Genomic DNA, 49,344 nt, shown 5'->3' with positions numbered 1-49,344 from the left:
TGTACGTCCCCATTCGCGTTAATACTTATCGCTGTAATCAGATGCCCCGGAGGTGTAATTTCTGGATGCATTGTTTTTCCCGTAGGAATTTTTATTGTTGGATGCATTTTTTCCTGCTGTGCGCTTGCTGGTGCTGTTCTGCTCCGTGTTTGCATTCTGGTTACCGTTGGATGTCTGATTGTTTTTTGCCATATCAATTCCTCCTGATTTTTTTGGTTTCGACGTTAGTATTTCCTTTCCGGCGGATTCTATGTATCACATCCCATAAAAATGCTGTTTGTTTTATATTAAGATTTTTTTAATATTTTACTTGCTTTTTTTTATCTGCTATATTATACTTAGTTTTGTAGAAAGGATTCTTTCTACAACCCCTTATTAATTATTTATACTCCCCTCAAAAGACCGATGGCTCCCCCATCGGTCTTTTACTGTCTGTCTTTCTTATTTTTTCTTTATTTCTTCCGGCACCAGCCGGCCACGCCAAGGGCCGTGAACAGAACTGCTTCTGCCGCCGCGGCGGTCATCATTACACAGGGCAGCCACACCGCCTGATTTCCCACATATGCAAAATCTGTATTCAGAGCCGCATAGGTGAAGCTGTTCACCATCCCCACGCCTCCGGCCGGCAGAAGACACCGGATCCAGTTACCCAGATTATTGCCCAGCATCATATAGAAGATCACCGGCAGGACCAGAAATACAAATGCAGTAACACTGGCTGCGGCCACGCTTTTCATCCTTCCCGAGAGGAACAGGGTAAATCCGGCGACGGCCAGCAAAGACACCAGCCCGGCCCCGGCAATCAAAAGCTCCATCTGCCCGACCGTGACCGGCAGGAAGACTGCCACAGATACCAAAAGCTGCAGCGATGTATCCAGCCCCTTAAAGTCAAAGGATGCGTTCAAAAGCGCCAGGAATAAGGTCATGCACACTACATAAAGAACCGCTACGATCAAAAGCCCGGCCAGGATCCTGCTGACCGCAAGACAGGCCTTTCCCTCCCGGGTGCATTTCAGAATCTGATCCGCCTGGGTCTGACGGTCACTGGCAAACACCGGCACCAGAAGAAAGGTTCCGATCATCACCAGCAGAAACACATAGATTCCCACATACTCCAGTGCGTCCGCTGTCACTCCCGGTTCATAGGTAAACGGCATCTTCACCTGGTCATAGAGTGCTTCCGCCTGTCTTACGGCATTGACCGTACGCTCTCCTTCGCCGCCCTCCAGATATAAAAGTTCTCTTAAATGCTGCCTGCATTGTCCGTAAAATCCTTCTGTCTCTTCCTCCGTCAGGGCATCAAGTCCCGGGGCAATGCCGGTCCTGGGATCTGCATACGCCTCGTTCACCCGGTTCAGAAGTCCGTCCACATTGGACACTTTTTCATAGTAATCACTGGCCTCCACACGTTCATCATAAATGCCGTCCGGCAGTCCGCCCTCATACCCGTCTGCAAAATCCTGGTACCGCTTAAGCGCCGCCGTCAAAACTTTCCCCGTGATCTCGCCCTGAAATTCCCCCTGGTTTTCCCGCTCCAGTAAAAGTGCTTCCCGGCCTTCTGCCGTCACCTCCCGTCCGCTGTCATCCCGATAAGTATAAGAAGCAAAGGATGCAGGAAAATAAGCCAGAACCGGCGCCAATACAACAGCAGCCGCCATAAGGATCAGGACTGATCTCGTCTTCAAAAGTCTCTTAAGCTCGGCGCCAAACACCCGCCGCCACATATGATTTCTCCTCCTGACACTGTGCCTCATATCACTGCACCTCCTTTTCCTGCGGGAACAGCCACAGATACAGATCCTCAAGTCTTGGCTCCTTCGCCTCCGACTCCGGCAGTACCGGCCGTTCAGCCAGATAACGGACAGACACCACACCCGCATCTTCATTCCGGATACTTACGATCCGCACTCCCTGCTCATACTTATGAAGGTCGTATTCCGGCACAAAAGCAGACCAGACCTTTCCATTCATTTGCCGGAGAAGCTCCTCTGTCGTCCCTTCCGCTATGATCCTTCCCTCCTTCATGACCGCATTTTGGGAAGCGATATATTCCACATCAGATACAATGTGGGTAGAGATCAGCACAATCCGGTCCGCTGCAAACTCTGACAGCAGATTCCTGAACCGCACCCGCTCTCCCGGATCCAGGCCGCTGGTAGGCTCATCCAGGATCAGCACCTCCGGATCATTGAGAAGCGCCTGGGCAATACCGACTCTTCGCTTCATTCCGCCTGAAAGCTTCACCATCTTTTTCTTCCGCACATCTGCAAGCGAAAACACTTCCAGCAGATGGTCAATCTTTTCTTTTGCCTCCTTTCTGGAAAGCCCCTTCAGTGCGGCCACATAATCCAGATAATCATAGACTGTAAATTCCGGATAAAACCCAAACTCCTGCGGAAGATATCCGAAAACATCCCGGTACCGCCGCCCAAGCACCCCGATCGGGATTCCATCATATTCCACGCTTCCTTTTGTCGGCACAAGAAGTCCTGCCGCCATCCGCATCAGTGTGGTTTTCCCGGCGCCATTGGCTCCAAGAAGCCCCCACACGCCCGGGGTAAGCGTAAGGCTTACTTGATCCACCGCCCGTTTATCCCGAAATTCTTTCGTCAGATTTCTGATACATAACTCCATCCGGCCATCTCCTTTCTTCTAATCTGCTGTATCTGAAACACCCAGAAGCCCGCCGCGACCCCGCACAAAATCCATACATATGCTCCAGACACCTGATAATCCCGAAACTCTTCCGCTCCGCGGCTTAGTATCCTCCACACCAGCGCAAAGGCCGCAAACCCTGCCAGGAGAACCGCTGTACACCTGAACAAAAAGTTCCGTTCTTCCTCTCTTTGCACGAAAAACAAAATGCAGCTCCCCGCCAGAAGAAAAGGCAGGAAAAGATAGGCTGCCAAGGATTCAATCCCTATCGCCCAGAGCCGCCAGGCCGCAAAGGCTGAAAGCCCTCCTACCGTCAGCGCACTCCCGCCGCTGATCAAAAGCTGCGCCAGCCGAAGTCTTGCCGCAGAGCACCCTGCAAGCTCTATCTCCGCCATCTGCCACCTGCGGGCACGGGCCAAAAGCGGAACACAGCTCCAGGCTGAAGCCACTCCTGCACCGCAAAGAAGCAGCGGGATCCGGCGGTACAAGAACATCATAAGATCCAGATCCGCTCCACTCCAGTTCCTGCTAAATCCACAGAAAACCGTCAGGATCCCAAATAAAAGCAGGCACTGCCAGGCCCATACATATCTGCCCGCATAACGGATCTGCCGGACCGTAAATGAAAAGAATCCTATCGGCTTCCTTCGGGCCCCCGCCGTCCGATAAGCTTCCCTGACAAGCGATACCGTCTGCAAAAGATGCCCCTCCTCCGGCAGGACCATCTCTTTCTTCCGGCCTGCCAGGTCTTTCAGCTCTTTTTCCATCCGCCGAAGGCTCCTCTCATTTCCTTTGCCCATATCCGTCACTCCTTCCTTCCAATTCCTGTTTCAACAGCTTCAATGCTCTTCTCAGCCTGGACTGCACCGTCCGGGCCGGCAATCCCGTAATTCCCGCAATCTCCTTGAGCTTCAGCTCCTGAGAAAAACGAAGGACCACGATCTCCCTAAGCTCTTCCGGCAAAAGCGCAACCAGCCTTTTAAAATCTTCCCGGTCCTCCCTCTCCCGTATCCCTTTTTCTTCAACGGGTATCTGCTCCAGCACGGGCTCCCAGCGCCTTTTCCGCCACAGATCCCTGCATACATTTGCCGCCACCTTGTACAAAAAAGCCCGGAAATGCCCTCGGTGCCGGTAATCATCGAAATATCGGAACACTTTCAGGAAGGTCTCCTGCACCGCATCTTCCGCCATAGACCTGTCCGGCAGGCGGAACAGACAGTACCGCAAAATTTCGGCATAATAAAGCCTGACCAGTTCCTCTGCCCCATCTGGATCGCCTTTTTTCAGTTTTTCAAAAATCTCGTCTTCGCGCGTCAACTTACAGGTCCTCCTGTGATGTGCATATGGGCTGTTTCTTTGTTCTTCATTATTTATAACGTTACAAAGATTCAAAAGGATTACAAAAAATAAAAGAGACGCCAGTTTTCACTGACGTCTTCCAAAGAACCTTAAAATAATGACAATGAGGATAACCGGCACCAGAACCGGAGCCAGCAGCGAGAATATCCCTCCGATCACAGCGACCACCAAAACCAGTATCCCGATGATCCCCAGGAGCAGCAGGATCAGCTGCCACCACCCCTTAAATCCAAAGGTATGGATATGCCCGTTTCCCTGCCCCTTCAGATCCCGGTCCTGATACCGGGATCTCTGGCGGCTTTGTTCCGCCTCGTACTGATACCCCCCGCTCTCATTTTGGAACTCCATCCCACTGATGATATTCCGGGCAATAGCCCATGGGTCTCCAAGCTCACCCGTTACCTCTTCTTCGCTCCGCCCCTTTCTTACTTCCTCCCGGATGTAGCTGCTGTAAAAGGCTGTCTGCTCTCTTACCTGGGCTTCGCTCAGATCATTTTCCAAAGCTTTCTTAAGCTTCTCTATAAATTCACTTCCTGTCACAAAGACCTCCTTATACTTCAAAGATCAGATCACCGTAGGACGGCATCGGCCATGCCTCCTTATCCACGATCATCTCCAGCGCATCCACCGGCGCGCGGAGCGCTTCCATAGCAGGAACCACATCCGAATGATAGTATCTGGCCTGATCTCCGCCTTCCGGCATCGCAGCCGCCTGTTCGGTCACCTTCATCAAGGTTTCCAGCGCCCGCTTCGTCTCTGCCAGATATCCGGAGACTTCATTTAAAAGATCGGACTGCACCGATGCGTCCGCACCTGCATCCCGGACGGCGATCACTGTATCCGCAAGGGATTTTGTATATTTAATGAAAGCAGGGACAAACTGCTTGCTTGCCATGTCGATCATGGTACGCGCTTCTATATTGATAGCCTTGGCATAGTTTTCGTACTTAATCTCTTCCCTAGACTCAAGCTCTGCCCGTGTAAAGACTTTAAACTTCTCAAACATGGCAACCGATTTTTCCGTCGTCAGCGCCGGGATAGCCTCTACCATGGAGCTGATATTTGGAAGCCCCCGTCTCTCGGCCTCTTTTACCCATTCTTCCGAATAGCCGTTTCCGTTAAAAATGATTCTTTGATGATCGGTAGCATACTGCTTGATCAGATCATGCACCGCCATCTCGAAATCCTCTGCCTGCTCCAGCACATCGCAGGCTTCTGAAAATGCTTCCGCAATAATGGTATTCAGCACTACGTTAGGCCCGGCCACAGAGTCTCTGGAGCCCACCATACGGAATTCAAATTTATTTCCGGTAAATGCAAACGGTGAAGTACGGTTTCTGTCGGTCGCGTCTTTTGCCAGGTCCGGCAGGGTACGCACACCCGTCTTCAGCTTTCCGCCCTTTAAGCTGTGAGTCGCCTCTCCGGTACTTACCAGCTGCTCGATCACATCTTCCAGCTGATCTCCCAGGAAAATGGAAATGATGGCCGGCGGCGCTTCATTTGCTCCCAGACGATGATCATTTCCCGGGTCAGCCGCAGATTCTCTTAAGAGATCTGCATGCTCATCCACCGCTTTTAAAATACAGGTCAGTACCAGCAAAAACTGAATATTTTCATGCGGTGTTTTCCCCGGATCCAGAAGATTCTTTCCGTCGTCTGTGATCAGGGACCAGTTATCATGCTTGCCAGATCCATTGACTCCCGCAAAAGGCTTTTCGTGCAGAAGGCACTTCAGGCCATGCTGTCCCGCCACTCTCTTTAAGGTCTGCATAACCAGATGGTTGTGGTCTACCGCCACATTTGCCGGCGCATAGATCGGTGCCAGTTCGTGCTGTGCCGGCGCCACTTCATTATGCTGGGTCTTGGAGGTCACTCCCACCTTCCACAGTTCAATGTTCACATCCCGCATAAAGCCTGCGATACGCTGCCGGATCGTTCCGAAATAATGATCGTCCAGCTCCTGGCCTTTCGGCGGCATAGCGCCAAACAGAGTACGACCCGTATAGATCAGGTCCTTCCTCTGCTGGAATTTCTTTGCATCCACCAGAAAATACTCCTGCTCCGGTCCTACCGAAGGCGTTACCTTTTTTGATGTGGTATTTCCAAACAGACGGATCAGCCTAAGCGCCTGGATATTGATCGCCTCCATGGAACGAAGGAGCGGCGTCTTCTGATCCAGCGCTTCTCCGGTGTAAGAACAAAATGCTGTCGGAATACAAAGTGTCGCACCCGCTGCATCTTTACGCACGAAAGCCGGGGACGTGCAATCCCATGCCGTATAGCCTCTGGCCTCAAAGGTAGCGCGAAGTCCTCCGGAAGGGAAGGATGAGGCGTCTGGTTCTCCCTTGATCAGCTCTTTTCCGGAAAAGCTCATCAGCACCTTGCCGCTTGGCATAGGTGCGGAAATAAAAGAATCATGCTTCTCCGCCGTCACTCCTGTCAGCGGCTGGAACCAGTGCGTATAATGGGTGGCTCCCTTTTCGATCGCCCATTCCTTCATCTCGTGAGCGATCACGTCCGCTGTTGCCAGATCCAGCTCTTTTCCTTCTTCGATGGTTTTCTTCAGATCTCTGTATACCTTTTTGGGCAGGCGCTCCTGCATGACAGTGTCATTAAAAACATCCTCGCCAAAGATGTCCGCCACGTTAAATGCTTCACTCATATTCTCGCATTTCCTTTCTTCCTTCTCGTATCATCCTATATCAGAAAAAGGCACTCCAACTTCCGGTTGGAACGCCTTTATTCTCTTTATCTTTCCGCCTTTTACTTAGGCTTTTCCTACAGAACCAAACAGTTCCATTTTTTCTTTTACTTTGTCAATGATTGCCTCTGCGCCCGGTTTGAGAAGCTTACGCGGGTCATAGCCCTTGCCTTCCAGGTCTTTTCCTGCTTCGATATATTTACGTGTAGCTTCTGCAAATACTAACTGGCACTCGGTATTTACATTGATCTTTGCAACGCCAAGATCGATGGCTTTCTTGATCATGTCATCCGGAATGCCTGTACCGCCGTGAAGTACCAGCGGAAGCTTTCCGGTCAGCTTCTGGATCTCATCCAGAGTCTCAAAGCTAAGTCCTGCCCAGTTTGCCGGATATTTTCCATGAATGTTTCCGATACCTGCTGCCAGCATGTCTACACCCAGGTCAGCAATCATCTTACATTCTTCAGGATCTGCGCACTCGCCCTGACCAACAACACCATCTTCTTCGCCGCCGATTGCTCCGACCTCTGCTTCCAGGGACATTCCCTTCTCACGGCAGATTGCGATCAGCTCTTTTGTCTTTGCCACATTCTCCTCGATCGGATAGTGGGAACCGTCGAACATAATGGAAGAAAATCCTGCCTCGATACATTTCATGCATCCATCATAGGTACCGTGATCCAGATGAAGAGCTACCGGAACGGTAATTCCCATCTCTTCGATCATAGCGGACACCATAGCTGATACAGTCTTAAAACCTGTCATATACTTTCCTGCTCCCTCAGAAACACCTAAGATGACCGGGGACTTACACTCTTCTGCAGCCTGAAGGATACATTTTGTCCATTCCAGGTTGTTGATATTAAACTGTCCAACTGCGTAGTGGCCTGCAACTGCTTTTTCAAGCATGTCTTTTGCTGATACTAACATTTTTATTTCCTCCAATTCCTAAAAATTTGCTTTAATTATTATATCTCATAATAAGAAAAATGACAAGGAATTAAGAAATTTTCGCTTTTTTTAGATTTTGAACATACTTTGGTCACATTTCCACTTTATAATAAGCATCAGATAGTTGATATGTTTCGACTATCTCCCCCCTCATAAAGTTTGCATCTGGGGCCATTAGCCCCGGATGCCACACTTTACTCTCACATTTGATTTACAACAGCAGAAGCCATCCGTTTTTTTTACGGACGGCTTCTTTTCTTATCTCTTCTTAATCTATTTTACGTCTGTACATCCCAGGCACTTACATCCGCATTATCTGTGACATAATGCACACTCCGGCAGCCCCCTGTTCCAGAACTGTCCGGATCTGCTCCGCGTCCAGCCGGATGCCGCCGATCCCATATACCGGAAGCTCCGTCTGTTCACAGATCTCTTTCAGAAAGGAAAGCCCCCGGGGTGCAAGCCCTTTTTTGCAGTCGGTGGCAAAGATGTGTCCCGCTGTCAGATAGGCTGCACCCAGCTTCTCCGCCCTCCTTACATCCTCCGCGGAATGAACGGATACGCCCGTTTTCAGACCGCTGTTCTCTCCCGCCTCTGCGAATTTCCACAAAGGAAGATGTACACTGGGAAGCCCCAGCCGCTTTGCCGCCTCCGGATAAAAATGAAGGATCAGCGGCACCTGATTTCTGTCACAGATCTTCTGTACCTTCCCGGCCAGTTCAAGATAGGCCCCTTCCGGCAGATCCTTTTCCCGCAAAAGGAAAGCCCTCGGATGAAAGCTTACGATCCGTTCTACCTGAGCGAGATAGGGAAGACGGCTTACATGGCGGTTGGAAACAGCTATGATTTTCTTAAAATCTATCTCTTCATACATGGGCCGCTCCTCCGCTTTTATTTCTCACTTACTCCCTGAAGCGGTGAAGAAGCGCTGGCTCCCCGGTCAATAACCCGGCCCATGCCGGCCAGATATGCTCTTCTTCCCGCCTCAATGGCGCTCTTAAAGGCCGCCGCCATCGCCGGGATGTCTCCCGCCGTGGCAATCGCCGTATTCGCCATGACTGCCGCCGCTCCCATCTCCATAGCCTCGCAGGCCTGAGAAGGCTTTCCGATACCAGCATCCACAATGATAGGAAGATCGATCTCATCGATCAGGATCTGGATAAAATCTTTCGTGCAGATCCCTTTGTTGGATCCGATCGGCGCGCCAAGGGGCATGATGCAGGCAGCTCCCGCATCCCGAAGCGCCTTTGCCACATTCAGATCCGGATACATATAGGGCATAACGACAAACCCTTCCTTTGCCAGGATTTCCGTGGCCTTCACTGTGGCGTAATTGTCCGGCAGCAGATACTTCGCATCCGGTATCACTTCCACTTTTACAAAATCACTGCCGCAGAGCTCTCTGGAAAGTCTGGCCGTCCGCACCGCCTCCTCTGCTGTCTTGGACCCCGACGTATTCGGAAGAAGCGTGATCCCTTCCGGGATATAGTCCAGGATATTATCCCCGTACTGGCTCGCCCGGCGAAGAGCCATGGTAATGATCTGGGCTCCCGCATTTTCCACTGCAGCCTTTATCAGCTCATATGAATATTTCCCGGAACCCAGGATAAAACGGGAGTGAAATTCGTGTCCTCCCAAAACCAGTGTATCATTTGCAAAATCTGTCATATTTCATCTACTCCTTTTCTATGATCAGCTGCGTGATCAGGTTCGCCTCGTGTCCGGCACAGATCATCACCCGGGGCGCCATCAGCCCCAGGCCCGCCCTCGAATCACTGACCTCATCCCCGCAGAGATAAAAATGCTTTGTTATTTTCCTTGTCTGTATGGCATTGCTGTTCCCATAGCCCGCCATTCCAGAGGCGCTGACGATCGTTTTCCCGGGGCAGCGCTCCAGGATCCCGTTCACCAGCATAGCCTTACATTCCGGGACGTCAAAGGCCTCGCAGACGATTTCATCCTCCCTGAAAAGCTCTTCTAAATTATCCTCCGTCACGCGCACACAATCCGTCCGGATTTCCAGATAAGGATTGATTTCTAAAAGTTCTTCCTTTAACGCCTCTGTCTTATACATCCCGATATGGCGCATCAGGTACTGCTGCCGGTTCAGATTCGAGATATCCACCCGGTCAAAATCAATCAGATGAAGATGGCCGACTCCGATCCTGGCCAGAGAAAATGCCACGTTCGATCCCAGGCCCCCAAGTCCGGCCACCGCCACTTTTCCCTGCTCCAGCCGGTCCTGCATCTGATTGGTATGTCTTTCCCGAAGCGCCTCCTGTATCTCTTCTCTTGTCAGCCTCATCCCTTTAGCCTCCTCCAACAAAACTTACCACTTCCAGCACGTCCCCGTCCTTAAGGCGCATCTTCCCGTACTGACTTCCCGGAATGATCTCCCCGTTGAGCTCCACTGCAATACGCGCTCTTAAGTAGCCTTCCTGCTCCAGGAAATTCGATAGCAGAAGCTCTGCGTCAAGCGGCTTTTCCTGTCCATTGACTCTGATCATATATCCTCCTTTCCAGATAGAGTAAAAAAAGAGTTCACAAAGAAATACACCCGCGGTGGTGCACCCCTTCATGAACTCTCGTCCACTCTATGTTTCCAATATAAATTTGTGTAATCAACATTGATAATTATAACTACGATACTGCCGAATGTCAAGATGGGGCATTCCCTGCTTCCTCTTTCTGAATCTTTATCCGGATTTTAGCCAGAAAACCTCCATATCCGCTCTGGCCGACCTCAACCTCTCCTCCATGAGCATCTACAATCTGACGGACGATCAAAAGCCCCAGGCCATGGCGCTGACCTGTCACATTTTCATCGCAGAGCATATAATGAGGCGTCTCATTTAACCTCTTTAACTCCTCCCTGGAAATGCCGACTCCGTCATCTTCCACCCGAATCTGACAGACATCTTCCATATGTTCTACTGTTACATAGATCGTACAGCCCGAAGGATTGTGGTTGACACTATTTTGGATCAGATTCCCGACTGCCCGTTTCAAAAGTCCCGGATCCGCCTGGATCATACACACACCCACATCCTCCTCTGTCATCCAGCAGATGGGATAGGCGTCCTCCGGTTCGGTATTCATATAATCCACCACGATCTGGCGAATCAATGCGACGGCATTGACCCGCTCCATATGCAGCGGCTGCATGTCATATTCCAGCTTAGATGCCAGGTTCAGGTCATTGATCAGATTTTTGATCCGCTGTCCCTGACGGCAGATCACCTCTGCCTTCCGGTGCTCTTCTTCGCTTAGATTCTCGCTGCCTGTGAGCTGTCCGGCATACCCAAGCACCATGGAAAGGGGTGTGCGGATGTCATGGGACACTCCGGCGATCCAGTTGGCCCTTGCCGTCTCTTTCTTCTTCAGCCTGTACTCCTTTTCTCTTAAAATCTCTGACGTTCGGTTCACACTTCCGGCAATATCCGCCAGCAGGCCTTTTTTCTTCAGACAGACTTCTTTTCCCATAGACAGATTCTGGATCCCGTCCATAATAGGCCCTACTGACCTTAAGATCTTCATATCCGTGAGCACATAAATCAAAATGATCACGCCCACATTGATTAAGATTGCGATCCCTGCATAAGGGACCGCTTTCGAGATCAGCTGATAATCCCAGGCTGGATACAGGTGTTTCCAGTAGCTGTCCTTTGCACATCCCAGAACCAGCAGCCCATTCTCATCTTCTGCCGGGAACGTAGGATAATCCGCGATATATCCTCGGGTCAGCTGCGCTACAGCCGTAAGACTATAAGTCTTTGGAACTTCAGCCGGCAGGTTTTCTGTCTGCCATACCACTGTTCCGGATGGATCCAGCAGAACCGCCCAGTCTCCTTCCTCCTTTAGCCTCTCCTGTACATCTGTTCTCAGATGATATCCGCTTCCATCCTTTGTCAGTGCATCCGCAGTCTCCTGCGCCAATGAATATGGTCCTCCATTTCCATGCACATCCCACAGCGTAAACATCAGGATCAAGATATTCACGACCGGGAGAAGCACCATGACTCCCAAAAGCCCCAGCACCATCCTGCGAAGCAGCTTCAACGCATTTTTCATCTTTATCTTCCCTCCACCAGAAGCTTATATCCCAGTCCCTTCACAGTCAGAAGTGATTTGGGATGAGAAGGCTCTGCCTCGATCTTTTCCCGTATCCTCCGGATATGAGCCATCAGCGAATTTTCATAGCCAAAAGGATTGTCTCCCCATGCCGCTTCACACAATGCGTCAATGGTCACGATCCGTCCGGCATTCCGGTAAAGTGCCGACAGCAACGCAAACTCCTTGGCAGTCAGAGGAATGGTCTGGCTGCCGCGCCTTACCTCTGCCCTGGAAAAATCAACAATACTGTCTGCCAGCTTCACCTGCGGCTCTTCATTTTTATAGCTTCTCCTAAGAATCGCCCCGATCCTTAAAATCAGTTCCCGGGGCAGGAAGGGCTTGACCATGTAGTCATCCGCTCCCAGTCCCAGGCCCCGGAATTTATCTTCATCCTCTCCGCAGGCTGTCAAAAACAGCACCGGAAAATCCCCCATCTGCTTCAGTTTTTCAAATAATTCAAAGCCGCTTCCATCCGGCAGCATCACGTCCAGCACTGCCAGTTCCGGTGAAAAAACCGCTGCCTTTTCCATAGCTTCCTTCATACAAGAAGCCGTGCAGAGGTTCTGATATCCTTCTTCTTTTAAAATAGAGCATACCATATCCAAAAGCTCCTGCTCATCATCGACCAGAAGGATCCTCTTTTCCTTCAGATAATCTCTGTCCATTTCCATTCCTCCTCATTACGATTCCCCCGCAGGGCGGGCCGGCCCACCGGCCCGGATCGCACCCGTGCGATCATTATACCACGTGCGCAGGGAAGGAAGCGGTTGCGCAAGCAAACATTTGCTTCCCAAGCCGTGGATTGCCGATATAATCCCTGCAAAGCAGGGCGGGCCGGCCCGCCGGCCCGGATCGCACCCGTGCGATCATTATATCACGCGCGCAGGGAAGGAAACAGCCCGGCGCCGAAAATGTAAGGTAATTGTAAGGCAACGGAAATGCTGGCGTAAGGTAACCGCAGTATGATGAATCCATCAAAACAAAGGTGGTATCCATCATGTATATGATCGAGACAAAAAATCTTACAAAAATATATGGAAATTTTGCTGCTGTCCAGCGTTTGAATCTTCATGTACGAAAGGGCAGCATCTATGGATTCCTTGGCCCCAACGGAGCCGGGAAATCCACGACCATGAAAATGTTTCTGGGCCTTGCCCGGCCCACCGCAGGAGCCTTTACGATTGCCGGCATGGAATATCCAAAAGACCGGATGGAAATTCTTAGAAGGACCGGATCACTCATCGAGGAGCCAGCGTTCTACGGAAATCTGAGCGGAAGGGAAAACCTGGACATCATCCGCAAAATCCTGGATCTTCCAAAAGATTCTGTGGAGGATGCCCTTTCTCTTACCGGGCTTTCCCATGCGGCCGACCGCCCTGCCAGGAAATATTCTTTAGGCATGAAGCAGCGCCTGGGTCTTGCCGGCGCTCTGATCGGGAGACCAAAGCTTTTGATCCTGGATGAGCCTACCAACGGACTGGATCCAGCCGGGATACATGAAATCCGTACACTGATCCGCTCCCTTCCGGAAAAGTTTGGCTGTACGGTGCTGGTCTCCTCCCATCTTCTGCCAGAGATCGAACTCATGGCAGATGACATCGGTATCCTGAATCATGGACGGCTGCTGTTTGAAGGAAGTTTGGAAGAGCTTCGTCAGGATGCCGCCCTGAGAGGCTTTCCCACTGACAATCTGGAAGAAACATTCCTGGCGCTGATTGATGAAGACAATCTGAGACGAAGGGGGCTGGCATAATGCTTTCCATAGAATTTCGCAAACTGAAATCCACAGGTTTTCTGCCCTCCATAGTGATCGGAGGCATCCTGGCCGCACTGATTCCCATCCTCAATACTGCGGCCCGTCCGGACACCTTTACCAGCCAGACAGGTCCGGTACTCTCTATCCTCCTTACGGCCAATGCCCAGATGATCCTGCTGCTCCATCTGATTTTGGTGATATGCGGAGCCTGCACGATGTTTCACACCGAATATGCAGGCCGTGCCTTGAATCATATGCTGGCTCTGCCTCTGCGAGCCGAAGGACTGTATTTCAAAAAGGCAATTATCCTGATCCTTTGCTTTCTGTTGCTCCTTACATTAGAAGCTGCCGGACTGAGTTTTTGTGCCTCCCGCTGGTTTGGGCTTTCGGAAGACTTTTTCCCGGAGCTTATCAGGTACCTTGGAAGCATTGCACTTTTAAGCCTGCCCACGATCCTTTTCATGCTGCTGATCGCTTTGCTTAACGAAAACATGTGGGTATCCCTGGGAATCGGCATCACCTTTCTGTCTATGGCAACAGTCCTGACAGATGGCCCGTTTGCACTAAAGCTAGTGCCTTTCCTGACTCCCTTCGCCGGACTTGAAGAAACCTGCACAGTCCTTGCTGCAGGGGATACCTTCTCCGGCGATCTGAAGAACCTTCTTCTTTGCGCTGTGGCAGAGACTATCATTCTAATCATCGCAGCCATACCGGCTGCCAGAACACGGAGGTATACATTATGAGATATCTGACACTGACCCTTACAGAATTCCGGAAGCTCCGGCACTCCAGGATCTTACTTCTCCTGCTTCTGCCTCTTGTCATACTCTGGCTTCCCAATGTTGTCAACGCCGACATGAGCCTTACTCCTGTCATGGAGGGTATCACACCGGAGCATAACTTTCTGATCCAGTCTTTCATGGGCTTTGCCTGGTTTATCTATCCCGCCTGCATGATCGTCTGCACCGTTCTCCTGCAGCAACTGGAGCGCGGACACAAAGGCATCTTAAAAATGCTGGCACTGCCGCTTTCCCCTTCTGCTTTGGCCCTCTGCAAATGGATCGTACTCCTTGCACTGGCGTTTTTCCAGTGCGCACTGATGACCGGACTCTATTTTATCTGCGCCACGGTTGTTTCCCAGTCCTTAAATGTCTCTCTGATGGCAGATACATCCACCGTCCTTATGCTGGCCGGAGATATTTTTCTATCGTCCCTGCCTATGCTGGCTGTTTACTGGATGCTCAGCGTCTGCCTGCAGACTCCGGTATTTTCTATTGCCGCAGGGCTTGCCTCCATGGTACCGACTGTATTGATGATCAACGTAAAGATCTGGTACCTGTACCCGCCCTGCTATCCTTTTTATATCGTAACCCGGAAATACGGCGAATTTTGCAGCGGCTCCCCTGCGGAATGGGACCTTTTCCCCTGGATCCCCGCTGCTGTCATCATCACTGTCATCTGCCTCATTATATCCTGCCTTCGTTTCGGGCAGGCAGAAAGGAGATAATTTTATGAAAGAAAAACTATGTACTCTGATTGCCGCGGTCTTCGTATTTCTTCCCTGGACCATCTTTCCTCTGCGGACCTTTGACTGGGCCTTAGAACTGCCGGCTGCCAGGATCATCATTATCGCCTATGCTCTTTTTATGATTCTCTCCGGTGTGTGTTCTATCCTTGTCTACATCCGCTGGAAGGTCAAAAACCCGGTTATGACAATCTGCACAGCCATCAATGGCATTTATGCTGCCTTTGGGGCAGCGGCCCTCTATCTGACTGCTGTTTCCGTCTAAACATCTTACAGACCAGGAGCCGACTTGGACTTTTATGTGCGGCTCCTGTACTGAGACGGCGTGCACCGGTAAATCTCCCGAAAGGATTTTGCAAAATAACTCATCTCCCCAAATCCGCACTGGGCGGCGATATCCGAAACCTTTCTTGAGGTAGTCTCCAGAAGCTCGGCCGCTCTCTGAAGGCGGTAGGTCTTCAGGTATGCAATGGGAGATGTATCCAGGATCTTCCGAAAGCACCGCAGGCACTCACTCTCACTGATGGACGCGCTGTCCGCAATATCCCGCACCGACAGCTCCTCCCCGAAATGGCGTTTGATAAAGGTCAGCATCTGCTTTGTCCGTTCATTATATCTTCTGTATTTCTCCGCATTTTCCATCAGCATCTGCGGCCTTCCGTCCCCGATCAGTAGAAGGAGCCTGGTCAGATTTTCCCGCACCTGGCTTTCATATCCGTATTCTTCATTCCTGCAGCTTAGCCAGGACGCCTCGATCAGATCTCTCCTGGCACTCTGCAGGTCCTGATCAAGCCTCAGGGATTCTATCTCCGGATGCTCCAGCACCGGGCGCACATATTTTTCCCAGAAAATACTGTTTTCTTCCGTTCCGACAAGCCTGGGATGAAATGCCAGGATACGGACCTTGCACGGCCCTGCCTGGCAGCTTTTCATCTCATGCAGCATCCCGCTGTTGATAAAAAAACCGTCGCCCTTCTGTAATTTCCATTCCTGCTTTGGCGTATGGAGCATGACCATTCCTTCCATGACAATGCCGGTCTCCATCTCCTCGTGCCAGTGCCAGGGAATCGATTTTTTCTCCAGATCATCAAAATAGCATCCCACCAGAAATCCTGAAGAGAAATGCTGCAGATCTTCATGACCATGCTCATCAACGATGGTATCTCCCTCGATTATCATGTTTTTCTCCTTCCTGACGATATTGTCATATTATTTGGCTGAATTTTGCTATTTATCCACTTTGTTTGCTGATATAATCATACTAAACGCAGGAGACATTTACAAGACCTCTCCAAAAATCAACACTCTTGGAGGATCAAAAAATGAATAAGATCACAAAACGTCAGCTCATCATACTTACCCTGGGCGGATTTTTAAGCTATCTGCTTTTCGGCATCTATGACAGTATGCGCGGAGCCACACTTTCCTCGCTCCTTGGTGACCTTCAGCTCAATTATGCCTCCGGCGGGACCATCGTTATGGGACAGTATGCCGGATATTTCGCCGCCACCTTGCTGGTCGGCATCCTGGCAGACCGGATCGGCCCTAAATTTACATTGGTACTGGCCGCATTTAGTCTTGTGTTTGGAGTCGGCGGGTATTCCGCTTCTTCCGGACTGCTCCCTTTGATCGCATTTATCTTTTTTATCGGGATCGGCCTGGGATCTCTGGAGCTTGGAGGCTGCAATATCATCACCCCTCTCTACCAGGAGAAAAAGGGCCGTTACTTAAATATCCTTGCTGCAATCGCCGGATGCGGCGCATTTGTTACCCCTATGATCGCCGGGCTGTTTCTGGACCAGGGGATATCCTGGAGAGTGATCTACCGCATTTTTTTGTTCATTGCGGTTCCGGTCGCTATTTATTTCGTTCTTCTGAAAAATCCCCCGGATTCCAGAAACGCCGGCATCACCCCAGAGGAAGAAAAGACGGCGCCTGCCGTTTCCGGACGCTTCCGCCGCCTGGCGACATGGACGATGAATTTTTCGAACTTCGCTTATATGGCAGCCGAGATCGGAACTGCCAGCTGGCTGGTGGATTTCTACCAGAACGTGAAGCATTTCTCCGTAATAGAAAGCTCCACCAGCCTTTCCCTTTTTTACATCGGTATTACCCTGGGACGCCTTGGCGGCAGCCTTTTCGTAGACCGCCTTGGACATATGCGCAGTGTGCTTTTTGCATCTGTAGGTGCGGCCTTCTGCATCATCGCCGGCGTATTCGGGCCGGATGCCTTTGCCATCCTTGCATCTATCACGGGCTTTTGCTACTCTATCATCTTTCCGACTTCAACCGCTATCATTTCGGAAATCTCAGAGGGGCATCCCGGGCGGACTCTGGGCATCTTCCTGGCCTTCGGAGGGCTGGGCGGTATGTTCGGCCCCTGGATCGTCGGGATCGCAAGCGATCTTTTAGGCCTGGAACTTGGTATGGCGCTGAATTGCATTTTTTGTGCAGCGATTTTTATTTCCGTATTTATCGTAAAAACCAATACATCTTCGCAAAGGACGGAGGCCTTATAAAAGCCTCCGTCCTTCTCTCTTTTCAATCCTGCCCTGTTATGTGGAATAAATGCCGTCCACAGTAATCCTCCTGAAAAACCTTGTCATTCCAAGTTCCACCGTCTCTTCAAATTTCTGCGGAATCCGGGAAATGAACACCTCTCCGATCTCATTTGGAAAACTGTGAAAGTTTTCTTTTCTTAAACGGGCTGCTTCTTCCAAATCAACAAACCTTGCTGACACTTCAAAAACAGATCCGCCTCAGGTATGGCATATTCTTGGTATGATCAAAATATCCTTGCGGTGGTTTTCTTCCATATATTGCCTTAAACGGTCATTTAGTCTGAATTTCATATCTCATTTCTCCTTCCATGCTGCTTACTGTTTTTTCTGTATTATAAGCCGTATCGTCACAGGTTTCTGTGATAACATCACCAAAGATTTATTAGGATACATCACCAAAGATTGCGCTTGTTTTTGTCCATATATAGAGTTACAATATTTTTATGATACAAAAGAGGGGGATGGCTGATTCTGGTGCCCGGAATCGGTCGGGTAGATGAATATGTCTGAATTTGAAGAACACAGGAAAAAAGCCCTGGAACACCAGAACCGCCAGGGACATTCTAAAGTATCTATCAACAGTGATCAGAGCTTCTTCATATTGTTATTTGAACTTATTATCTTCGGCATCCTGCTTGCGGCTCTGACTTCACTTATTTTTCCATCCACAGATAAAAAGCAGACAAATGCGGCAGAAGCTGTAACATCGAAGGCGACTGACGTTACCTGGACTGCCGCCGGCGATGTTGTTTTCCACGGACCGATCATGAACTCAGAGGCTTATTATGATCCTCAGACGGACACTTACGACTATACGCCAATTTTTGATTACTGCAGCCCTCTGCTTAGTGACTCTGATGTCTCAACCGTCACGCTGGAGACATCTCTGGCTGGCGAGGAGGCAGGCTACAGCGGATATCCTATGTTCCGCGCGCCCGATGCACTGGCTGACTCTCTGGCAGGCTGCGGCATCGATATGGTCAACCTGGCCAGCAACCATCTCCTGGACGGCGGAGATGAAGGCCTTTTGCGTACCATGGATGTTCTGACCGAGAAAAAGCTCTCTTACCTTGGAACGCAGCCGGAAGAGTCTCAGAAAAACTATGATATCGTCGATGTCAACGGCATGAAAATCGGTGTGATCAGCTATGTCTACGAGACCACCGAAGACAATGAAGAAGCCTCCATTAACGCTCTTCCGGTATCAGACGAGATGGCACCTCTTATTAATTCTTTTGACTACAATGATCTGGACACCTTTTACGGAGAAATGGAGGACGCCTTAGCCGGCATGAAGGAAGATGGCGCACAATATACCATCGCCTATATGCATTGGGGCACAGAATATCAGACTCAGCAGTCCGAGGAGCAGGAGGAGATCGCCGGCGAGCTCTGCGACCTGGGTGTAGATGCCCTGATCGGAAGTCACCCGCATGTGATCCAGCCGGTCGATGTGCTGACTTCCTCTGACGGAGAACATCAGATGCTCTGCGCCTATGCCATTGGAAACTTCCTTTCCAATCAGCAGATCGAATACATGCAGGATGAGCTTCCCACAGGCGAAACGGAAGACAGCTATCTGTTATCACTTTCCCTTTCCAGCGATGATAAAGGAAAGGTCAGCCTCACCGATGTCACCTTCACACCGATGTGGACCCACCGCTATGCAGGCGAAAACGGCGCCACCTTTGTCGTCCTTCCGGTTGACAACACCGAACGGCTGGAGGAACAGACAGGGATAACAGGCATCAAAGAACAGGCCGATGAATCTGCCGCCAGAACACAGGCTATCATCGGTGACGGAGTAGAAAAAGTCAAGGCTTCTCTGCCTTTAAAATCCGCCCTGTAGATACAGGGCGGATGCTTAAAAAATTCTGGCCATTTCGGCTCTCAGTATTTCCACAAATAAATCAAATAGTATATTTACCCAGGCAACTGGGAGGGACAGCTTTCCATTCTATGAAAAATAGAAAGCAGCCATCCTACTCTCTGGTAAAGGTTAGGACGACTACTCTTCGTGGTTTAACATTTTGCCCGGAACGGATAGGCTTCATCTATCTATCCCGGTTGTCTTGTTAAGTATATTATACCAAGCCGAAGGATAAAGTCAATAAACTTTAGTCAAGGACATATTGTTAGATCTGTCCAATCATATCATTAACATCCAAGAAAAATGTATTGCTATTGTATATACATTTATGTATAATAAAGAAAAAGTTATGTATGAAAAGGAGCGTTGTCATTATGGCAAAGTCAGCGAATTTATATGTAAGAATAGAGCCAGAAATCAAAGAACAGGCTGAAAAAATTCTATCTACATTGGGTATACCGGCTTCCAACGCTATCAATATGTTTTATAAGCAGATTATCTTACAGAGAGGACTTCCCTTTGAAGTGAAAATTCCAGAAAGAACGCCCATAGACATAAATACGCTTGGAACAGAAGGCCTTCATGTAGAACTGGAAAAAGGGTATGTAGATATGAAAGCGGGACGAACCAAAGATGCCCAAAATGTTTTTGCTGATATTCGGAAAGATTATGGCTTATGATTTTTAAAGTAGTAATATCATCACAGGCCGAAAAGGATTTGCGAGGAATATTTGAATATATCGCTTTTGAGCTTTTATCGCCAGAAAATGCGACAGGGCAACTGGAACGGCTGGAAAAGCAGATATTGCATCTGAAAAAATACCAAAAATCCCTTTTCCCCCCGGATAGTGTCTCCCCGCAAACCCCGGTATCTCAGGATCCAAATCTACCGGAAACATTGTTCTAACAAGCCATTGATGATCATATTCAAAAGAAAAATTCTCCTTTCCCCTTATAAATGTAATATATAGCAAACCCAGAAGTATCGGTTCATCAAAGCTGAAGTCATCATATACATAAATGATTTTCTGATTCGCAGCCATTATTTTCTCCTTCCACTTGCTCTTTTTCTGGTCATCAGATTCATATCCTGGAGTTTTCTTCCCATTTCATCATCTTTCGCGACCAACAACAGATCCTTGTCCATATTATTCAACGCATGAAGTACTGCCGCATATATTCCCATTGCACATGCAGGATTACCGGATTCTACTTTCCAGAGAGAAGCCCGGCTGATTCCTGCCCTCTCTGCCACAAGCTCAGCCGACAAATTGCGTCGTAACCTGGCAAGTTTAATCTGCTCCCCCATTGTTTTCAGCACTTCTTCTGTTGACGGTAATATATTGTACGCAGCTTTTTTCATATCCATTCACTTTCTATTTTTTCAAATAACATTGGTGCTTTTATGTTTTTTATTATAAACAAATATATGATTTAAGTCAATATTAATAAACATTATTCTCCTTTCGGAGAATATTTAGAAGACTCGTGCTTTGATTCGTCGCAGGCACAAAAAACTCTGAGAGTCATGAACCTCTCAGAGTTTTTTATCGCCGTTTTATATTTTTATGCGACCGGTTAAGGAAACCCTGTACATCTTCTATTTCTCCTCATCCAGTTTTTTCACCAGGCTGATCACTCTTCCCGCACTCATTCGAATCTTGTTTTCCGACAAGCGTCCCTCTTCCAATGCCCGGCGTATATCTACGTCATCGTTCATATTTCCCGGCATGATCACATCATTTCCCGCCGCAGCACACTGCCAGGGAATCGTTCCGTCTTCCGGAACTGTGGTGTTCCAGTCAGACATGATCAGTCCCTGGAATCCCCACTCTTCTCTTGCTACCGTCGTACATAGCTCGTAATTTGCAGCTGCATGTACTCCATTTACGAGATTGTAAGAAGTCATTATGGCCAGTGGACTGCTTTTCTTTACCGCGATTTCAAATCCTCTCAGATAGATTTCCCGGAGTGCTTTTTCCGATACCCGCGAATCCACACCCATCCGGTTATCTTCCTGATTGTTGCAGGCGAAATGTTTGATCGTGACTGCGCATCCTGACATGCTCTGGACTCCATCTGTAACTGCGGCGGCAACCAGCCCCGACACCAACGGATCCTCGGAATAGTACTCGAAATTTCTGCCGCACAGAGGATTCCGGTGAATATTCAATCCCGGCGCCAGCCAGAGATCTACATAATATTCCCGCATTTCTTCCGCAACAGCCCGCCCGAATTCCTCGATCAATTCCAGATTCCAGGTCTGGGCCAGCGCCGTTCCTACCGGAAACGCTGTGCAGAACTGATAATAGGTATCCGCATCTTCATGGTACTCCATGGGTTCCAGAAAACCGTTTTCCAGCGTCCCCAGCACGCCCACGCCATACACGGTATCGGTTTTGCGATCAACCTGATAACACTGCCGTAGTCTTAAGCCTGCCGGACCGTCTGCCATAATCAACGAACGGATTCCCGCAGACTTCTCCAACTCCTCCGATGTCTCGCCCGCAGAACCTGGGACGCGGGTTCCTGCAGATCCCAACGTACTTGTTCCTTTTGTAACATTGCCATACAACAGCGGGATCAGATCCTCCGTCCGGTAAGTTTCATCCGCCAAAGCACATTCTTGTTGTGTAATCACCTCTTTTACCGGAAGAAATCCGTACTCCGGGAGGTTCAACTGTTTTCCAACTCTTGTCCATTGTTCTGCCCTCGCTTTCAGGCTCTCTGGAGGCAGTAATTCTCCATAATCCGTCTCTTTTTCACCGATAGGATACGTTTTACAAAGCATAGCCTCTTTCTCAACAACAAGGAACGCCTGCTGCTTCCTATCTGCGGAACTTTTTCCCGTCCATATGCCATAATATCCTGCCTCTACAATCCACCCCTGCGCCTTCTTAGAAAATACCGCCAGCTGGCTTTGATCTACCTCTACCGTAAGCTCCTGACACTCTCCGGGGGCCAGCACATCTGTTTTCGCGAATCCGGCCAGTCTCTGATATTCTCTTGCCTCCCCGTTCTGAGGAAGGGTGATGTAGATCTGGACTATTTCTTTTCCTGGATAATTCATTCCTGTATTCTTTATTCTTACCTTGGCTCTGATCTTTCCATCTGATATTTCAATATCCAGAAACTCCGTATCAAACTCTGTATAAGAAAGTCCATATCCAAAAGGAAATAATGGTTCTACCTCAAAGCTGTCAAAATACCGGTATCCGACATAAATACCTTCTTTATATTCTTCTTTTTCCAGATCTCCATTCAGATAACTGTATGAATCCGAATACGGATAATCGGAGTAACGTCTGGCCCAGGTGGACGTCAGTCTGCCAGACGGACTGACCTTGCCAAACAGAATATCCGCTACTGCATGTCCGGCTTCCTGCCCGGGCTGTGAAACATTCAAGACTGCCTTAATGCATACTGCTTCCTCCAGAATATCTGTGATTTCCACCGGACCGCCCGCATTAATAATCAAAACCGTCGGAATATGACATCTGTTCAGGAACAGCAGGTCTTCCTTTTCCTTCCCGCTAAGGTAATAGTCGCCTTCCTGAAGTCTTCTGTCCTTTCCCTCTCCCGCAATCCTGCTGACCACATAGATCGCAGCAGACGCTCCGGACAGGTCGCTCTCCAAAATATCTCTGCCCTCCGGCATCATAAAGGGATGTGAAGCGTAAGCATCAAAATGATTTTCCACATGTCTGGCTGCTTCAAGAATCACTTCTTTCCATGTGTTTCTGGCATCACTGTAACGCTTCTGATAATCCTCAATCCATGATGTACTCGTAATGGTCGCCCCTGCTTCCATAAGCCCTTCATATATGGATACCGTCTTTCTGTTGTTCACATCTCCGGAGCCGATACCTCCCTTTATAGTCTTTCCCGCACCGCCGCCGAACAGGGCAATCGGATCCGAGATCCGAAGGGGCAGAATTCCTTCGTTTTTCAGTAAAACGCAGCCTTCTGCCGCTGCCCTTCGCGCTAGTTTTCCATGTTCGATTTCCTTAGAGGACGGCGTATCTGTCAGCCTTCCACTGTGTTTCCATTGCTGTATCATCGTTTTCTCCTTTTCTGACAATTACATACGAAAACCGTCATAGGTGAATCTGTACACGCGCAGATTCTTCTATGACGGTATTTCTTATTCTTTTACACCACCCAGTGTAATTCCTGCAATGATGTATTTTGACAGGAACAGATATACGATAATGATCGGGACGATAGCCACCATGATCATGGTATATATCTTACCCATATCAAAATTCATGTAGTCTGCTCCTCGTAATGTGGCGATCAGGATAGGAACTGTCATTTTGTCCTTCGACTGAATTACCAGTGCCGGAACAAAGTAATTATTCCATGCTCCCACGAATGTGAAAATTGCCTGCACCGCAATTGCCGGTTTCATAATCGGCAATACAATCCGGTTAAATGTCATGAATTCACCGGAGCCGTCAATCCTGGCAGCTTCTACCAGTGACAGAGGCAGTGAGGACTGCAGATAGCTGTACATGAAATAGAACACTGCAGGAGATGCGATGGACGGGATGATCAACGGAAGAAGAGAATCATACATTCCCATATTGGTGATCAATCTCAGGAATCCCATCGCCGTTACCTGTGTCGGCATTACAAGAATTGCCATAATAAATGTAAATGCAATTTTCTTACCCTTAAAATTATACGCATATAATCCATAAGCTGTCAATGAAGAAAAGTATGTACACAGTGCAGCCGTACTGATAGAAACGATCAGACTGTTAACTATACCTTTAAACATCGGAAAGCTTCCGTCATTCGCTACATTCTTCAGATTTTCCAGCAGATAACCGCCCGGAAGTGCGGAAAATCCTTTTTGCAGATCCGCATGGGAGCGTGTAGCATTAATAATCAGAATGTAAAAGAAAAACAGGCATAAGAATGATAACAATATCAATACCAGATATGCCACGATTGTTCTCAAACGAGGCGTTTTTTGAGATTTCATTACCGAACTCCCCCTTTCTTTGCCTGTTTTTTCGCTGCCTTTCTTGCAGCCTTTTTCGCCGCTTCCTCCTCATTTCCGTTAGTCATTCTATAAACAAAGAAACACAGGATACCGCTGACGATGAACAGATATACAGATAATGCTCCCGCCATTCCATAGTTCTTGCTCTTCAGATGACTGTTCAGGAACATAATCAGAGTCATTGAAGTACGGTCCGGATTACCTTGTCCGTTTGTCAGAATCTGCGGCACATCGAACATCTGTAATCCACCGATAATGGATGTGATCAGCGTATACGCCAGGATCGGACGAATCAGAGGAAGTGTAATATAAAAGAATCTCTTAATTCCGGTACATCCATCTAACTCACAGGCTTCAAATACATCCGGGCTGATACCCATGATAGCAGCCATCAGCATAATGGTTGTATTTCCAAACCACATCAGAAAATTCATCAATCCGATCAATGATCTGGTTCCAAATACAGTTCCCATGAAATCAATCGGTTTTTCAATCAGGTCAGCTGATGTCAGAATGGAATTAATCGGTCCATTTGTAGAAAAAAGCGCGAAAAACAACATTGCAAATGCTGATGCCATGATCAGATTTGGCAAATAGATTACAACCTTAAAAAACTGCTTGCCTCGGATCTTCATCCTTATATCGGTAAACCAGTTTGCCAGCAACAGCGCTATAACAATCTGAGGAATGAACCCAATCACCCATAAAATGATGGTATTTCCTGTATAATCAAGCATATCCGACTGAAGAAGACTGACATAATTCTCCATTCCGATAAAATTCGGTCCTATTTCTTTAATTCCCGAACGGTAATATTCGAAAAAACTATAACGCACCGTATCAACCAGCGGAATCAGAGAGAAAATGAAATAACAGAGGAAAAACGGTATGATAAATACGTATCCCCATTTCGCGTAACTGACGCTTTTTGATTTCTTTTTCATAAACTACTGTTCCTTTCTATTCGTCAGCTGCCGTATGAGGTCTCTTCATACGGCAGCCGTTTCAAACTTATTCCGGCCATGCAACTTCTGTAATGTCCGGATATCTTTCGATAATTGCTGTTTCAAAATTAGATTTTGCTTTGTCATAATCAACATTTCCCTGGAAGTAATCGCTGAAAGAATTCTGGATCAGCTCTACACAACCCTGATCATATGCGGAAAGCGGAGCAATCTGAATGTTCTCTGCTACCGGTGCAAAATATTCATACGGATTCTGTCCGCCCAGAAATTCAGAAGCAAATTCCGGATCTTTTGCAGCTTCCTGCATTCCGCTTACTGTATTGGTAAAATCAAGATAATCCTTGGAAATTTTGATCAGGTTATCTTTATCTGCTGTAAGAGACAGGATAATGTCTTTTACATGTTCTGGATTGTCGGTACCGGTGCAGGCATGGATATAAGATCCGCCCCAGTTATATTCCTGCGGAGGATTGGTAACCGCCCATGCCCCATCTTCTCCGTCCCAGTTCGGGCTAAGGGTAAAATCAATTCCCCATGCAGGAAGCAGGAAAGCAAATACTTTAGAAGATGAACTCATGGATTTATTCCAGTCATCATTCCACTGGCCTTTTACAGTCTTGTCAAAATATCCTGCATCCAGCCATTCTTTTGAATCATCAACCCAGTCCATGATGTTCTGATTTATATTGATTACTGTTTCACCGGATTCCACCCATGGCTCATCAATGCTGTTGCCATAGAGACGGAATGTATCTGCGTAAGATGCGAAAGTATAATATCCTTTTGCTTTCAATTCTTCTGCTGTTGCTGCAAGAGTATCCCAGTCTTTTACTTTCTCTCCTACTGTCGCCGGATCATCGGTTCCAAAAACATCTTTCGCAATGTCTCTTCTATATACAAGAAGTCCCGGACAGCACTGCCAGGTGGATCCTCTCTGTACACCATTCTGATCCGAAGCGGTTGTCTTCGTAAATTCATACTGGTCTGCCAGATCTGTATCCGGATCAATTCCCAGATCTTCCAGCGGCATTGCTACATCAGCATCGGCATCCGTGTACTTATATACATAATCCGTCTCTGAAAGAAAAATATCAATTTTATCATCTGCTGCAGCATCAGCCTGATTCAACAATGCTTCATCCAATTTCTGTTGATATACACCATCTTGATTCGGATTGATGATCCAGTGAATCTCTGTTCCATCCTTAAGAGTTGTTACCGTTCCATCATCAGATGTACTTTCAACCTCCGGATAAATTGCTTCCAGACGTGTGCGGAATTCGTCATTCCAGCTATAAATGTTGATAACTTTTCCTTCTTCCCCGGATGCTGCTGTGTCGGAACCCGAATCAGAGCTTCCGCCGCAGCCAGCCAGCATTCCTACAACAGCTGTTGCTGTTAAAAGAGATGCAATTACTTTCTTTCTCATTGTTTATTCCTCCTATATCATATTTCCGGCAGGACCTCCTCCCGCCTGTGTTGTGATGATTATATCCCAATCTCCCGAATTCGATATATTATAGATTTTCTGCAAAATATCAGATTCATGACACATCTTAGAAAACAGACGATTTCATGTCATGATTCTGATATTTTTATCCCTTTTTCTGATTTTTAGCATATGAGATTTTCTATATAATGCATAGCATAAAATAAATATAGAGAGAAAGGAGTCATGAAATTGAAGCATACGCAATTTACGGATAATAACGGAAGCTTCTCTGTAGAACATCCTGAGAATACAAGTTATCTTTACTTTCCACTGGCTTCGGAAAAAGGATTAAAAAGCTGTGTCACGCCTATCCTCGGAGGCGATTCCAAACTCGATCAGGAAACCTTCCTGCTTGAACCGGTCAGTTCAGAAAACCTGCACAGCAACCGCGCCACCAGGAATTTCTGGCTGAAATCTGACGACGGCAGAATTACTTCCATTACAGGCGCCTCTGATGAACAGGAAAGTAGAAAATTCACACCGGATCAGGAAAAATGTATTTTACACGCCGGCTTCATGTGGCACTGCCTGGAACGGACCTCTTCTGCCCCGGCGCTGAAATTAAGAATCGTTTCTTTTGTTCCCTGGAACAATAACGTGGAGATCATGCATATTGCCATACAGAACCAATCCGAGAAAGTGCAGAATCTCACTCCATATGCCGCAATTCCCATCTACGGCAGAAGCGCTGACAATCTAAGAGATCATAGAAATGTCACTTCCATGCTCCACCGAATCGAAACAGAAGCAAACGGAATCACAGTCTGCCCTACCATGTCCTTCGATGAGCGGGGACATCGGAAGAACCACACCGTTTACTATGTATATGGTTTCAGTTCCCTTGGACAAAAGCCGGAAAGATTTTATCCCACTGTAGAAGAATTTATCGGAGAAGGGGGAAGTTACACTCATCCGCGTGCTGTCTATGAGTCCTTTAACGGTGTTCCCTGCGGAACTTCTGTCGCCGGCAAAGAAGCCATCGGCGCTTTTGCTTTCCCGGAGATCTCCCTTGCCCCAGGACAGGGAATCCAATACGCCATATTACTGGGCGCCGATACAGACCGGGATGAAATCCGGAAAATATATGAAGAATATTCATCTGTCGAAAAGATACAGGCTGCTTTGGACGAAACCATCCGATACTGGGCAGAAAAGGTAAACGTTACATTCCATACCGGGAACCCGGACCAGGATATGTTTATGAAATGGGTCTGCTTCCAGCCTTATCTGCGCAGGATCTACGGATGTTCCTTCCTTCCGCACCATGATTACGGCCGCGGTGGACGGGGATGGAGGGATCTCTGGCAGGACTGCCTGTCTCTTCTCCTCATGGATCCGCAGAACGTAGGTAAAATGATTGAGAATAATTACGGAGGCGTCCGGATCGATGGAACCAATGCCACTATCATTGGAAATGGAGAAGGCAACTTTATCGCTGACCGCAACAACATCACCCGTGTCTGGATGGACCATGCTCTCTGGCCTTTGATCACTACCCAGCTGTATATCGATCAGACAGGTGATATTGATATCCTTAACCGGAAAGTTCCTTATTTTAAAGATGCACAGACAGAACGCGGCAGGCTTCGGGATCAACTGTGGTCTTCAGAACAGGGAAACAAGCAGATGACTCAGGCCGATGTCATCTATAAAGGAAGCATTCTGGAACATCTGCTCATCCAGCAGCTGAGCGCCTTCTACGAAATAGGTGAGCATAATATCTACCGGCTCCGTGACGCCGACTGGAATGACGCCCTGGATATGGCGCCGGACCGCGGAGAAAGCGTGGCCTTTACCTGTGCTTATGCCGGCAACCTGCGTAATCTGGCACGTATGATACGACTCCTGGAAGCATACTCCGGCCAGAGCGAAACCGAACTTCTGTATGAGATCCAGATTCTTCTTGGCCATGATCGCGCGCTGTATGACAGCATTTCCAGAAAATCAGAGATTCTCCATAAATATGTCAAAAGTTGCCGTCATACTATCAGCGGTCAACGTTTCCTTATCTCCTACGCATCACTAGCATCCGATCTGGAACTGAAAGCCGAATGGCTGACCGAACATATCCGGAATCAGGAGTGGATCTGCGGACAGGAAAATGAGGGCTGGTTCAACAGTTATTACGACAATCATGGACAGGCTGTAGAACGATACTCGAAAAAACCAGGAGATGTCCGCATGATGCTCACCGGACAGGTGTTCGCCATCATGGGACAAGTGGCGTCTCCACAGCAGATCCGGCAAATCGTTACCGGCGCTGACAGATATCTGTACCGAAAAGACATCGGAGGTTACCGTCTGAATACCGATTTTCAGGAACTGAAATTTGACATGGGGCGTATGTTCGGCTTCGCCTATGGAGAAAAAGAAAATGGCGCGGTCTTTTCCCATATGACGGTGATGTTCGCATACGCACTTTATCAGCGCGGTTTTGCCCGGGAAGGCTGGAAAGCACTGCGCACACTCGCCGATACGGCTCTGGATTTTGACACCAGTCATATCTATCCTGGTATTCCGGAATATTTCCGTTCTGATGGCCGGGGAATGTATCATTACCTTACTGGTGCCGCCAGCTGGTTCATGCTGACCATGATCACGCAGGTGTTCGGCGTCCGCGGTGAAGCAGGAAATCTTCTGATGGAACCAAAACTGACCGCAGAACAGTTCGACGAAACCGGAACAGCCTCCGTACAGCTGACTTTTGCAGGCAAAGAGTTCACCGTCACCTATATTAATTCGGAGCACAAAGAATACGGAAACTACATAACAGGTTCTGCAACGTGCAATCAGGAGTACCTGAAAATCGACAGCCCAAACTATACAATGTTGTCGCGGGAAACCATTATAGCTCTTCCTTCCCGGAACAATCACATTGTAATTCACTTAGTTTAAAAAAGGATAGGTATAATAATATGAAATATGGATATTTTGACGACAAAAACAGAGAATACGTGATCGATCACCCGGACACCCCGGCTCCCTGGGTAAACTATCTTGGTTCTCCCCAGTATGGTGCGATCATTTCCAATAACGCTGGTGGCTATAGCTTCGCCAAATCCGGTGCCAACGGACGGATCCTTCGCTATATCTTTAATCAGTTTGATCAGCCGGGGCGCTACCTCTATATTCGGGATAATGATTCCCGCGATTACTGGTCTGCCTCCTGGCAACCGGTTGGTAAAGACCTGGAGCATTACCAGAGCAAATGCTGCCACGGGATGGGCTATACGCGGATGCTTGCCGACTATTCCGGCATCCATTCCGAGGCATGTTACTATGTCCCCCTGGGAGAAACATACGAAGTCTGGGCTCTTACAGTGAAGAACTGTTCCGAAGCAACACGAAATCTTACACTGACCGGATATGCGGAATTTACCAATCACAGTAATTATGAACAGGATCAGGTGAATCTCCAGTATTCTCTGTTCATCACCCGCACCCTCTTCGAGGGAAACCGGATTATACAGCAGATTCACGGTAATCTTGACGCCTTGCATGACGATGAAAAAGTAGATGACAAACAGGTCACCGAGCGGTTCTTCGGTCTGGCCGGAAGGGAAGTATCTTCCTACTGCGGAGATAAAAGCGCTTTCCTTGGCCCCTATCACGGATATGGCGACCCTGTCGGCGTCACTTCCGGCCAACTGGAAAATACGCTTAGTAACAACGGAAATTCCTGTGGCGCTCTTTCCTGTACCGTCTCCCTTGCTCCGGAAGAATCTAAGACCATACTCTTTATTCTGGGCATGAAATCTTCCGATGAAGCCGCCAGAATCCTTTCCTCATATACGGATCCATCTGTGCAACTTGAAGCGGAAATCGACGCATTAAAAGAAGACTGGTATGAAAAACTGGATCACCTTCAGATCCATACCCCTGACCCGGCATTCAATACGATGATTAACACATGGAATGCCTACAACTGCTTTATCACCTTTGTCTGGTCAAGGGCCGCATCTTTCGTATATTGCGGACTTAGAAACGGATATGGTTACCGGGACACCGTCCAGGATATCCAGGGAATCATTCATCTGGATCCTGAAATGGCCTGTGACAAAATCCGTTTTATGCTTTCTGCTCAAGTCGATAACGGCGGCGGACTTCCACTTGTAAAATTCCATCACAATCCGGGACATGAAGATACGCCGGATGATGCTTCCTACGTACAGGCAACCGGACATCCTGCCTATCGGGCAGACGATGCTCTCTGGCTCTTCCCAACTGTATACAAATATATTGCCGAAACCGGTAATACGGCATTTCTGAATGAGATCATTCCTTTCGCAAACCAGGATGAAGGTACCGTATACGAACATCTGAAGAGAGCCATTCAGTTCTCACTGGATCATCTGGGACCTCACGGCATGCCTGCAGGACTCTATGCCGACTGGAACGACTGTCTCAGACTTGGAGCAGATGGGGAATCTACATTTGTAGCAATGCAGTTCTATTATGCGTTATTAATTTCAAAGGAATTCGCGGTGTACAAAAACGACACGGAATACAGTCTGTGGCTTGATGACCAGATTAAAGATATGAAAGAAAAGATTCAGACTCTCTGCTGGGATACAGACAGATTTATCCGGGGGTACACAGAAACAGGCGAACGTATCGGCGCACCGGAAGATCCGGAGGCCAACATGTGGCTGAATCCTCAGAGCTGGTCTGTCATCAGCCGTTTTGCAAATGATGCCCAGGCAGATGCCGCTCTGGAAAATGTATATAACCGGCTGAACACAGAATATGGCGCGATCCTGATGGATCCTCCGTATCATGAACACGCCTTTACCGGCGCTCTCGCAGTGATCTATAATCAAGGTACCAAAGAAAACGCCGGCATCTTCTCTCAGTCACAAGGATGGCTAATCCTTGCAGAAGCTCTCCGCGGGCATGGAGAACGTGCATTTAACTACTTCCTGGAAAATGCTCCTTCTGCCCAGAATGACCGGGCAGAGATTCGGCAACTGGAGCCTTACTGCTACGGCCAGTTCACCGAAGGCCGAGCCAGCGTACATTTTGGCCGTTCTCACGTCCACTGGCTGACAGGAACCGCTTCCACTGTAATGGTCGGCTGTGTAGAAGGTATTCTAGGTCTGCGTCCAGATCTGGAAGGACTACGAATCGCACCGGCAATTCCAAAATCCTGGTCCTCCTTTGAGCTTGAAAAGGACTTCCGGGGCAGACATTTGCACATCCGTGTAGAAAACCCGGAGCACCGGGAATCCGGTTTTACACGCCTGCTGTTGAATGGCCAGGAACTTACAGATAACTACATTCCTGAAAAACTTCTGGAACCTCAGAATGACATTTTGCTTACTTTATAGCTTTTCATAATGAAGCCGGGATACTGCTGCATCCCGGCTTCCCTCCATTATACATATAACCTCTTTATTCTGTCTTTGATACTTCTTCCAGATCCCACTGGACCATATAATACTCATCCCGATATTTCTTTGGCGTAATTCCCTCCACTTCACGAAACTGTTGAATAAAATGACTTTGAGAGGAAAAAGACAGCCGGTTTGCTATCTCGATCATGGAATAGTCACTGAACCTCAACAGGTTTTTTGCCATTTCAATCTTTCTTTTCCGAATATATGAGCTGACAGATACGCCTACTTCTTTTTTAAAGAGCCTAGATAAATAGCTTGCAGATACACCCAGTACATCTGCGAGATCCTCTATTGTGATCCTTTCTTTAATATGCGAATATATGTATTCCTTACAGGCATTAATATGCTTTGAATTGGTATCGCTTCGGAAATATTTCCGCATTTTTTCTGTATAATCCATCACCATCGCATCATGAAGCCTGTGTACCTCTTCTTCTGTATTGATATCATCCAACTTCTGAATATAAAAATCGCTCAGGCGAAAAGCCTGTTCCAGTTCCATTCCGTGTTCCCTGCACATTCTGGTAATCATGGCGGTCGTGATTACAAAATGATACTTAAGGTTTGTCACCGGATCTTTAGAAAGTATCCCCACTCCTTTATCAGACATAAACCTTTCCTGTTCACAATTCTGTTTCACCTTGTCAATATCACCAGTGGCCACCGCACGATAGAAGAGAAACTCTTCCGTAGGCTCTCTGTGTTCCATCTCATCAATATCGTCTGTTGCCTCTATCAGAACCCATTCATGTTTATAGCTCATTCGTATTTCCTCTCTTCTCCCTTTCAATGCATAAACAATATTCTCAATATCAAATACCGCCACTTATTGTACTCTTCTGCGATTATTATACCTTATCTCTTTCCGTCTGTCACTGACATGGATATAATTATTTGCCGCACAAAATAACAGAGCCGGGACTCCATTCAAGCATGGATTCCCGACTCTATCGATTTATTTTCGAATATTTCCACTTTCACCCGAACCTCTTAAAATAATATTCTCTACAGACTTTGTAACATTCTCTCATAGCTGTTTTTCTGATATACTTTTACATAATCAATGTAATAGGCTGCATTTTCAATATCCGAATCCGGATTTCCGGGCCAGTTTCCGCCTACCGCAAGATTCAAGATTATATAGAAAGGCTGGTCAAAGGGCGCTGGATATGTAATCTTTCCCTGTCCCTCTGTTGCAGAATACCAGTCATTTTCCGTATGTATCAACCGTCCGTCCACATACCAGCTGATCCGTCCAGGTTCCCATTCAACGTCAAACACATGATATTCTTCGGAAAAACTTCCTTCCGTCAGAGTATGGCTTCCCTGACTTTCGCTGTGCGGATTGCCATAGTGGATCGTTCCATAACATGTATCAGTCTTATGACCAAGGACTTCCATAATGTCTATTTCACCGCACCGTGGCCACTGGCCATACAAATTTTCATTCGTTGGCATCATCCAGAATGCCGGCAGGAATCCCTGGCCTTCAGGAACCTTAACCCTGGCTTCAAACAAACCATATTTGAAGTCATGTTTATTCTGTGTGTTAACACGTCCTGATGTATAGGAGACGCCTCCGCCCTCTTCTTCTTTCTCCACAGGTTTCAAGACAAGTTTACCGTCCTTAATATAGATATTCTCCTCAGAATCCACATATGCCTGAAGCTCATTGTTCACCCATCCCGGATCATGCAACTCCACATTCCAGTCATCTCTGTTCAGAGAACTTCCTTCAAACTGATCTTCCCACTTCAATTCGTATCCTTCATATGAAAGTTCCGTATTTTCCCTGGATTCTTTAACATAATGCGTTATATTTGCTTCCTTCTCATCTATCGTAATTATTTTGACTTTCCTCTTTTTCATACAATCTCTCCTCTTCTGATTTAGATTTGGAGAAATTATATCTTAAACTATTGATACAATATACCATATACCTCATGAAAATGTCATTTCCATGACTTTAATTCAACATGGCTTTTCTGTCCAAATATTTGCCAGTTTGAAAGAACGATACCATGTTTTATTTTGGTTTGAACAATCTTTCCTTGTCCAATATCAGAGGGAATGTTCATTGAAATTGTTTTAGGAGAATTTGTTACTAAATCATTATAGAGCTTATTAAGATAATGATTATTGTATATCAAATATTATTTACTCCTTTCTCAAGCGTTGATTTATTTCTTTGCACTTGCAAAAATTATTTTGTGTTAAAAAATCTTAGGTTTTTAAGCAAATCATCTTTACCATTTTGAATTGATCAGAAACCGCCATACTGACCTTTGTGGAGAGCTTTAAGCCGTTTTTAGGAATGTAACGATAATAAGGTTCCTCCGCAATCACCTTCACATTACCCCTGATCTTTGCTGCCAGTTCTTCCGCTGAATCCACATAAAAGAACATCTGTGCATCGGCATGGCCGACCTGTTTCATATATTTTTTCTTCATCATGGTCATGCCTCTTTTGTTCACGGTATCAAAAACAACTTCCATATTTCCAAATTGCCCAATCATACGCAAAAGGGAAATGACCTTATGTTCCTCAAAATAATGGAATAATCCACCTGCAGTAACGAGAATAGGAGCATCGGGAAATTCTGTACGAACTTGTCTGATCCAGTCTTCGGAAAAGGCATCTCCTGCAAGATAGGTTTCTCGTTCCAATTCCGGGAGCAGTTCCCTCCGGTAGTCAATGACATGAGGCAGATCCACGGCATACCAGTGTGTCCTTCTGTTATCACAGCGGTAATAGGTTGTCTCCAGCCCACAGCCCAGCTGGACAATCACACCGTTCGGTCTGCGTTCCAGAAAAGACTGAATAAACCGATCCATATTGGCAGATCGGGAGGCAGAGGCCAAAAGGGTATACTGGTTCTGCTTATTCTGCTCAATCAAGTCCGAGGGCAGCTTCTTTTTCAATTCCAATGCTTTTTTATCATATAAAATTTGCGGGCAGTGCTCACTGGCATAGATTCTGCCCAGCATAGGGACAAACAGGGTATCTTCTACAACGCCTAATTTCTGCATAACCAGTCCTCCTTTATAGTGAGATTATTTCCGGCCTACCAGGAGTCTGGAAGATCCCAGCATCATCATAGCTGCTCGGCGGTGTGAGCCGAACGCCTCTTGTGCAGTATCAATGAGACGAACATCCTGATACCCCATATCCCTCAGTTTCTGCGCAAAATCTTCCATATCACCGTACAGCTTTGGCTTCATATCATCGTTGAGTGCAAAGACACCGCCTTTTTTCAATACCCGCAGACTTTCCAGCAGCAGTTTCTGCATATCAGCACCCATAACATTGTGATAGACATAGTTGCTGATGACCACATCAAAGCTCTCATCAGGAAAATCCAGCTGCTTCGCATCACCGTGCTGAAATACACAGCGGGAAGCCACGCCCTCACTGGCAGCATTTTTCTCGCAGAGTGCTTTGCTGTAATTGTACACAGCACCCCAGTAATCAACGCCAATCACTTTTGCTTTCGGCCATGTCAGAGCCGCACGGATTGCCAGTGCTCCGGAGCCGCAGCCTACTTCCAAGAGACTGCCCTGGCCGTCATAGTCCAGATGGGAGAGAACAACCCTATGAACCTGTTCCATGATTCCGCCGCCGCCAAAGGCATACTGGCGCCTGATCCATGTGATCCAGACCAGCAGGGCCATCAGCGCCGCCGCAACAACAGAGAACAGAACACCGAGAACCGTGATGTGGAACACCGAAAAAGAGAGTACGGCCAAAACCACGGCCAGAGCCGTGATGCCGCCGATAATATAGAACACGGGATTGGACATCCAGCTTCCGTAGTCTTCCCCGTGAGTTCCAAGTCGAATATTCTCCTGTTTTAATTCTTTCTTGTTCATTACATTATCTCCTCTATATTAATAATCTCATCAACAATACTCCTATCCCTGCCTGCACCGCCGCCATCAAGGGACACAGGAGCAATGGCCATTGCAACAGATGCTCCGGCAATGCGTAGCTTTTCATCCACACTTTGAACCCATAGCCAGGGTGCCCTTCCGTACCAGGAATTACAAAACGGCGTTTCGCCCTTTTCTGGATGAGAAAGATATCCAGAAAAAACAGGTCGCACAGGTTTATCATCATCCACTGGATATATCCTGTCAGCGCCATCTGCCAAAACCCATGAGTGCCCCCTTCCACCATACTGACTGCCCCGTAGAGCAAGAGGGGCAGAAGCTCCCCCAAAAAGATCCATAGCCAGTAAAAGCGATTCTCCGCTTTTGAGGGCGGTTCCGGCGCACTCCTGATAATGGCAGGCGGGTAGCTGGGAAACATCAGTCTGGGATTGTACAGTGCTACGGCAGCAACAAACAAATTAAAATAGGCTGCCATGGCAAATCCGTCTAACATCGTTCGCATCCAGTTCATCCAGATTCCTCCTTAAAACGCACTCGCACAATCTGCAAATGCAGCGGTCCGTCGGCGATTTTAGCCAGAAGGCGGTGAATGGATCTTACCCCCGATCCCTCCAGTTTCTGATAGCCCTGCATATACCCGCAGCTGGAAACAGAGAGCAATGGTGACCAGCTCTCCAGCTCTCCTTTGGCATCCTTTACGGAGAAATATGCACCGACATCCTTGATCCCCGCCTGTTTTACCCAGGTTTTCAGCATTAGTTTGACAGCGGTTTTGCCTGCTGCATCAAAAACCAGACGTCCTCCCGGAAAGTGTTCGGCCATTGCCTTAACCAACTGCTTCATCTGGTTTGTAGTAAAATAGTAGAATACACCGGCGGCAAACAGTACTGCACCATTCTCAGGATCAAACCGTACAGCTTTCATCCAGCTCAGATCTGTTAAATCACAAGCCAGATTTTCTTCCCGCTCTCCGGCAGGAAGCAATTGATTCCGCAGCGCAATCACATCCGGCAGGTCAATATTCCAGATATGGCACTGACCGTTGTCGCACATTCGTCCGGTGTTGTCCAATCCGCAGCCAAGATTAATGACTGCGGCGTTTGGATGTTGATAGAGATAGTCCCGTATCTCCCATGCAAGATCATTTTGGCGCATGGCTACTTCCAATGCACCAAAGCTATGCATGATACTTTCCGATTGTTTTTCTAATGTAGAAAAGTCATAATCCACTTTTTTTATCAACTCGCCGGCTGTTTCATCCTGAAACAATCCGGGAAATTTCTGCGAACAGAGCCATCGGGCATACAAAGGAATGATCAAGGTTTCCTGTAATGAATTTTTTTTGATTTTATATTGTTTCATAATCTGCCTCTTTAAGTTAGCTATCGCTAACCTCTTTTCCATTTATTCTAACAGATTTAAAAATTTTTTTCTACTCAAATTGCTCTTTCAATTCCTATAAGATATCTTTTAGAGACTTCTTCACGCAAGTTTCCAATTCTGGCTTTCTGTCTGCAGTTTTACCATATGAGTATACACACCATTCTTTTCTTCCAGATCCTTTGGTGATCCTTCTTCTGCCACGGTGCCATCAGAAAGGACAACGATCTTATCTGCTCCGGCTACGGTACGCATCCTGTGGGCGATAACCAGAACGGTTTTATCTGCGATCAGACGGGAAAGGGCTGTCTGTATCAGAGTTTCATTCTCCACATCCAGGGAAGCAGTAGCTTCATCCAGAAGAACTACTGCACCGAACGCTTCACCTGTGCTTGCAAATGTATCATATCCATACTTAGTAAGAAGATTATTATTTACTGCAATTATAATTACGATAGAAAGCTGAACAATTAATGATGCCATGCCAACAGACACAATACTTGCTGATGTTTTCCCATCGAGTTTAATTGCTTCTTTACCAATCGTAAAGTTCTTAGCTTTTGAAAGATAAATAACACTCATAGCAAAGGTAAGAATCTGTCCCATAATTGTTGCTATAGCGGCACCCTTTACTCCCATGTTAAAACCCAAAATCAACACTGGATCAAAAATCAAGTTAGTAATTGCACCGGCAAGTGTACATGCCATCGCAAACTTAGGTGATCCATCAGCTCTAATGGAACCATTTAATCCCTGACCAATCATATAGAATGGAATATCTGCACAAATGATTTTGAAATAATCCGTTGCATAACCATAGCACTCGGCTTCAGCAGGATTGCCACCAAATAATCCCAAAATCTGAGTTTGACATATAAATCCAATTGCACAAAGACCCAATGCCAAACAGAATAAAATCACAAGACCATTTCCAACATTTTTATTTGCCTGTTTCTTATCCCCTTTTCCAAGAGCAATGCTAAATCCTGCCGCAGCTCCATCTCCGACAAGCAATGCTAATCCAAGTGCAAGTACTGTAAATGGATACACTATGTTTGTTGCAGCATTTCCATATGCTCCAGCCTATAAATATCTGGTCAACGATATTATACAGTGCAGCTACTACCATGCTTATAACACATGGGATAGAGTATCTTTTTATTAGACTCCCAATGTTTCCAGTACCTAAATCCAATTCTTTCATAATAAGAACGCTCCTTTTCCATAAAATGAAAATGAGCAACAAAAAAGCGCAGGTCCATAATTGGACTTACGCTTATCTGCTACTCATTACTGAGAGCATTCTAACACAAAAAAATTTTCTTCGTAAGCATTTTTTGAAAAGATGGTAAATTTCAATTTCACTTTCCCTCTCCAGTTACAACGTGGAACTCATTTTTATGAAATGTCAGTAGTCCATCATCCCTCATCTTCCCCAGTTCCTTTGAAAGAGCTGTTCTTTCTACTCCCAGATAATCTGCTAATTGCTGGCGATCAAGAGGTATTTTTATATTGTTCGTCCCCTGCACTGAAACCTGTTCCGAAAAATAAGAAATAAGTCTTCCCCTGATTGTCTTTGATGCAGAATGAAAAATTCTCATAGAAAGATTTATGTTCTTCCTGGAACTCACACGCAAGAGATTTTGAATAAGTTTTGCTCCATGCCCGCATGAATTACTTTCCACAAACAAAGCAGGTACGTTTATGAAGAGAATTTCAGTAGCTTCACAGGTTTTTACATCTACCAAAATAGGCTGATTAGGAATACAGGCATAGCTTTCCGCAAAAATATCTCCTTGCCTTACTACTCCAAGAATACTTTTGTTACCAACCACATCTACATTTTCGATTTGAACTGATCCCGAAAGAATCAGGCATACATCTGTAACTATCTCTCCTACATTGTAGATATACTCATCCTTATCAAACTTTTTTATCTTATTCTTTAGACAAATAAGCATGTGCTTTATTTCTTCATCTGTACATCCCTTAAATAGTGCCGTCTTAGACAAAAAATCAAAATCCATATTTTTCTCACTTTCGTGGTTATAACCACATACTTTTTGTTTGAATCATAGTATCATAGCCTCAAGAAGTCAAGGAGACAATAAAAAAATGAACGAGAAAATAATAAGTGCCTTAGTTGGACTCGCTGGTGCCATTGGAAACAACGGTAAAACCGAACAAACCGACTCAGTTGTTATGAACGCATTGCTTAACTGCTATTCATCAACTGACGAAGATACAATCGTAACTGCAATCATAAAAGACAAATATACCATTTCTCCAAACTGTGAGACTTGTCCCACTCCATGTGGCAACACATCTAATTATGACATGACAAAATTTCTTCAGAACCATGAGCTTAAGACAATAAAGGAAGACCTTATCGCCGAAACAGTGAAGTTGGTAATAAGACTCAATAAATCTGGAAAAACAGAGCTACCAGAAGAAATTTACAAAGCTATATCCTTCTTTGGCTACGAGCTCTCCTTAGATTCATATACAGATTTAATTAATTCATTAAATCAAATGGAGGTTTAAAATGATTCGACAGATTATTCATATCGATGAAGAAAAATGTAACGGATGCGGCTTGTGTGCTGAAGCCTGCCATGAAAGTGCAATTGCCATTATTGATGGCAAAGCAAAACTTATCCGCGATGATTATTGTGACGGCATGGGGGATTGCCTTCCAAACTGCCCTACCGGAGCAATATCTTTTGAAACCAGGGAAGCTGCGGCTTATGATGAGGCCGCTGTAGAAGAAAATAAAAAGAGAAAACAGGCGATAATGCAGGAAAGCAAAGTGCAACTTCCACACAGTTGTCCTGGTTCCACAATGCGCCAGATGAACAGGCAATCAGCTCATAATGCATCTGAAAATACAGCAGCTTGTGAGTCAGTATCTATGCTTACTAACTGGCCTGTTCAGATTAAGCTTGCTCCTATTCAAGCACCTTACTTCAATGGCGCTAAGCTTTTGATAGCAGCTGACTGTACTGCCTATTCATACGCTGCTTTCCACAAGGATTTTATTAAGGGCAAAACAACTCTAATAGGTTGCCCTAAGCTGGATGATATTGATTACAGCGAAAAACTTACGGAAATAATTAAGAATAATGATATTTCCAGTGTCACCATAGTACGCATGGAAGTTCCTTGCTGTGGTGGACTTGAAATAGCTGCTAAAAAAGCGATTCAGGCAAGTGGTAAATTCCTTCCATGGCAAGTAGTAACAATATCTATTGATGGAAATATTATTGAATAATAAAGGAGAACAAAGATGTATAAGAATATTGAAAAACAGACAATGTTAAATCTCAAGGATCTGGTTGAGTACCAGGAGGGACAGGTAGTCAGTAAAACTCTTGTTCAAAACGATTATGTCAGCATGACAATTTTCTCTTTCGACAAAGGAGAAGAGATTTCAACCCACGCAGCCGGTGGCGATGCAATGGTAACCGTTCTTGAGGGAAAAGGACGTTTCACAGTAGCTGACGATGTCTTCTATCTTAAAGCCGGTCAAACACTCATTATGCCGAAGGATATCCCTCATGCAGTTTACGGTGAGGAAAAATTCAAAATGCAGCTTGTGGTTTCATATTAAAAAAATGGCACCTCGGAACCAACACATCCTGAGGTGCCATTTGCACTATAATATTCCAATTTATATAACTCCGAAAATTGGAATTTAGTTTAATATGTACTTTTCATAATCTATCCGGATTAGTCGTTGGTCGCCAATCATTGTAGCCGACTGATATGCCATATGTCCTGCCCAACCCACATGACTGATGGTCCAATCTTTATTAACCACATAAAGATTATTCCCTGGTCGAGTGGTCGGTTTGGCTCCATCACCAAATGTGAATCCTTCATTTTCAGCATCGCGAAGGAACTTATCAGCAATCACTTCATCCCTCAGATACACATAAACTTTTCCTTTGAGTTTTGATAATTCTGTTACATTTCGCATATTCCTTATGCCTCCTCTTTTTTAATTTCCCAAAAGAGCAGCAAGGATCAATGCAAAAAATTAACTCCCATCTATCGTGGATAACGGTAGACGACCTCAAGTTACATACTTCTTTATGATGTTATTACTTTGTATTTGTGTTTTAATGCTTTTGACAGTACAACATTTGTAAATGGAACAATCTGATCATTTTGCAAGCGGCCAAGGACAATACCCGGATCTCTGTCAATTCTTTCAGCAAATCTGCGGATAGCATTTTCGCTAAACTCATTCATTTTAACGAAAGCCTCATATTCTCCCGGAGGAATCAATTTGTCTTCCGCATATTTATCTGCTGCATCCTCCTGTCCAGCGTGCTCATTTTCAAACGTAATTCCATAATCACCATTAATAATATGGTCAATCTCATGGAACAGAGTAAACCAAAATGTATCTGAATAGAAACGTCTGTCATTCACCATCAGCATTACATTCTGCCCAATCTTCTTGGTTGCACCATTTATTCCTGAACCCGGAAGATTTGGAAGTATTACGAATATTACTCCCGCATCTTCAAAGGCCTTCCTAATCAGTGGATAAAAATCACCATGCTGTGTTGTTAATGTCAATGCATAATCAACAGCTTTTTCAAACTTCTTTTTGTCAAACTTAGGTGCTTCTATCTTCAGTGCCTGATTAATTGCGATCTGAACCATTGCATTTGCTCTGGCAATATTAGCCTCTTTCATATCTTCAGATGCACTTCGGAAACTAACTGCCATATTTTGCTTTGTGAAAACAGATAATGACGCAACATTTAAAAATTCACGTAGGCACTTAATCTGCTCATTTGTTTTTCTCGGAAGATCAGGCAATCCAAAATTCTCTCTGAAATATGTGTACTGAAAGTACTTGAAAATTCTTCTTTCCTGCTCTAATTCCTTGGATGATTCAAACTCAGCAATCAAAGCGTCATAGCTCTTCTGAAGATTCAGCCAGTAGTCAACACTAGTCCCTAACATTCGAGATAATTTCATGGCAATATCGATTGATAAGCTTTGCTCCCCACGTACCAGAATACTTAAATTCTTTGGCGTGGTATCTAATCGTTTTGCAAAATCTTTCTGAGAAAGTCCACTTTCTTCAATGATTTCTTTGATATAGTATCCAGGATGAAAAGCAATCTTATCATTATATTCAATATAATTACTCATAATGGTTACTTACCTCCTTTACTTCAACAATTCTAACCACACCAGCAATTTCATCAATATTACAAGGATCATAAGGTTCTTCATTCTCATCTAATGGCTGAATAATAATACGCCATGGATCTCTTCTCGTTTTTACATCTATAGCAAAAAATCCATCCATATTGCCACTCAGCTTATGAAAATGAAATGTCGGCATCATTACAATATCCTTAATTACACTCGCCTGCTGCATAGCATTTATTCGGGCAAATAGGCTGGTTGCTAATGCAGCATTCCCGCCAAACAACTTTTTTGCAGTTTTTAAATCGGTACATTGTTTCTGAACTTTGCTGTTATTGTATAGTAGCTGCACGTTTGCCCTCCTTTTCAAATTACCCGTTGGGTAATCTAAATATACCATCAGGAGAATCTCTAGTCAATAATTCACACACTCTTTTCACAATTATTCTTCCATTTCCTTTTGCTTTCTGGCTTCAACCTCCTCCGGCTTAGTAGTCATGAGTGAGTAAAGCTTCAATGTCTTATCGAACTTATCCTTGAACGGAATGATAGTGCTTCCATAGAACAAAATGGGTGTATCCCCAGATCCTTTCTCAAATCAATCAGCTTTTCGAAATAAAATGTTTCTGTATTGGCACCTTCACATATAAAATAGTACTTCCTGTAAGGCTCTACCTGTTCCTCACGATCTGATGGTCGCGAATTCCAATTGGTGTAAGTATGGACCGGCATTATTTACCCCTCCTTTCGAAAGGTAAACTGCCTGAACACAGGAATCGCTCCATAACGACCATCGAGATAGGCTTTACTTAACTTCTTATCGTATCGCTCCTTAAATCTATCCAGCGAATAGATCTTGCTGGCATTATCAGCATCCCTTTCCACAAACCAGATTTCATCCCGGCGGAATAATTCCTGATCCATGATAGTATCCTCATGGGTTGTGAAAATAAGCTGCATTCTGGAATCTTTATGTGCTTCCATAAATAATTTCAGGAAGTGTTCTGTAAGTTTTGGATGAAGACTTCTTTCCAATTCATCGACAATAAACACCATATCCCTTACTCGTCATCATCCTCCGCAAGTAATCTCTTCAGCATATATTCCCTGTTATCCAGGAACATCTTTGTAATCTGATAGCTTTCCGTATCCTCGTACCGAATCTGCCGGATGCTACCTTCATCAAAAGAAAAAATATCCGCATCCGGGATGGCAAGCAAAATCGGCGAATGTGTTACGATTACAAACTGTGCTCCCTTCTTGGCCATCTTCACAAGATGGATTAATAATGTCAGCTGTCTCTGCGGAGAAAGAGCCGCCTCGGGCTCATCCATGATATAGAGTCCCGGCTGGTCTGCTCTCTGGATAAAATCCAGAAAGCTTTCCCCATGAGATCTGGCGTGAAGATCCTGCATCTTACCATCATCGTTATACTTTGTCATCAAAGCAGATGCGACATTATAGAAACTCTCTGCCCGAAGGAAATACCTCCATTTGGGTTTAGAGACACCTTTTCGAAGTTTGATTGCTGAAGCCAGATCCGAATAGTCATCATAAGTACTGAATCTATAATTGGCTGTACCACCTTCCGGGTTCAGACCACATGCTACAGCAAATGCCTCCAGCAATGTGGATTTACCGGATCCGTTCTCTCCTACGAAAAATGTAATATTACTCTTAAATTCAAAATGGTCAATATTCGCAATCGCCGGAATCTGATACACATAAGAATCCTGTAATTCCTCATTCCATCGAATATCAAAACCTCTGATAAATAAATCGTCCAAATCAATTCTCCTGTTCTTTTCAATCTGTTTCTGAACATATGCATCACGATCATTCAAAATAGCCAGCATCTCATCGACAATCATCTCCATGCTGCACTTCCCCGTATTTCTAATATACCGAAGCATACACTCTGCCGTAAAGTCGGTACTCTCGCAGATGCATCTGCCTGGAAAAATGATAGAGACTATTATCCCGGATGGAGATTGCTACAGTGTTACATTTAAATCCATGCTTCCTGAGTCTGGCCGATACACTCTCTGCCAATGCCATAAAGATAATCTGAACATCCAGATCATTTTCCAGATCACGAGGCGTAGTCGTGCTGTTTCCAATGGACTTAATTGGAGCCGAATAGCCCTCTGTAGCTACCGGTGACTCATCCCATCCATTTGCAAAGGAATGGATCACAAGCCCCATCTTGCCAAGTGTTTTCAGGAGAAAATCCGGATCCGTACAAGCCAGATCATCCCGCTAATTTTTAGAGACTCCCCGTCTGCTCCTAAAATGTAGCATAAAACAATGTGCAAAAATCCCGACAGCTACAGCATGTTTTCTGGTTTTGGCATGCGTCCGGTCCATCCCAGACTCCTTGCCCACGTTTTATAGCTTTTCTTCTCTTCCGGATTATCACCGTTAATCGTCTCAAGGAACTCGCAAAAACCTCCAACACCACCAACATCATCCACAAGACTCATTCCATCCCAGGCAATGCAGATTGGTTTTTCCTTACGCTGAATATCTCTCAACTTGTCCAGAAACTCTCCGTCTATTTGCTGACCAAAGGCATCTACAAACAAAGCTTTCTCAGGAACGAATCCATTTTTATCATGAAGCATATCGCCTTCTTCATCCCTGGCATAAACGGTTTTGTCGTACCAGGCATTGGTACAGGTGATTTTAATCTCCCACCCATCGCCATAGTCATATCGATAACACAATGCAGATAATGCCGGAATTGGTTCAGGATTATAATCAATACACAGCATTTCTAATTCACGGTCCAGTTCCTCCATCTCCCGGAAATAGGGAACCATGTCGATCGTCGGATTTCCTTCTTCGTCAAAATGCGTTCCTGCCTCTTCAACGATCTGGTCCATACGGGCTGTCAGCTGTCTGTATTTTTTGATAATGTCCTTACGTTTTTTCTCAACTTGTTTCAGTGCGGCCTCTTTCTCCTGTTTCCATGAATCCCAATCTGCCTGTTCAGCCGGTGTTTTTAGTACAGTCCAAAGCATCGGGCGTTCCAGCATTTCCTCACACTGACCTTCCATGTAGACATTCCACGTTCTCTGATCTGTTGTTTTCTTCTGAATAGCAGGCCAGTCCTTTCGGAATCTGTCTACTTCAATCTGTGCAGGAATGTAATGCTCTCCCACGCCTTCATAGGAGTATGGTCCACAATACTTGGATTTCAGCCAGGTCTTAAAGCTTTCACCTTCCTCATAATCATCGTCCCAATATATATCTTCATAATTCTCACTGGGAAAACGAAAATACATACCAACCTGACGGGTCCACTCTTTTACCAATCCCCCATCTGTCATTTTTTTGAATTCATCCTCATATGGAACATAGCTATGAAGGTGGCTGTTTTGCCATCCAAAAGCTTTCATGATTGCATAATGAAGACCATGCAGTGTCATATTACCCGGAACAATAAAATCTCTGGTAATTCCATCCTTCATTCTTCCGTATCTTCTAAGAACTTCCTTATGTTCATCTGCGAAATATCCCAGGTCCAGTTCCAGATGAAGCTGCATTGCCATAGGAACCCGCTTCATCTCTGCTTCGATCATGTCCCAGAATTCTTTTTTCTCTTTCAGCAGCCGTTCTTTTTCGGATCTTAATTCTTCAAGAAGGCGACGCTGCTCCTGAATATCATTCTCTTTCTTTTTTGAACGTGCTTCTGTATTGGTAACCTGATTTTTAGCTGCCTGCTGCATCCGTCCTCTATATTCCTCACTTCGAATCGCTTCGTTACTTCTGTCTTCCCCTCCATACTGCCCACGTGAATAGGGCATATAAGACTGAACATTCTTCTCCGATATAACAAGCTCCTCGGCTATTTCAGCTACACTTTTGCCCTTTGCAAGCAAATCTGCTACCTGTTCACTGGTTTTACTGTGCCATAAGCCCTCCGTAATTAGTACTCTTCGTACTTTGATTGGATATGTACCAAGCTCCTCTGCTGTCTTCTTTACAGAACCCGTCTCTTTATAAATATTAATAATCTGCTGATATAACTCATCCATATATCAGGACCTCCTTCATGTATTTTAGGTGGCCTATCTTTTATTTATGATATCAGTATACGGCCAAACAATCAACGTGTCAACCTTACCTTTTAGTCATCAAAGAAATGCATTTCCAGGTTATATGAAGACCCGAAAATGCATATTTTACCACATTCACATTACCAGCGCTGCACCATGAATTTCACTCTCTCCTGCACGTCTTCACTAAAATCAGACAGATCCCCAAGGCCAATCACCTCATCCTGAACTAACCGAACAAGATCAATCAGCATATCAGATTTACTGACCGATAGAATAACGCCAGGAGCTTTGCGATCTTTTTTGATACGCTCTTCCAGTGCCCAGAATCGTTCAGAACCCTTCTTATCACAGGTCAGCAACTCTACATATTCCTTGCATAAACGTTCCATATAACTTTCCTGCCAACCAGGAAGTTTCTCACGGAACAATTTCCAATCACGTTTTGATACTTCTACCATAATCTCACCTATAACCGATCAATAATTCTCAAGCACATCCTGCAGATATGCTTTATATTCAGCCTTCACATTATCCGGTCCCGTGATCTTCATTCCGGATCCGATACCAGTTACCCAACCAAAGAACTGCGGACTTACTGATACCAGAACTCTGGTTTTAAAATGATCCTCTCCCTGCGGGATCAACCATACATCATGACCAAAGCGATCGATTACAACACCGGCCAGTTCATTCTTGCATTCCAGCGTGACTTCCGCATCTACACCGCCGTACATACCAAAGGTCTTCTTTGCAAATGCAGCCAAGTCGAATTTTTTGAAGGAATCTTCACCCTTACGATCTGTTTCCAGAATCTCAGTGTTCTGCATCTTATCTACACGGTAATGCTTGATAATTCCAGCCGCCGCATCATAAGCTACCAGATAATAATTCTCATCATCCCAGGTCAGTGCCCACGGGCTGACAACATAGAATGCACCGTCTTTCTTCAGTTTCAGTTCTTTCTTAACAGTCCACTCTGCATAATGGAACTTAATTTCCTTATTCTCGTAGATTGCAGTATGGATGTAGTCCACATTATAATAAACAGTTTCATTCTCTGTCTTCGGACGGTTTACAATGAAAACATATTTGAAAAGCATTGCAGCATCCGTCCTACAGCAGAGCTTCTCTAATTTCGTTATCAGTTCCTTGGATTTCTTCTCCGTGATAAACTTAGAGGACTGTACAGCGTCCACCAGGAGCTTTAACTCCGGCAGTTCAAAATCTCTGGCACCGATATAATAGCCAGGATTTTTCCCCTTCTTCTGCTGTATATCCAGTCCAAATTTCTCAAGGATCTCCATCTCTGTATATATCGTTCTTCGATCCGTACTGATGCCATATTCCTGATCCAGAATCGTGCATAATTCCGATGCGTTCAGCATGTGCGTATCATCGGTACGATCCAGAAGGATTTCCATCAGGCGTAGGGTACGGAGCTTCTGATCAAATGAAGCCATTCCGATCAGTCCTTTCTTCGTATATTTTAATTGGATTCCAGATTGATGCGCATATCGCACTCTTCGCAGCCAATGACAGTATGTCCGCCTTCATTCTTCATCAGGACAATATTGCCACCACAGAAGGGGCATTTCCAATCTACAGATTCTCCAGACATTTCTCCGTTTTGCACAATGTATCACAGGAGATCGCTGGGCTGCACTTCCTGGATCGGGTGCCTGGATACGATCTCCAACCCCTGCATCAGCGCCCGGTATTGTTCCGGCGTGATCTCCAGCGCCTCTTCTTTTGTACGGGGCCAGCTGAAACCGCCAAGCTCCAGCCTTTTGTAGAGGAGAAGGAATCCGTCCCCTTCCCAGACCAACCCTTTAATGCGGTCACTGCGTCTACCGCAGAACAGGAAGAGGATATCCTTTTCGTATGGATCCAGCTGGAAGTTGAATTTCACAATGGATGCCAGTCCGTCAATGCCCCGCCGCAGATTCGTATAGCCTGCAGCAATGTAAACCTTTCGAAATCCGGATGCGTTATTCAGCATGGAGGATCCCTCCTACCCGGGAGAGCAGTTCTGCCGAAGCCGAATTCGCAATCTCCAGGACAAGTTTCCCTTTCCGGATCACAAGATCCGGATGGAAAACAGGTGATGCGTCTGGTGACACAGCAGGAAGTTTGATCTCGGCAAAAGATACGGACTGCTGAACGGGAGACAATTGTCCTGCCTCTGTAACTGCAGGTAAGGATGGATCCTGAGATGCTCCATAAGCTTCCCGGCGCAGGATGCGCTGCCAGTAAAAGAACTGTTTCTCAGAGATCCCGTTTGCCCGGCACCAGGCGGTCTTTGACATCCCGCTGTTCAGACATTCATTCAGGATTCTGGCCCAGTGCTCTGCACGGACCTGATGTGTGATTTTATCCATGGCACTAACTCCTTTAAAAAACTTGTAGTTTTCTGGAGTTATTATCTCATGGAGCGAGGAAACTAGCACGGTACTGAGAATTTACCGGTTCTTTCCATAATTAG

Annotated in this window: 53 protein-coding genes and 4 pseudogenes; 12 read left to right on the top strand and 45 right to left on the bottom strand. The window is 46.1% G+C overall.

What is annotated here, in order from left to right:
* Positions 1-18: 18 nt before the first annotated feature.
* The 14 genes from BKD12_RS16975 to BKD12_RS11800 all read right to left on the bottom strand — a co-directional run bounded on the left by BKD12_RS16975 (position 19) and on the right by BKD12_RS11800 (position 12,444).
* The gene (locus tag BKD12_RS16975) at positions 19-192 is read right to left on the bottom strand and encodes a hypothetical protein (protein WP_176730959.1); all 174 of its coding nucleotides are present in this window, start codon (positions 190-192) and stop codon (positions 19-21) included.
* A gap of 260 nt (positions 193-452) precedes the next feature.
* The gene (locus BKD12_RS11860; RefSeq protein WP_070089553.1) at positions 453-1,724 is read right to left on the bottom strand and encodes an ABC transporter permease; all 1,272 of its coding nucleotides are present in this window, start codon (positions 1,722-1,724) and stop codon (positions 453-455) included.
* Between the two features lie 31 nt (positions 1,725-1,755).
* Positions 1,756-2,634 carry an ABC transporter ATP-binding protein gene (locus BKD12_RS11855; protein WP_070089552.1) on the bottom strand — a complete coding sequence of 293 codons (879 nt, stop codon included), beginning with the start codon at positions 2,632-2,634 and terminating at the stop codon, positions 1,756-1,758.
* Complete coding sequence (locus tag BKD12_RS11850; RefSeq protein WP_070089551.1) at positions 2,610-3,455, bottom strand: hypothetical protein; 846 nt, start codon at positions 3,453-3,455, stop codon at positions 2,610-2,612. The genes BKD12_RS11855 and BKD12_RS11850 overlap by 25 nt, the downstream gene beginning before the upstream one ends.
* Positions 3,439-3,972 (bottom strand): RNA polymerase sigma factor, encoded by a 534-nt coding sequence (locus BKD12_RS11845; protein ID WP_070089550.1) that lies wholly within the window; start codon positions 3,970-3,972, stop codon positions 3,439-3,441. The genes BKD12_RS11850 and BKD12_RS11845 overlap by 17 nt, the downstream gene beginning before the upstream one ends.
* Before the next feature lie 108 nt (positions 3,973-4,080).
* Positions 4,081-4,554: a DUF1700 domain-containing protein gene (locus BKD12_RS11840; RefSeq protein WP_070089558.1), complete on the bottom strand. Its 474-nt coding sequence runs from the start codon at positions 4,552-4,554 to the stop codon at positions 4,081-4,083.
* 10 nt (positions 4,555-4,564) lie between these two features.
* Entirely contained in the window at positions 4,565-6,676 is a 2,112-nt protein-coding gene (locus tag BKD12_RS11835) for a glutamine synthetase III family protein (RefSeq protein ID WP_070089549.1), read from the bottom strand.
* 105 nt (positions 6,677-6,781) lie between these two features.
* Positions 6,782-7,645 (bottom strand): class II fructose-1,6-bisphosphate aldolase, encoded by an 864-nt coding sequence (fba, locus tag BKD12_RS11830; RefSeq protein ID WP_070089548.1) that lies wholly within the window; start codon positions 7,643-7,645, stop codon positions 6,782-6,784.
* Between the two features lie 322 nt (positions 7,646-7,967).
* Positions 7,968-8,540, bottom strand: a complete 573-nt coding sequence (locus tag BKD12_RS11825) for a thiamine phosphate synthase (protein ID WP_070089547.1) — start codon at positions 8,538-8,540, stop codon at positions 7,968-7,970.
* Between the two features lie 17 nt (positions 8,541-8,557).
* Positions 8,558-9,334 (bottom strand): thiazole synthase, encoded by a 777-nt coding sequence (locus BKD12_RS11820; protein ID WP_070089546.1) that lies wholly within the window; start codon positions 9,332-9,334, stop codon positions 8,558-8,560.
* A gap of 7 nt (positions 9,335-9,341) precedes the next feature.
* A complete protein-coding gene (gene thiF, locus BKD12_RS11815; protein ID WP_094078755.1) occupies positions 9,342-9,971 on the bottom strand; it encodes a sulfur carrier protein ThiS adenylyltransferase ThiF in 630 nt (209 codons plus the stop codon).
* A gap of 4 nt (positions 9,972-9,975) precedes the next feature.
* On the bottom strand, positions 9,976-10,173 hold the full coding sequence (thiS, locus tag BKD12_RS11810; protein ID WP_070089545.1) for a sulfur carrier protein ThiS: 198 nt from the start codon (positions 10,171-10,173) through the stop codon (positions 9,976-9,978).
* Between the two features lie 151 nt (positions 10,174-10,324).
* Complete coding sequence (locus BKD12_RS11805; protein ID WP_070089544.1) at positions 10,325-11,737, bottom strand: sensor histidine kinase; 1,413 nt, start codon at positions 11,735-11,737, stop codon at positions 10,325-10,327.
* A 2-nt stretch (positions 11,738-11,739) separates the two neighbouring features.
* A complete protein-coding gene (locus BKD12_RS11800) occupies positions 11,740-12,444 on the bottom strand; it encodes a response regulator transcription factor (protein WP_070089543.1) in 705 nt (234 codons plus the stop codon).
* Positions 12,445-12,773: 329 nt separating this feature from the next.
* On the opposite strand from BKD12_RS11800, the gene BKD12_RS11795 reads away from it, so the two are divergent.
* The 4 genes from BKD12_RS11795 to BKD12_RS11780 are packed head-to-tail and all read left to right on the top strand — an operon-like array spanning position 12,774 to position 15,325.
* Positions 12,774-13,532, top strand: a complete 759-nt coding sequence (locus BKD12_RS11795) for an ABC transporter ATP-binding protein (RefSeq protein ID WP_176730960.1) — start codon at positions 12,774-12,776, stop codon at positions 13,530-13,532.
* Positions 13,532-14,278: an ABC transporter permease gene (locus BKD12_RS11790; RefSeq protein ID WP_070089541.1), complete on the top strand. Its 747-nt coding sequence runs from the start codon at positions 13,532-13,534 to the stop codon at positions 14,276-14,278. The genes BKD12_RS11795 and BKD12_RS11790 overlap by 1 nt, the downstream gene beginning before the upstream one ends.
* Positions 14,275-15,042 (top strand): ABC transporter permease, encoded by a 768-nt coding sequence (locus BKD12_RS11785; RefSeq protein WP_070089540.1) that lies wholly within the window; start codon positions 14,275-14,277, stop codon positions 15,040-15,042. Before BKD12_RS11790 ends, BKD12_RS11785 begins: the two co-directional genes overlap by 4 nt.
* Positions 15,043-15,046: 4 nt before the next feature.
* Positions 15,047-15,325, top strand: a complete 279-nt coding sequence (locus BKD12_RS11780) for a hypothetical protein (RefSeq protein WP_070089539.1) — start codon at positions 15,047-15,049, stop codon at positions 15,323-15,325.
* A 32-nt stretch (positions 15,326-15,357) separates the two neighbouring features.
* On the opposite strand, the gene BKD12_RS11775 is transcribed toward BKD12_RS11780, so the two are convergent.
* A complete protein-coding gene (locus BKD12_RS11775; RefSeq protein ID WP_070089538.1) occupies positions 15,358-16,239 on the bottom strand; it encodes an AraC family transcriptional regulator in 882 nt (293 codons plus the stop codon).
* Positions 16,240-16,382: 143 nt separating this feature from the next.
* Here BKD12_RS11775 and BKD12_RS11770 point away from each other — a divergent pair, with 143 nt between their 5' ends.
* Complete coding sequence (locus BKD12_RS11770) at positions 16,383-17,579, top strand: MFS transporter (RefSeq protein WP_070089537.1); 1,197 nt, start codon at positions 16,383-16,385, stop codon at positions 17,577-17,579.
* A gap of 36 nt (positions 17,580-17,615) precedes the next feature.
* Here the strand turns inward: BKD12_RS11770 and BKD12_RS11765 are convergent, their stop codons facing one another.
* Complete coding sequence (locus BKD12_RS11765) at positions 17,616-17,801, bottom strand: hypothetical protein (protein ID WP_070089536.1); 186 nt, start codon at positions 17,799-17,801, stop codon at positions 17,616-17,618.
* A gap of 316 nt (positions 17,802-18,117) precedes the next feature.
* Between BKD12_RS11765 and BKD12_RS11760 the strand changes: the two genes are divergently transcribed.
* On the top strand, positions 18,118-19,470 hold the full coding sequence (locus BKD12_RS11760; RefSeq protein WP_070089535.1) for a CapA family protein: 1,353 nt from the start codon (positions 18,118-18,120) through the stop codon (positions 19,468-19,470).
* Positions 19,471-19,862: 392 nt separating this feature from the next.
* A complete protein-coding gene (locus BKD12_RS11755; protein WP_094078756.1) occupies positions 19,863-20,171 on the top strand; it encodes a type II toxin-antitoxin system RelB/DinJ family antitoxin in 309 nt (102 codons plus the stop codon).
* Positions 20,172-20,174: 3 nt separating this feature from the next.
* Here the strand turns inward: BKD12_RS11755 and BKD12_RS17630 are convergent, their stop codons facing one another.
* From BKD12_RS17630 to BKD12_RS11725, 6 genes are all read right to left on the bottom strand, one after another.
* Positions 20,175-20,534: a hypothetical protein gene (locus BKD12_RS17630; protein ID WP_070089533.1), complete on the bottom strand. Its 360-nt coding sequence runs from the start codon at positions 20,532-20,534 to the stop codon at positions 20,175-20,177.
* Entirely contained in the window at positions 20,534-20,854 is a 321-nt protein-coding gene (locus BKD12_RS11745; RefSeq protein WP_070089532.1) for a helix-turn-helix domain-containing protein, read from the bottom strand. Before BKD12_RS11745 ends, BKD12_RS17630 begins: the two co-directional genes overlap by 1 nt.
* A gap of 237 nt (positions 20,855-21,091) precedes the next feature.
* On the bottom strand, positions 21,092-23,551 hold the full coding sequence (locus BKD12_RS11740; RefSeq protein WP_070089531.1) for a glycoside hydrolase family 3 protein: 2,460 nt from the start codon (positions 23,549-23,551) through the stop codon (positions 21,092-21,094).
* 84 nt (positions 23,552-23,635) lie between these two features.
* Positions 23,636-24,481, bottom strand: a complete 846-nt coding sequence (locus BKD12_RS11735; protein ID WP_070089530.1) for a carbohydrate ABC transporter permease — start codon at positions 24,479-24,481, stop codon at positions 23,636-23,638.
* A complete protein-coding gene (locus BKD12_RS11730; RefSeq protein WP_070089529.1) occupies positions 24,481-25,446 on the bottom strand; it encodes a carbohydrate ABC transporter permease in 966 nt (321 codons plus the stop codon). Before BKD12_RS11730 ends, BKD12_RS11735 begins: the two co-directional genes overlap by 1 nt.
* A 67-nt stretch (positions 25,447-25,513) precedes the next feature.
* Positions 25,514-26,896, bottom strand: a complete 1,383-nt coding sequence (locus BKD12_RS11725; RefSeq protein WP_070089528.1) for an ABC transporter substrate-binding protein — start codon at positions 26,894-26,896, stop codon at positions 25,514-25,516.
* A gap of 252 nt (positions 26,897-27,148) precedes the next feature.
* Between BKD12_RS11725 and BKD12_RS11720 the strand changes: the two genes are divergently transcribed.
* On the top strand, positions 27,149-29,854 hold the full coding sequence (locus BKD12_RS11720; protein WP_070089556.1) for a GH36-type glycosyl hydrolase domain-containing protein: 2,706 nt from the start codon (positions 27,149-27,151) through the stop codon (positions 29,852-29,854).
* Positions 29,855-29,874: 20 nt separating this feature from the next.
* Entirely contained in the window at positions 29,875-32,286 is a 2,412-nt protein-coding gene (locus BKD12_RS11715; protein WP_070089527.1) for a glycoside hydrolase family 94 protein, read from the top strand.
* Positions 32,287-32,350: 64 nt separating this feature from the next.
* Here BKD12_RS11715 and BKD12_RS11710 read toward each other — a convergent pair whose 3' ends face one another.
* The 9 genes and pseudogenes from BKD12_RS11710 to BKD12_RS11665 all read right to left on the bottom strand — a co-directional run bounded on the left by BKD12_RS11710 (position 32,351) and on the right by BKD12_RS11665 (position 39,653).
* Positions 32,351-33,118: a helix-turn-helix domain-containing protein gene (locus BKD12_RS11710; protein ID WP_070089555.1), complete on the bottom strand. Its 768-nt coding sequence runs from the start codon at positions 33,116-33,118 to the stop codon at positions 32,351-32,353.
* A 242-nt stretch (positions 33,119-33,360) separates the two neighbouring features.
* Entirely contained in the window at positions 33,361-34,224 is an 864-nt protein-coding gene (locus tag BKD12_RS11705) for a glycoside hydrolase family 16 protein (RefSeq protein WP_070089526.1), read from the bottom strand.
* Positions 34,225-34,578: 354 nt separating this feature from the next.
* Positions 34,579-35,385, bottom strand: a complete 807-nt coding sequence (locus BKD12_RS11695) for a class I SAM-dependent methyltransferase (RefSeq protein WP_070089524.1) — start codon at positions 35,383-35,385, stop codon at positions 34,579-34,581.
* A gap of 24 nt (positions 35,386-35,409) precedes the next feature.
* The gene (locus BKD12_RS11690) at positions 35,410-36,225 is read right to left on the bottom strand and encodes a class I SAM-dependent methyltransferase (protein ID WP_070089523.1); all 816 of its coding nucleotides are present in this window, start codon (positions 36,223-36,225) and stop codon (positions 35,410-35,412) included.
* Positions 36,226-36,238: 13 nt separating this feature from the next.
* Positions 36,239-36,757 carry a hypothetical protein gene (locus BKD12_RS11685; protein WP_070089522.1) on the bottom strand — a complete coding sequence of 173 codons (519 nt, stop codon included), beginning with the start codon at positions 36,755-36,757 and terminating at the stop codon, positions 36,239-36,241.
* The gene (locus tag BKD12_RS11680; protein ID WP_070089521.1) at positions 36,754-37,608 is read right to left on the bottom strand and encodes a class I SAM-dependent methyltransferase; all 855 of its coding nucleotides are present in this window, start codon (positions 37,606-37,608) and stop codon (positions 36,754-36,756) included. The genes BKD12_RS11685 and BKD12_RS11680 overlap by 4 nt, the downstream gene beginning before the upstream one ends.
* A gap of 120 nt (positions 37,609-37,728) precedes the next feature.
* Positions 37,729-37,995, bottom strand: a pseudogene (locus tag BKD12_RS17300) (ABC transporter ATP-binding protein); the annotation flags it as partial.
* Positions 37,996-38,295: 300 nt separating this feature from the next.
* Positions 38,296-38,679 (bottom strand): annotated as a pseudogene (locus BKD12_RS17655) (MATE family efflux transporter); the annotation flags it as partial.
* A 308-nt stretch (positions 38,680-38,987) separates the two neighbouring features.
* Positions 38,988-39,653, bottom strand: coding sequence for a Crp/Fnr family transcriptional regulator (locus BKD12_RS11665; protein WP_070089518.1), 666 nt, complete (start codon positions 39,651-39,653; stop codon positions 38,988-38,990).
* A gap of 88 nt (positions 39,654-39,741) precedes the next feature.
* Between BKD12_RS11665 and BKD12_RS11660 the strand changes: the two genes are divergently transcribed.
* The 3 genes from BKD12_RS11660 to BKD12_RS11650 are packed head-to-tail and all read left to right on the top strand — an operon-like array spanning position 39,742 to position 41,236.
* Positions 39,742-40,170 (top strand): hypothetical protein, encoded by a 429-nt coding sequence (locus BKD12_RS11660; RefSeq protein ID WP_070089517.1) that lies wholly within the window; start codon positions 39,742-39,744, stop codon positions 40,168-40,170.
* A 1-nt stretch (position 40,171) separates the two neighbouring features.
* A complete protein-coding gene (locus tag BKD12_RS11655) occupies positions 40,172-40,897 on the top strand; it encodes an ATP-binding protein (RefSeq protein ID WP_070089516.1) in 726 nt (241 codons plus the stop codon).
* A 15-nt stretch (positions 40,898-40,912) separates the two neighbouring features.
* The gene (locus BKD12_RS11650; protein WP_070089515.1) at positions 40,913-41,236 is read left to right on the top strand and encodes a cupin domain-containing protein; all 324 of its coding nucleotides are present in this window, start codon (positions 40,913-40,915) and stop codon (positions 41,234-41,236) included.
* Positions 41,237-41,320: 84 nt separating this feature from the next.
* Here the strand turns inward: BKD12_RS11650 and BKD12_RS11645 are convergent, their stop codons facing one another.
* The 14 genes and pseudogenes from BKD12_RS11645 to tnpA form a co-directional block, all read right to left on the bottom strand.
* A complete protein-coding gene (locus BKD12_RS11645) occupies positions 41,321-41,605 on the bottom strand; it encodes a hypothetical protein (RefSeq protein ID WP_070089514.1) in 285 nt (94 codons plus the stop codon).
* Positions 41,606-41,718: 113 nt separating this feature from the next.
* Positions 41,719-42,798 (bottom strand): HigA family addiction module antitoxin, encoded by a 1,080-nt coding sequence (locus BKD12_RS11640; protein ID WP_070089513.1) that lies wholly within the window; start codon positions 42,796-42,798, stop codon positions 41,719-41,721.
* Entirely contained in the window at positions 42,791-43,150 is a 360-nt protein-coding gene (locus BKD12_RS11635; protein WP_070089512.1) for a type II toxin-antitoxin system RelE/ParE family toxin, read from the bottom strand. Before BKD12_RS11635 ends, BKD12_RS11640 begins: the two co-directional genes overlap by 8 nt.
* Positions 43,151-43,240: 90 nt before the next feature.
* Positions 43,241-43,369: pseudogene (locus BKD12_RS17625) on the bottom strand (VirB4-like conjugal transfer ATPase, CD1110 family); the annotation flags it as partial.
* A gap of 164 nt (positions 43,370-43,533) precedes the next feature.
* Positions 43,534-43,722: an AAA family ATPase gene (locus BKD12_RS17290; RefSeq protein ID WP_242872764.1), complete on the bottom strand. Its 189-nt coding sequence runs from the start codon at positions 43,720-43,722 to the stop codon at positions 43,534-43,536.
* A gap of 6 nt (positions 43,723-43,728) precedes the next feature.
* Positions 43,729-43,854: pseudogene (locus BKD12_RS17570) on the bottom strand (AAA family ATPase); the annotation flags it as partial.
* A 5-nt stretch (positions 43,855-43,859) separates the two neighbouring features.
* Positions 43,860-44,585, bottom strand: a complete 726-nt coding sequence (locus BKD12_RS11625) for an AAA family ATPase (RefSeq protein WP_070089554.1) — start codon at positions 44,583-44,585, stop codon at positions 43,860-43,862.
* 109 nt (positions 44,586-44,694) lie between these two features.
* Positions 44,695-45,003 carry a DinB/UmuC family translesion DNA polymerase gene (locus BKD12_RS11620; protein WP_070089510.1) on the bottom strand — a complete coding sequence of 103 codons (309 nt, stop codon included), beginning with the start codon at positions 45,001-45,003 and terminating at the stop codon, positions 44,695-44,697.
* A 122-nt stretch (positions 45,004-45,125) separates the two neighbouring features.
* On the bottom strand, positions 45,126-46,838 hold the full coding sequence (locus BKD12_RS11615; RefSeq protein WP_070089509.1) for an IS1096 element passenger TnpR family protein: 1,713 nt from the start codon (positions 46,836-46,838) through the stop codon (positions 45,126-45,128).
* Between the two features lie 161 nt (positions 46,839-46,999).
* Positions 47,000-47,320, bottom strand: a complete 321-nt coding sequence (locus BKD12_RS11610) for a hypothetical protein (protein WP_070089508.1) — start codon at positions 47,318-47,320, stop codon at positions 47,000-47,002.
* An 18-nt stretch (positions 47,321-47,338) separates the two neighbouring features.
* Complete coding sequence (locus BKD12_RS11605; protein ID WP_070089507.1) at positions 47,339-48,322, bottom strand: helix-turn-helix transcriptional regulator; 984 nt, start codon at positions 48,320-48,322, stop codon at positions 47,339-47,341.
* A 26-nt stretch (positions 48,323-48,348) separates the two neighbouring features.
* Positions 48,349-48,480 (bottom strand): hypothetical protein, encoded by a 132-nt coding sequence (locus BKD12_RS17405; protein ID WP_278308595.1) that lies wholly within the window; start codon positions 48,478-48,480, stop codon positions 48,349-48,351.
* A 21-nt stretch (positions 48,481-48,501) separates the two neighbouring features.
* Entirely contained in the window at positions 48,502-48,861 is a 360-nt protein-coding gene (tnpB, locus tag BKD12_RS11600) for an IS66 family insertion sequence element accessory protein TnpB (protein ID WP_070089506.1), read from the bottom strand.
* Positions 48,851-49,240 carry an IS66 family insertion sequence element accessory protein TnpA gene (gene tnpA, locus BKD12_RS11595; protein ID WP_070089505.1) on the bottom strand — a complete coding sequence of 130 codons (390 nt, stop codon included), beginning with the start codon at positions 49,238-49,240 and terminating at the stop codon, positions 48,851-48,853. The genes tnpB and tnpA overlap by 11 nt, the downstream gene beginning before the upstream one ends.
* Positions 49,241-49,344 lie beyond the last annotated feature (104 nt).

Source organism: Merdimonas faecis, assembly GCF_001754075.1.
Classification (GTDB): Bacteria; Bacillota; Clostridia; order Lachnospirales; family Lachnospiraceae; genus Merdimonas; species Merdimonas faecis.
This window is presented reverse-complemented; position numbering and strand designations above follow the sequence as displayed.

Coding starts and splice junctions, on each gene's coding strand:
- BKD12_RS11855 (WP_070089552.1), bottom strand. CDS start 2,634: ATGGAGTTATGTATCAGAAATCTGACGAAAGAATTTCGGGATAAACGG.
- BKD12_RS11860 (WP_070089553.1), bottom strand. CDS start 1,724: ATGTGGCGGCGGGTGTTTGGCGCCGAGCTTAAGAGACTTTTGAAGACG.
- BKD12_RS11650 (WP_070089515.1), top strand. CDS start 40,913: ATGTATAAGAATATTGAAAAACAGACAATGTTAAATCTCAAGGATCTG.
- BKD12_RS11760 (WP_070089535.1), top strand. CDS start 18,118: ATGAATATGTCTGAATTTGAAGAACACAGGAAAAAAGCCCTGGAACAC.
- BKD12_RS11605 (WP_070089507.1), bottom strand. CDS start 48,322: ATGGCTTCATTTGATCAGAAGCTCCGTACCCTACGCCTGATGGAAATC.
- BKD12_RS11610 (WP_070089508.1), bottom strand. CDS start 47,320: ATGGTAGAAGTATCAAAACGTGATTGGAAATTGTTCCGTGAGAAACTT.
- BKD12_RS11710 (WP_070089555.1), bottom strand. CDS start 33,118: ATGAGCTATAAACATGAATGGGTTCTGATAGAGGCAACAGACGATATT.
- tnpA (WP_070089505.1), bottom strand. CDS start 49,240: ATGGATAAAATCACACATCAGGTCCGTGCAGAGCACTGGGCCAGAATC.
- BKD12_RS11645 (WP_070089514.1), bottom strand. CDS start 41,605: ATGCGAAATGTAACAGAATTATCAAAACTCAAAGGAAAAGTTTATGTG.
- BKD12_RS11730 (WP_070089529.1), bottom strand. CDS start 25,446: ATGAAAAAGAAATCAAAAAGCGTCAGTTACGCGAAATGGGGATACGTA.
- BKD12_RS11745 (WP_070089532.1), bottom strand. CDS start 20,854: ATGAAAAAAGCTGCGTACAATATATTACCGTCAACAGAAGAAGTGCTG.
- BKD12_RS11615 (WP_070089509.1), bottom strand. CDS start 46,838: ATGGATGAGTTATATCAGCAGATTATTAATATTTATAAAGAGACGGGT.
- BKD12_RS11780 (WP_070089539.1), top strand. CDS start 15,047: ATGAAAGAAAAACTATGTACTCTGATTGCCGCGGTCTTCGTATTTCTT.
- BKD12_RS11640 (WP_070089513.1), bottom strand. CDS start 42,798: ATGAGTAATTATATTGAATATAATGATAAGATTGCTTTTCATCCTGGA.
- BKD12_RS17405 (WP_278308595.1), bottom strand. CDS start 48,480: ATGTCTGGAGAATCTGTAGATTGGAAATGCCCCTTCTGTGGTGGCAAT.
- thiS (WP_070089545.1), bottom strand. CDS start 10,173: ATGATCAGAGTCAATGGACAGGAAAAGCCGCTTGACGCAGAGCTTCTG.
- BKD12_RS11655 (WP_070089516.1), top strand. CDS start 40,172: ATGATTCGACAGATTATTCATATCGATGAAGAAAAATGTAACGGATGC.
- BKD12_RS11715 (WP_070089527.1), top strand. CDS start 29,875: ATGAAATATGGATATTTTGACGACAAAAACAGAGAATACGTGATCGAT.
- BKD12_RS11735 (WP_070089530.1), bottom strand. CDS start 24,481: ATGAAATCTCAAAAAACGCCTCGTTTGAGAACAATCGTGGCATATCTG.
- BKD12_RS11805 (WP_070089544.1), bottom strand. CDS start 11,737: ATGAAAAATGCGTTGAAGCTGCTTCGCAGGATGGTGCTGGGGCTTTTG.
- thiF (WP_094078755.1), bottom strand. CDS start 9,971: ATGAGGCTGACAAGAGAAGAGATACAGGAGGCGCTTCGGGAAAGACAT.
- BKD12_RS11835 (WP_070089549.1), bottom strand. CDS start 6,676: ATGAGTGAAGCATTTAACGTGGCGGACATCTTTGGCGAGGATGTTTTT.
- BKD12_RS11620 (WP_070089510.1), bottom strand. CDS start 45,003: ATGGGGCTTGTGATCCATTCCTTTGCAAATGGATGGGATGAGTCACCG.
- BKD12_RS16975 (WP_176730959.1), bottom strand. CDS start 192: ATGGCAAAAAACAATCAGACATCCAACGGTAACCAGAATGCAAACACG.
- BKD12_RS11790 (WP_070089541.1), top strand. CDS start 13,532: ATGCTTTCCATAGAATTTCGCAAACTGAAATCCACAGGTTTTCTGCCC.
- BKD12_RS11725 (WP_070089528.1), bottom strand. CDS start 26,896: ATGAGAAAGAAAGTAATTGCATCTCTTTTAACAGCAACAGCTGTTGTA.
- BKD12_RS17290 (WP_242872764.1), bottom strand. CDS start 43,722: ATGGATCAGGAATTATTCCGCCGGGATGAAATCTGGTTTGTGGAAAGG.
- BKD12_RS11665 (WP_070089518.1), bottom strand. CDS start 39,653: ATGGATTTTGATTTTTTGTCTAAGACGGCACTATTTAAGGGATGTACA.
- BKD12_RS11825 (WP_070089547.1), bottom strand. CDS start 8,540: ATGTATGAAGAGATAGATTTTAAGAAAATCATAGCTGTTTCCAACCGC.
- BKD12_RS11770 (WP_070089537.1), top strand. CDS start 16,383: ATGAATAAGATCACAAAACGTCAGCTCATCATACTTACCCTGGGCGGA.
- BKD12_RS11695 (WP_070089524.1), bottom strand. CDS start 35,385: ATGCAGAAATTAGGCGTTGTAGAAGATACCCTGTTTGTCCCTATGCTG.
- BKD12_RS11785 (WP_070089540.1), top strand. CDS start 14,275: ATGAGATATCTGACACTGACCCTTACAGAATTCCGGAAGCTCCGGCAC.
- BKD12_RS11740 (WP_070089531.1), bottom strand. CDS start 23,551: ATGATACAGCAATGGAAACACAGTGGAAGGCTGACAGATACGCCGTCC.
- BKD12_RS11820 (WP_070089546.1), bottom strand. CDS start 9,334: ATGACAGATTTTGCAAATGATACACTGGTTTTGGGAGGACACGAATTT.
- fba (WP_070089548.1), bottom strand. CDS start 7,645: ATGTTAGTATCAGCAAAAGACATGCTTGAAAAAGCAGTTGCAGGCCAC.
- BKD12_RS11775 (WP_070089538.1), bottom strand. CDS start 16,239: ATGATAATCGAGGGAGATACCATCGTTGATGAGCATGGTCATGAAGAT.
- BKD12_RS11705 (WP_070089526.1), bottom strand. CDS start 34,224: ATGAAAAAGAGGAAAGTCAAAATAATTACGATAGATGAGAAGGAAGCA.
- BKD12_RS11850 (WP_070089551.1), bottom strand. CDS start 3,455: ATGGGCAAAGGAAATGAGAGGAGCCTTCGGCGGATGGAAAAAGAGCTG.
- BKD12_RS11680 (WP_070089521.1), bottom strand. CDS start 37,608: ATGAAACAATATAAAATCAAAAAAAATTCATTACAGGAAACCTTGATC.
- BKD12_RS11660 (WP_070089517.1), top strand. CDS start 39,742: ATGAACGAGAAAATAATAAGTGCCTTAGTTGGACTCGCTGGTGCCATT.
- BKD12_RS11800 (WP_070089543.1), bottom strand. CDS start 12,444: ATGGACAGAGATTATCTGAAGGAAAAGAGGATCCTTCTGGTCGATGAT.
- BKD12_RS11685 (WP_070089522.1), bottom strand. CDS start 36,757: ATGAACTGGATGCGAACGATGTTAGACGGATTTGCCATGGCAGCCTAT.
- BKD12_RS11690 (WP_070089523.1), bottom strand. CDS start 36,225: ATGAACAAGAAAGAATTAAAACAGGAGAATATTCGACTTGGAACTCAC.
- tnpB (WP_070089506.1), bottom strand. CDS start 48,861: ATGCTGAATAACGCATCCGGATTTCGAAAGGTTTACATTGCTGCAGGC.
- BKD12_RS17630 (WP_070089533.1), bottom strand. CDS start 20,534: ATGGCTGCGAATCAGAAAATCATTTATGTATATGATGACTTCAGCTTT.